This window comes from Pseudarthrobacter sp. CC12 (assembly GCF_039907755.1).
In the GTDB taxonomy this organism is placed as follows: domain Bacteria; phylum Actinomycetota; class Actinomycetes; order Actinomycetales; family Micrococcaceae; genus Arthrobacter; species Arthrobacter niigatensis.
Window position 1 is genome coordinate 282585 of the sequence record NZ_JARDJH010000001.1, and the last position, 54140, is coordinate 336724.

Below are 54140 nucleotides of genomic sequence, written 5' to 3' on the forward strand. Positions count from 1 at the left end.
CCCACGTTGTGGTGACCGAAGACTTTGTTGTCACCATCCCCGAGGGCATCGACCTGGACGTCGCCGCACCGCTGCTGTGCGCAGGCATCACCACCTACTCACCGCTGCGGCACTGGGGCGCAGGGCCCGGCAAGAACGTTGCAGTGGTCGGCCTTGGCGGCCTGGGCCACATGGCCGTCAAGCAGGCCCACGCCATGGGCGCCGAAGTAACCGTGCTGTCCCAGTCGCTGAAGAAGCAGGAGGACGGCCTGAAGCTCGGCGCCGACCACTACTACGCCACCAGCGACGAGAACACCTTCGCCGATCTCGCCGGCTCGTTCGACCTGATCATCAACACGGTCAGCGCCTCGATCGACATCAGCGCCTATCTGGGCCTGCTGAAGCTCGATGGCGCCCTGGTCAACGTCGGCGCCCCCGCGGAACCGCTTCCCGTCAATGCCTTTGCGCTGATCGGCGGACGCCGTTCCTTTGCCGGATCCATGATCGGCGGCATCCGCGAGACCCAGGAAATGCTCAACTTCTGCGCCGAGCACGGCCTGGGCGCCGAGATCGAGGTCATCCCGGCTGAGAAGATCAACGACGCCTACGAGCGCGTGCTGGCATCGGATGTCAGGTACCGCTTCGTAATCGACACCGCCACCCTCTAAGGCGCGGGCGATCCCCTAAGGCTGAAGGCTCCGCAGTATGGATACTGCGGGGCCTTCCACCGTGTTCCGGTAGTTGATGCCCGCCCATAGGTTCAGCCAGTCAGGCTCTCCTGCTGCCGCCGCGGCGGCCCGCAAGGGCGTAGTGAGATGGTGGATTTCCGGGTAGCCGTAGGGCGCCTCGCCGTCATGGCGGCGCATGAACTCGTTGTGCAGGCCCCTGGCATTGCGGCCCGAGAAAGCCCGGGTGACGACTGTGGTGGGGAAACGGTCCGGCGCTGCCAACGCGGCCCGGTGCGCGGCCTTGGTGCCTGCTTCGTCCGCGCAGAGGAACGCAGTTCCCGCCTGGACTGCCACGGCACCGACGGCGAGCGCGGCACGGGTGTGATCCGCCGTGGCAATACCGCCCGCTGCCACCAGGGGCACCTCCAGGTCGGCGAGTTCGCCAAGGATCCCGTGGAGGGGCACCAGGGGAGGAGGCGCATCCGCTTTGAACGTGCCCCGGTGGCCGCCGGCTTCGGGGCCCTGGACGCAGAGGGCGTCGGCGCCGGCGGCGAGCGCCTGCAGCGCTTCGCCGCGTGCAGTGACGGTGGCGATCACGTAGATCCCTCGCTGGTGGAGGGCTTCCACCACGCTGGCTTCGGGGAAGTCGAAGGTGAACGACGCGACCGCGGGCGCTAGGTCCAGCAGTGCTTCGAGCTTTGGTTCCCAGCCGTCGTCGTCATGCCTCGGCTCGCCCAAGGCCACCCCGAAGCGTTCGGCATCCGGGGCCAGCGCGTCGGCGTATTGCTGCAGGGCGGAAGGGCTGGCGACCGATGCCTGGGGCACGAACAGGTTCACGCCGAAGGGCTTGTCCGTCTGTTCCCTCACAGCCGCGATCTCGGCCCGCATGGCCGCGGCGGTTTTGTAGCCCGCCGCTACGAAGCCCAGTCCGCCGCTTGCGCTCACCGCTGCTGCCAGTTGCGGGGTGGAAGGCCCGCCGGCCATCGGTGCCTGGATGACGGGGAGCTCCAGCGATTCGAACTTGAACCGTGCGTGCCTCTGCTGCGTTGCCATGAGCCCTTCCCGTCGTTTGGGTATCCCTGACGAATGCTACGCCGGTCTGCAGGGGTAGTTGGGACGGAAGCAGGTGCGGTCGTGCCGCACGTTTGACTGGACGAAAAAGGGGCGCGGACGACGCCGGGTAAGTCCCGCCGTCGTCCACGCCCCTTTGGTGGTGGGCCGCTTAGAGGGCCAGTGCCGGCTCGTTCCCGCGCACACTCAGCGTGAAGGTGTTGGGTCCGCTGCAGGTGACGGCGATGCGGCAGGTGGTGGTGTTGTGGCGCGCGGAGAGGTCGGAGACCGCGGAGTCGAGGGTCTCGTGGAGGGAAGCCCGGTCCCAGATCTTCAGCGTCACGGATTCGGCAGTGTTAAACGTCATTGTTCAGTACTTTCCTGTGTCAAGCCGGCGCAGCGTCCGGCAGTGGCCTGTCCGCGCTCGGAGGGTCGGTGGCCTGCGCTCACCGGTGGGCCTCGTTGCGTCACCAGGATGTCAAGGGCGGATGGTCCGGCCCTGCCTATCCATAGTGCCCGTGGCTGATCAACCGACTCAACCAAATCGCGCATTTATTGCGAGTGAATCTCATCACGTGTGATGCACAGCACAGCTACTCTTCGAAGTAGGCGGTGATCTTCTGCTCGCCCGAAATCGAGGTGATGACGGTTCTTGCAACCTCGCGGAGCTTGATGTTGCGGGTGTTCGACGCGCGGGTAAGGATGCTGAAGGCCGTCTCCCGGTCGCACCGGTTCTGGGCCATGACCGCCCCCACGGCCATGTCGATCACGGTGCGTGACTGCATGGCGGCGGCCAGGTCATCCCTGGCTTCGCTGAGCTGGGATATCCGCAGGATCAGCCTCAGCGAACTGGCGGCCTGGGCTGCGAACGCCTCAACGGTGGCGATGTCCTCGGCGGAAAACCCGTTGCTCCTGCCCGAGTAGAGATTCAATACCGCCTCCGCGTCGCCCGCAAGATCCAGCGGGACGGCGAGGATGGAGGAGACGCCGTGCCCGGCTGCGGCCCGGGCGTAGGGTCCCCAGCGGGTTTCGGCGGCAAGCTCCGGCACCAGGAGGGTGGTTCCCTGCCGGAGCGCCGTAAGGCAGGGGCCCTGGCCAAATCCGTTCTGCAGTTCGTCAAGGGCCTTTGCCGCAGCATCGCTTGCTGCTACGGCCTTGGGTCTTTTGTGCCTCATTACGGTGACGCCGCTGTGGATGGAGTTGCCCGGGGTGGACAGCCGCGAACTGGCCAGGATTGCCAGTTCGGTGAGGAAACCCTTGATGTCCGGGCTTTCCAGCACCAGCTGCTGCAGGGACTGTTCCACATCTTCCAGGGGCTGCCCATCGGGTTCCTGGAACGGCTGCCCTTCGCCGGCGGTCATTAGTCCTCGCCCTCGGACAATTCCCTCATGGCCGTCGCAATCAGGCCCACCTGGGCAGCTGGAAGATGGAGCGCTTCGTTGAGATAGGCGTCAAGGGACATCTCGTCGGCGTCGCCGCCAAGGCCGTAGTAGTAAGTCCACAGTTTTATCATCGGGACCTGGGTGTTGCGGAACCGCCGGGCCACGTCCTTCCGCTGCTGGTCGGCCTCCAGCAGTTTGTCGGGGCCGCCGGTCCAGTCGGCGTTCATCCGCGCGGTCCAACCGGCGGTGCGGACAATTCCCCGCTGTCCAGGGTGCTGGCATCCGTACGGAGCCGCGAAGCAGAGCTGGTGCCCAGCGCGAGGAGGAACCCAGGGATTCCGGGGCATTCCCGCAGCAGGTCCTGGTATTCGTCTGCGGCGGCCAGAGCGTTTTTCCCGGCCATCGGGCCTCGATCCATAGTTGCGCCAGTCATTGCCTGTCCTGGCTGGCGGCCGCCGCTCTTCGCACGGTGGGCCCGTTTATTCAACTTCCGGATAGTGACACCATCCCGAAATCTCCTACCTTTGACACTACGCCCTTGGTGATGGATCTGATATAGCGGCTCCTTCGGCCCGGAGCTTGGCCCCTAACGGGTCCGCCGTCGTCGTCCCCGGTTCTGCCTCCGCTGGACTGCCCGGGCCCTCCGCATCCTCGGCCTGTGGCTGGTTGGCAGCGGACGCATCCGGTGGGCGCGTGCCGAAATCCTCGGAATAGGGGGGCACGGGGACGCGGCAGGTCATCGATGAGTTCATTGGCGGCCAGCGCCAGCAAATCGCGCTGGATAGCCGGCCGCGGAAGCGGCACCTGCAGGCAGGCCTCCACTTCATATTCGCCAGCGTCGCCGGAAGGGGCTGAAGTACTTCAGCCGCAAAGCGGACAGGGAGATGTCGGCTGCCTTCATTGCCGCCTCCGCTGCCGCCTCCGCTGCCGCCTCCGCTGCCGCGCAGGGGCCGGTAACCGTAAGATGAACCCCATGCTGAATCCTGCCAACAGTGTGACAGTCGAGCACCTCCAAGAGGTCCTGGTGGGGGCCGAGAATGCCGTTGAGTTCCTTTCCGGACTCTCGGGACTGGCGGCAGCGGCTGTCTCCAAGGCAGCCGGTGACGACATTGAGTGCGCGGTGACCATGAAGCTCCGCCGGCGCCCCACCACTGCTGCGGGCAGCAGTGCCAGGGCGCTGGAACTGGACCTTATCGAGCAGGCGCTGGGGGACGGTCCCTGCATCAAGGCGCTGCGCGAGATGGCGCCCGTGCTGATTGACGACGTCGGGCAGGACGGCCGGTGGACCACGTACAACCAGGAGCTGGTGGGGCGGGGCGTGCACAGCACCCTGGGTGTTCCTTTGGAGATCAGCGGCGAGGCCAGTGCCGCACTGAACTTTTTCGCCACGAGGCCGGGAGTGTTCACGGCGGAGGTTTATGACAAAGCGGTGGGCTTCGCCGCCGCTGCCCACAACACCTTGCACCTTTCGGTCCGCATCAGCACGGCGCAGAACAGGGCTGATGACCTGGAAGCCGCCCTGGAAAGCAGGACCGCCATCAACCTGGCCTGCGGCGTCATCATGGCGCAAAACCGTTGTTCGCAGGAAGACGCGATGGAGATCCTCACCCGGGTCTCCAGCAACCGCAACAAGAAGCTGAGGGACGTGGCCAAGGAATTGATTGAACAGCTCTCTGGAGGCAGTGTCCAGACGCACTTCGACTCCTAGCCTGCGCCTGGACCACAAACTGTCCAGGCCCCGTCAGGCGCCGGCGCGGATCGAGACGACAGTGCCGCCCCCTGCGTTGCGGATATCCCAGGCGTTGCCGCTGCCGATAACCCTGTATCCATTGGCGCCTGCCGGTTCCAGCACCACTGCCGTGTTCTCATCAATGGCGACCGCCCAATCCACCTGGCCGGCCGCTACGGCCCCCACTGCGCGGCTTACCGTTCCCGCTTGCGCCGCGTGGACATCCACCGCGAACGGGACCAGCCCCAGGCCCTGCCGGATCTCCACTGCCTCCAGGCCTTCCGAGCATTCCTCCCCGCACACGTCCACCCCGTTGATACGGTGACCGCCGATCAGTGCACGGTTCGGCGCCACCATGGCCCCGGCGGAAAACCCCAGGTAGGGGCTGCCGGCGGCCACCAGGCGGAGAATGGCGGCGGCCGCGGGGAGCAGGCCTTCCCAATAGCCCGGCGTCAACCCGCCGCCCACCACCACGCCATCCACTCCATCGAATGCGGCAGGATCCGCCGGCTTGTCCCCGCGCAGCGGGATGGCCACGATCCCACAGTCAAGCCTGGCTTGGAGGGGCGCCGAGCAGGTCTCAATGAGTACCTCCGGGCTTCCTCCGCGATGGTGTACGGCCACGGCAATCCGGACAGCCCGGCCGGGTGCCGCATGCCGGCGGACTGCATCCGCAAACTGGTCAAAGACATCCGGAAAGCCCAGTGGATCAGGGCCCGCCCCGGCAAGGAAGATGCTCATGAGCTTCAAGATACCGGCCAGAACTTGCCTGGCGGGGACGAAGGAAAAAGCCATTGACCCGGGCTGCCTAAAGGGATAACGTACAACCAAATGGTTGTACATCAGCTTCGCGAGGCCGAACTGGACCGCCTCTTCCAGGCGTTCGCCGATTCCACCCGCCGCGACATTGTCCGCAAGGTGACCGTCGAGGAGTTTTCAGTTTCCGGTCTCGCTGCCCTCTACGCCATGAGTTTCGCCGGCGTACAGAAACATGTGGCGATATTGGAGCGCGCCTCCCTTGTCACCAAGGAAAAGCGCGGAAGGGAGCAGATCGTGCGGGGCAATCATGAAGGTCTGCTGAAAGCCCGGCGGCTGCTCGACGAATATGAACAAATCTGGCGGCAGCGCGCCGCCCGGATGGCAGACATTCTCACTGAAGGTTAGGAAGGCACGGCCATGACAGTCATCAGTACGGATAAAAACCCCGAGGCCCTGAGCCTCACCCTCGTTGCCGAGTTCGACGCCGGCATGCAACGCGTCTGGCAGCTCTTTGAGGACCCGCGGCAGCTGGAGCGTTGGTGGGGTCCGCCCACGTATCCGGCTACCTTCTACAAGCACGACTTCGTTCCGGGCGGCCGCGCCAGCTACTACATGACAAGCCCGGATGGGGAGAAGTTCCACGGCTGGTGGGAATTCACCAGCATCGAATCGCCGCGCCAGCTGGAATTCAACGACGGTTTCGCGGACAGCGACGGCAACCCCACCGGTGAACATGGCGTCAGCCATGCCACAGTGACGCTGGAACCGGTGGGGGAGCGCACCCGGATGACCATGCTGTCCGCCTTCGAGTCTGAAGAACAGCTGGAAGAGATGATCAAGATGGGCATGGAGGAGGGCCTCAAGGCAGCGGTCGGCCAGATCGACGGCCTCCTTGCCGAGCACGCCAACGCCTGACAGCGCAACAGCCACTTCCTTTGCCACGGCGCCAGGTGGGCGGACGACGGCGGGACGTTCCGTCGTCGTCCGCCAACCCTGGGCGTTGAACGCCCAGGCCCGCCGCTGAATACTGGAGGTTGGACCCGGCGAGGGAAGGCGGTGGCAGCAATGAGCGGCGGCGCAGGGGAATTCCGCAAGCGCCTGGAGCGTGCGGCCGAGGTGCGGTCATACCGTGGCGCCGGCATCAGCGCCGAGGAGGAAGCCGCGCTGGATGCCCTCGACGCGCAGGAGCGGGAGAAGCGCAGGAAAGTCAGCGATGCCGCCCGCGCGGAATACCTGGTCCGCGACGCCATGGCGCAGGGCAAGTTCGACAACCTGGAGTATGCGGGCAAACCAATTCCCGGCCTGGGCGAATCGTACGATCCCGACTGGTGGGTGAAGGGGCTGATCCAGCGGGAGAACATCAGCGGCCTGGGGCCGGCGGCCATCCTCCTCCGCGCTGAGGACGCCGAGCTCGACGCGAAACTGGACGCCCAATACACCGAGCAGCAGGTCCGCGATGTCGTGGCGGATTTCAACCGGAGGGTGGTTGATGCCCGCCGCCAGTTGCAGGGCGGCCCGCCGGTGATCACCAAGACCCGTGACGTGGATGGGGAAGTGGAGCGTTGGCGCAGCCGGCGTGCTGTGCAGGTGGACGAGGCACCGCCCGCGCCGGAGCCGGAACGCTCGTGGTGGAAGCGGCTGTGGAAGGGGACGGGTTAGGCGGCATCCAGATCCACCATGGATGCGCCAAGTGCCTACGGCCTGTAGTTGGGGTTAGGGCCGATCATCGAAGCGGGCGGTGGCGCGAACGGGGTTGCGGGATACAGCGGCGCCACCTTGAGCATGTAGTTGGCCCACTGCGGCCCGGCAATCATGTACCCGTCGAGGCGGGGATAGAAGGTCCCGTTGATGGTCACGTTCTGCCCGGCCCGCTTTTGGCCTTCCAGTGCATCGCCGAAGAAGGAAGCCGTGACAAGGCCGGTGGTGTAACCCACCACCCACGTGGAACCGTTGTTGTTGGAGGTTCCAGTCTTGGCGGCGGTTGGCACTGTGTCCTGCACTTTCGGGTTGATCCAGACACCGGACCCCTTCTTCAGGACGTCCTGGAGCACTGAATTGACGCCCCGGGCCACGTCGGGCTTGACGGCGTCGTGGCAGTCGGGGGCCTGGGCGGGCAGCTTCGCCCCTGCCGCATCGGTCACCTCGGCCAAGGCGATCGGCGCGCAGTAGCGGCCCTCCGTGGCGAAGGTGGCGAAGGCGTTTGCCAGGGTAAGCGGAGCCACGCCCGTGCCGCCCAGCAGGTTGCCCAGCTGATGCATGTTGACCGGGGTGCTGTCCAAACCACTATGCAGGCCCACGGAGTCCACCATCTTCTGGATGCCGCAAAAGTCGAGCTGGGCGGCCGAGGCGAAGGTAGCGGTGTTGATGGAGTTGTACAGGCCGTAGTTGACGGGCATCGGCCGGTAGAAGCCGTCCTCGGCGTTCTGCAGGTCATCGGCAGCGCCAAGGGCCGGGTTGGCCTGCGCCGTGCTGTACGCGCCCAGCACCTTCCCGCAGCTGTCCTTCCACGGGAACCCCAGGGGATAGACCCGGCGTGAGGCATCCACTTCCGCGGTCAGCGGCTTGCCCTCGTTCAACCACTCCGCGAAGGTAAAGGGCTTCATGGTGGAGCCCGGCTGGAACCCGCCGGCGCCATTCAGGTCATTGCCCTGCGCGTCCCTGGCGTCCACGTTGAAGTTCAGGTTGGTATCAAACTTGCCAGGCTGGGGGAGGAATACCGTGTTCTGGGCCATGGCCAGGATCTTGCCGCTGCCTGGCTGCAGGGTCAGGAGCGAGGCTGCCCACCGGTCCGGATTTGCACCCGCTGTACCGTCCACCTGGGCCTGGGCGGCCGCCTGGAGCCGGCTGTCCAGGGTGGTGACGATAGTGAGGCCGCCGCGGTACAGCCTGCGCTCGCGCTCCACTTCGGTGGCGCCATAGGCAGGATTGTTCAGGATCAGGTGGGAGATGTAGTCGCAGAAGTAGGGCGCCATTGCGGCATTGGCGCAGCCCTGCTGTTGCGGCGTGATCTTCAGCTCGATAGGGGTGGCCACTGCCGCGTCGTACTGGGCCTGCGTGATCCTTCGCAGGCGGAGCATCTCGGACAGGACCTGGTTCCGGCGCACGATCGACTTGTCCGGATTGGTGGCCGGGTTGTACAGGGTGGGGCTGTTCACCAGCCCGGCCAGCAACGCGGCCTGGGGCAGGGTGAGGTCCTTCGCGGTGGTGCTGAAGAAGTAGCGCGCCGCGGCTTCTATCCCGTAGGCGTTGCTGCTGAAAAACACGATGTTGAGATAGCCCTCAAGGATCTGGTCCTTGGTGTACTTCTTCTCCAGCGCGATGGCGAGCTTCATTTCCCGCAGCTTGTCACCGAAGTCCTTCTGCCCGTTCAGCACCACCGCGTCCGGCCGGTCCTGCAAGAGCTGCGCCTCGTTCAGGACGTTGGTGACGTACTGCTGCGTAATGGTGGACGCACCCTGCTCGCCGCCCTTGGTCAGGTTGGACACCAGTGCGCGCAGGATGCCCTGCGGATCCACGCCGGCGTGGGTGTAAAACCTGCTGTCCTCGATGGCAATGATGCCGTCCCTAATGAAGGGGGACATCTGGTCCAGTGGAACCCTGACGCGGTTTTCCGCGTAGAAAGTGGCAATAGCCTGCCCATCGGAGGTGAGGACTCTGGTGGCCTGCGACGGCGGCTGGACGGTCAGCTCCGTGGGCAGGCTTTCGAAGAAACCAATGGAGGAACTGACGCCCATCCCAGCGGCTGCCACGGCAGGAACCACCAGGCTGGCCGCCAGCACTCCGCACATGACGCTCGCAGCAAGGAAACCCAGGAGCCTTCCCAGGGCTGCCCCAAAGCCGCGCCTGCGCTTCCGCTTCTTCACCATTCCTCGGCCCTCGTCCTCGAAGGTGGGATCAGAATACGCCCCTGCAAAGAGGTGAAACAGGGGCGGAAGGTCAGGATTTGGTCACGCTGAACCCTTGACTCAGCGATAGTTACCGACATATCGTTAACTATCGCTGAAGACGCAGCGAGCAAATGAAAAATGAAAGGGCGATGCCACCATGAAAGGCATATTTGATGACAAGAATCCCGGCCCGGAATTCGGCAAGGGACGCTTCGAGCGGGGGAGGGGCCACAGGGGGCCGCACGGGCACCGGGGTCCCGGCTTCGGTCCCGGCTTCGGGCCTGGTTTTGGCCCCGGATTCGGAGCTGGGTTTGGGCCGGGCTTTGGCCCGGGTTTCGGACGGGGCGGCCGGCGTGCCAGCCGGGGTGACGTCCGCTCAGCCATCCTCTCGCTGCTGGCGGAGGCCCCGTCCAATGGTTACGGGCTGATCAAGACCATCGCCGCAAAGACCGGCGGAATGTGGCGGCCCAGCCCGGGATCCATCTATCCCACGCTCCAGCAGTTGGTGGACGAGGGGCTGATCGAGGCCGTGGGCGAGGGCCGGGGAACAGAGTTTGCGCTGACGGACGCCGGGAAGGCCTATGTCGCCGAACACGCTGAGGAGATGGAGAACGCCTGGAACGCTGAACCGGACAGTGCCGACAGGGACTTCCACCAGAGCATTGCCAAGCTCATGGGCGCCATCCATCAGTTCCGCACCGGGGTGAGCGAGGAGCAGCGGGCCGCCGCGATGGAAAAGATGGACGAACTGCGCCGCGCGCTCTACAAGATCCTTGCGGACTAGGGCAGGACTTACGCGAAGGAGTCTTCCTTGGCGTGCCGTTCAGCGGGAGGCGGGGCCGTTGGAATGTGGGCCGCGGCGTGGCGCAGGGGATTGAAGCCCGCTCCGATCTCGCCGAAGGCGTAGGCCGTCTCGGCGTGCTCAGCCAGGTCCACGCCGGCGGTCTCAGCCTCGTGGCTGACACGGAAGCCAACAGTCTTGTGGATCACCCGGCCGATGACCGCGGTTCCTGCGCCGGACAGCAGGAGCGTGATGACTACCGCGGCCACCTGGGCGATGAGTTGCTGGACACCGCCGCCGTAGAAGAGACCGCCGCCCTGGCCGTTCACCGGGAGGGCGATGAACCCCAGCGAAAGGGTGCCGATAAGGCCTGCGCCCAGGTGGACGCCCACCACGTCCAGGGAGTCATCAAGGCCAAACCGGTACTTGAGGTCCACGAACACGCAGCAGGCGGCTCCCGCCACCAGGCCCAGGCCGATGGCGGCCACCGGGCTGATGTTGGCGCAGGACGGGGTGATGGCCACCAGCCCGGCGACCACGCCGGAGGCTGCACCCAGGGAGGTCGGGTGTCCGTGGCGGATCTTTTCGGTGACCAGCCAGCTCAGCATGGCCGCGGCAGGAGCCACCAGGGTGTTGATCCAGATGAGGCCGGCCTGTTCCACGCTGGTGGCAGCTCCGCCGTTGAAGCCGAACCAGCCAAACCACAGGATTGCGGCGCCGAGCATGATGAAAGGCAGGTTATGGGGGCGGTGGTTGGGGTCCTTCGCGAATCCGTGGCGCTGGCCAACAATAACGGCGAGCACCAGGGCTGCAGTTCCCGAACTGATTTCCACCACGGCGCCGCCGGCGAAATCAATGACCTGGCCGAAGATTTCCGTGACGGCCCCGCCAGCGCTCATCAGTCCGCCACCCCAGATCATGTAGGCGAGGGGGCAGTAGATAAGGGTGATCCATACGGGCACGAACAGGACCCAGGCGCTGAACTTGGCACGGTCGGCGATGGCGCCACTGATCAGGGCGACGGTGACAATGGCGAAGGTAGCGCTGTAGCCGGCTTTGAGGAGGTCCGGTGAACCCATCAGGTCCTGGAGGCCAAAGCTGGTAAAGGGGTTGCCGAACAGTCCCAGGATGCCGTTCCCGGTGGTCATGGAGTAGCCCCAGAGGACCCAGACCACGCCGACAATCCCCGCCGAGATGAAGCTCATCATGATCATGTTCAGGGCAGCCTTGGCGCGGGTCATGCCGCCGTAGAAGAGGCCAAGCCCGGGGGTCATCAGGAGGACCATTGCGGCCGAAATCATCAGCCAGACGTGTTGGGCAGTGATTTCCACCGGTGGGTCCCTTCGCGATGTGAACGTGGTGCGGGACCCGTGTGGCCCCGCGGCATTTCCCCCGGGATCCATTTTTCGCGGCGTGTGTTTCAATCAATGCCGCCTAAAGTTGCGGCCACGTTACACAAATTGCCCGTGCGTGAAGTTCACGTATCAGCTATGTTTCGGGCGTGTAAACGGCCTCTCCTCCGGCGGCTGCTGCGACATCCCGTAACCCGGCCCGTTCCCTGCAACCGCAGGCTGGAGGGGCCTGCGGCAGGTGAGCTCCGCCGTCGTCCGCCCCTGTGCCGGCTGTTTCGAAGCCGTGAACGGCACCTCACCCCGTCAGAAGGTGCGGGCGTTGGCGAGGACCGGCAGTGTGGCCCGGACGTCCTCCACGGTTGACGGGTCGATGTCGACGACGGCGAGTTCAGGTTTCCCGCCCAGGGCAACCACAGGCTTCCCCAGGGGTGTGATCACCGCGCTGTGCCCGATGCCCGTGGGTGCTGTGCCCGCCGGGCCGGCACCCACCGTTTGGGGATCGCCCTGTCCGCACGCAACCACAAATGTGGTGCTGTCCAGAGCCCGGGCGCGCACCAGCAGGTCCCACTGCTCCGCCTTGCCTTCACCGGCGCCCCACGAGGCGCACACGATATTCACCTGGGCGCCTGCATTGGCGTTTGCCGTGAACAGCCCTGGAAAGCGGACGTCGTAGCAGGTGGCCAGGCCAAACACGGTCCCATCGAGCTCGAACGTCACCGGGGCTTCCCCGGCGTCCACCGTCCTGGACTCCGTGAAGCCGAAAGCGTCAAAAAGGTGGACCTTGTCGTACGCCGCCTCCAGCCCGGGCCCGGTGACCAGGAGGGTGTTACGGACCCGGCCGTCTTTCCCCGGCGTGAACATGCCGGCCACGATCGCCAGGTCCAGCTCGGCGGCCATCCTGCGGACCTCGGCGGCCCACGGTCCGTCCACGGGCTCGGCAATGTCTTTCAGGGAATGGCCAAAGGCGCGCATGGTCGCCTCGGGAAAGACCACCAGTTGGGCGCCGGCGTTCTTGGCTTGGGCGGCATACTCCCAAACGAGTTCCAGGTTGGCCGTGGGGTCGGCGCCGCTGATGATCTGCGCTACTGCAATCCGCATTACTGCCTGTAACCCTCCACTTCGCTGATCGGGCGGGCCTCGGCGTCGTTCGGGTTCTCGCCCGAATCCTTCTTGGCCCGCCGTTGGCGCAGCAGGTCCCAGCACTGGTCCAGGCTTTCTTCCACATACTTGAGCCGTGCCTGGTCCGGTGCCTGCCCGTCACCCGAGCCTTCGCGCAGCGAGTGCTCCTCCTCCACCAGGGCCTGGATGTGCGACAAAATATCCTGATCATTCATGGCTTCCCCTAACTCCGGTCCGGTCCCCTTCAGCGTACGTACCCGGTGCTGAAGGAGCCAGCCCCTGAGCTGTACCATCAACTTCATGCCCACTGCGCTCGATATGGCAGGTCCCATCCTGGAAGTGCTCACCTGGTTGTGCCTGCCCGCAGGGTTGGGGCTGCTCTTCTACACCGGATTCCTCCGCCGCTTCGTGCACCCCTGGGATGTTGCCGAGGGCGTGGTGTACTCGGATTCCACCGGTGTGGGCTTCCGCTGGCTCGACCGGAAGCACCAGGTGCACCACGCCCCAATGTCCCCTTACGACATCAGGGACATGGCCGCGGGGGACACCCTGCCCATCTATTACCACCCCAAGCGCCCCACGCAGTGGCAGACCACCAGGCCGGAAGAGGCCGGCAGGACGGCCTCGGTCCTGGGCCGCTGCCTGACGGCAATCGGCGCCGTGGCGCTGCTGGCCGGCTTCGTCCTGCCGATGTTCTAGCTGACCAGGACCACCACTATTCCCAGGCACCCCAGGGCGACGCCCGCAAAGGCAGTCCAAAGGACGGCGGGCAGGTCGGCCTCGATGCTTTCGCCTGCCAGGCCGTGGGACCTGGCCCGGTAACGGCGGCGCTGGGTGAGGTAGATGGCAAGGGCAGCGCCGCCCGAAATCACCGGCAGTACCAGGATGGGCGCGCCGTAGGTGGGGAGCCAGCGCAGGAAGAAAGCGCTCGCCGTAGCCAGCGCCAGCATCGTCCGCCCCCATGCGAGGGCGGTCCGCTCGGGCTGGAGGCCGGGATCGCCGTGGGGGCTGGGTGCGTGTGCAGCCACAGGTCAGCGCCAGAGGATGAAAACCAGTACGACGGCGGCGGCCAGCGCGCCTGCGCCCGCCAACAGGGGCACAAAAAGCGGCAGCGGCAGCGGCGCCTTATTGCGCATGCTCCGTTCCACCCGAAGCCACCGAAGGGCGGCGCCACCGCTGAGCATCATGCCCAGCAGCAGCAACAGGATGGCCAGGCCTTTCCGGACAGGTTCGATGAAGAGGCCGGAGGTGAATGCCTCGATGGCGATGCCCCCTGCCAGCAGCGCCAGCGACGTCCGGATCCAGGCAAGGAAGGTGCGTTCGTTCGCCAGCGTGAAGCGCGGGTCTGGTTCCTCGCCGCCGGGGAGCAGCCGTTCGGCCATCCTTCCGCGCGATGGCGGGACGGTGGGCCTGGGGGGCTGCTCGCTGTTGATCACCGGGCCAGTTTAGCCGCGGCGGGTGCGGGGCTGCCGGTCAGGAAATATGGCGGAGCACGGCTTTGCCGGCAAGGTTATCCCCAATGGGCAGGGCGGCTGTTGCGGCGGGCGAAGGGGCGTTCAGGACGTGGATCATCCGCTCTGTCTCCGCCAGCAGGAAGTCGTGGAGGAGCGTTCCATCCCGGCGTACAGCCTGTGCACGGATGCCTGCCTCGTACGGCAGCAGGTCCGCTTTGGCCAGGCCCGGAGCGTATTTGCGGCATTCCTGCAGGTAGCTTCCCTTGAACAGCGAGTTGCGGACCTCGCGCACCGCGGTGGCTGCATTGGACCGGGCCACACGCCACAGCCCCGGAAAGCGCACGTAGCGGCCCACATCCCTGAGGTCCACCGAGAATTTGGGATAGCCCTCCCGGGCCAGGCCCAGCACCGCGTTGGGTCCCACCGTGATGCTGCCGTGGATGGTGGGGGTGAGATGTACCCCCAGGAAAGGCAGGTCCGGGTCCGGTACCGGGTAGATGAGGTGCGTAACGTAATCCGACTTGGCGTCCGGCAACTCAAAATACTCTCCGCGGAAGGGAATGATCTGCACGTCGATGTTCATTCCGGCCATTTCCGCCAGGCGGTCCGACTGCAGGCCCGCACAGGCCACCAGGCGGCGGCAGGAATAGAGGGCCCGGGCTGTGCCAACGTCCACCCGGTCTGAATACTCCACGATGGAGTCCACCCTGGCTCCGGTGATGACCCGGCCGCCGGCAGCGGAGATGAGGTCAGCCAGTTTCCGCGCCAAGTCCCGGTAGTCCACGATTCCGGTGCTGGGAATGAACAGGGCGCCCAGGCCCGAAACGTTGGGCTCGCGCCGGTTGAGTTCGTCTTGGCCAATGCGCTCGCAGGGCAGCCCATGGACGGCCGCGCGTTCTTCCAGGCGGTCCAGCCTGTCTAATTCCACCGCGGACGTTGCCACCAGCAGTTTGCCCGGCTCGGCGTACCTGATGCCGTGTTCCCGGCAGAACTCCTTGGTCTGCTGCGACCCCGCCTTGCTGAACCGTGCCTTGAGGCTGTCCGGGGCGTAGTAGATCCCGGAGTGGATGACGCCGCTGTTGTGTCCGGTCTGGTGTGATGCCAGGGACTCCGCGGCCTCCAGCAGGACCAGCGAAGCTCCCGGTTGCTTCTGCAGCAGCTGGTAGGCGGTTGCCAGGCCTATGATTCCGCCGCCGATAACGCAGTAGTCCACCCGGTCCACAGGGCCCGCCTTTCGTCGTGGGTAGATCTTAGCCACCGCCGCTGCCCACGCGCTCCTGCTATCCGCCGCTGCGGGGAGCAAACATGATCACGGCAACCCCCAGGAGGCACACCAGGGACCCGGTGATGTCCCACCGGTCCGGGCGGAAGCCGTCAAAGGCCATGCCCCAGGCCAGGGAACCGGCCACGAACACGCCGCCGTAGGCCGCAAGGATCCGGCCGAAATGGGCATCTGGCTGGAGCGTGGCCACGAAACCGTAAGCTCCCAGCGCGATCACGCCAAGCCCGGCCCACCACCAGTCCCTGCCTTCGCGCACGGCCTGCCACACCAGCCAGGCCCCACCTATTTCCGCGGCGGCGGCCAGCACGAACAGCACGATGGTCTTGAAAACATTGACAGACTCGCCAGGGATACCCACGAAGCCATCATGCCAGCCGGTAATGCGGCCCGGCGGGGGCCCTGGGAGGGAGCCGAATGGACGGCGGGAACCTTCCTTGATACCTAACCGTTACTCTTAGAGGGCGACGTGGGGGCTTCGCGCCGATAACTAGCGTGTGACTGCGGAACGGTCATATGACGGAGAGAGAGAAATATGGCTCACACCGCTCTAGGCTTAACCGTATGATCCGGCTACGTCAGCTGGCCCAGGCGGCCTCAGTGCTTACCACCCCCTTGGCGCCGGAAGACATTCTGGCCCTGTTCAACCCTGTCTACTCGGCTCGCCAGCTTCGGGGCGTGGTCACCCGCGTGGTGCAGGAAACCGCGCAGTCGGCAACCATCTTTTTCCGCCCCGGCCGCGGGTGGAAGGCGCACCTGGCGGGGCAGTGGGCCCGCATCGGCGTCGAGCTCGACGGCGTGCGGCACTGGCGTTCCTACTCCCTTAGCGCTCCCGCAGGCAAGGATCCTGCCATCACCGTCACCGACGTCGGCGCAGTGTCCGGCACGCTGGTGCGCACCACCAAGCCCGGCGATGTCCTGTTCCTGGCTCCGCCGCAGGGCGACTTCGTCCTTCCGGAGCACCCCCGCCCCCTTCTCATGGTCACCGCCGGCAGTGGCATCACTCCGGTGATGTCCATGATCCGCACCCTTGTGCCGCGGCGTCCGGATGCCGACGTCGTGCTGGTCCACTCCGCACGCACCCCGGGTGACAGCCTGTTCCGTGAAGAGCTGGCCGAGCTCGCGGACCAGTTCCCCAACTTCCGCCTGGCGCACTGGTACACCGGTGAACAGGGCCGCATGGACTTCTCCAGCACCAAAGAGTTGGACGAGATCTGCCCCGACTGGAAGGAACGGGCGGCCTACGCCTGCGGCCCGGACAGCTTCCTGGACGACGCCGAGGCCCTCTGGAAGCGCGCCGCCCTGACCACCAGGGCACCCGGAACCGACGTCGCCGTTGCCGGAGACGCCGGCAACCTCATGATCGAACGGTTCAACACCACCTTCAACGCCGGCGTAGGGCACGACGGCGGCCTGGTCACCTTCGAAGCATCCGACCGGGAGGTGGAAGCCGACGGCGACACCCCCATCCTGGACATCGGCGAGGACGCCGGGGTGCTGATGCCCAGCGGCTGCCGGATGGGCATCTGCCACAGCTGCCTCACACCGCTCCTGGCGGGGCAGGTCCGCGACCTGCGGACCGGGGAAATCCACGGGGAACCAGGCCAACTCATCCAAACGTGTGTCTCGGCAGCCGCCGGACCCGTCAACCTCGAAATCTGAGGAGCACCACGGAATGTCTGTAATCACACCAAGCAAGGTCACCCCCGCGGGAAGCTCGAGAACCCGGCCCGGGAAGCTTGCCGAATCCGGCAGCCCCGCCGTCCGGCCCCCCGCAGCCGCACACCTCAGCGATGAGCAGGTAGCGGAGCTGGGCCGTGAGCTTGACGCCATCCGGGACGAGATCCTGGGCAAGCGCGGCGCGGAGGACGCCGCCTACATCCGCCGGATGATCAAGATCCAGCGTGGACTGGAGATTTCCGGCCGCGCCGCCCTCCTGGTCAGCAAGAACAAAGCCGCCTGGGTCGCGGGGACCACCCTGCTCAGCCTGGCCAAGATCCTGGAAAACATGGAGCTGGGCCACAACATCCTGCACGGCCAGTGGGACTGGATGCGGGACCCGGACATCCACTCCACCACCTGGGAATGGGACTTCGTCACCCCCTCGCGGTCCTGGCAGCACACCCACAACGACCTGCACCACCGGTGGACCAACGTGGTGGGCAAGGACAACGACGTCGGATACAACCTCCTGCGCATGGACGAGAACCAGCCGTGGAAGCCCATCAACCTGGCCAACCCGTTGTTCAACGCCATCCTGGCGCCGGTTTTCGAGTGGGGCATCGCCATCTACGACCTCGAGCTGACCGAGTACAAGGAAGGCACCAAGTCCAAGGAAGCCCTGCTCAAGGACCTCAAGGCGCTGGGCAAGAAGGTCGTAACCCAGTTCACCAAGGACTACGCGGCCACTCCTGCCGTCGCCATGCTGACCGGATCCGCCAAGCAGGCGCTGTTCGGCACGATCACTGCCAACGCCATCCGCAATGTCTGGGCCCACGCGGTCATCTTCTGCGGCCACTTCCCGGAAGGAACCGACACCTTCACCGAAGAGATGGTGGACGGCGAAACCCGCGGTGACTGGTATGTCCGGCAGATGATTGGCTCAGCCAACATCTCAGGCTCGAAATTCATGCACCTTATGACGGGCAACCTCTCGCACCAGATTGAGCACCACCTCTTCCCGGACCTGCCCTCCAACCGGTACGCGGAGGTGGCGCCGAGGGTCCGTGAGATCTGCCAGCGCTACGGCCTGAAGTACACCACCGGTCCGCTGCTGAAGCAGGTGGGCTCGTCCTGGGCCAAGGTCTTCAAACTGGCGCTGCCTGGAAAGCCTGCCCGGGCCTAGATTCCCATTGACGCAGAAGTGGCCCGCCGTCTGGCAGGGCCACTTCTGCGTTTTGTGCCTGCTACCGCCGGGTGGCGGGAGCCAGGAGCATATGGTCAAGCTTGGGCAGTGCGTGCCGGAGCCGGTGGCCGGCGCGGTCAAGGATCTCTTCGGCCTGCGACAACTCCGTGTCAGCGAGTTCGATCCGTGCCGAACCCTGGAGGCGGTGGCCGGACCACCGCAGCTGCAGGTTTCCTACCGCGAGGACGCCCGGCGTCTCCTCCAGTGCCAGCTGTGCGCGCGAAACCAGGTCTGGTTCGATGCCATCCATGAGCCGCCGGCCGATGCTCCGGACGGTGCCCCAGAGCAGCACCATGATGGCTGCTGAAATGACCAAGCCAACGATGGGGTCCGCCAGCGGAAAGCCGAGCATGACGCCGACGGCGCCGATCACCACAGCCAACGAGGTGAAACCGTCGGTCCGGGCGTGCACGCCGTCGGCCACCAGCGCTGCGGAACCGATCCTGCGGCCGACCCGGATGCGGTAAATGGCTACGGCCTCGTTTCCTGCAAAGCCGATAAGGCCCGCGGCCATGACCCAGCCCAGGTTCTGGAGCGGCTGGGGATGGATCAGCCGGTCCACCGACTGCCAACCGGCCACGACGGCGGAGAGCGCCACCACAGCCACGATGAACAGGCCGGCCAGGTCCTCTGCCCGGCCGTAGCCGTAGGTGTACCGGCGGTTGGCGGCCCTGCGCCCGAGGATGAAGGCAACCCACAGGGGCACCGCGGTCAGGGCATCGGAGAAGTTGTGGATGGTGTCCGCCAGCAGGGCCACCGAGCTGCTGAACAGGACCACCAGGAACTGCAGCACGGTGGTGGCCAGCAGCACGAACATGCTGATCTTCAGCGCACGGATGCCCTCGGTGCTGGCTTCCATCGCGTCGTCAATGGAGTCTGCGGCGTCGTGCGTGTGCGGCACGAACAGTTCGAACAGCCAGCCCTTGAACCCGGAATGGTGATCGTGATCGTGGTCGTGGTCGTGGTCGTGGTCGTGGTCGTGGTCGTGCCCGTGGGTGTGTGTTGACTCCTGGTGCGGCCGGCTCATGTGGCACTCCGTTGCGCGGTGTGGTTGGCGATCCGGTGGTGGGCCGGTTCCCCGCCGAGGGCATGCTCGGCCTGGAAAATCGCGTCGGCCACCAGCTGCCGGGCATGTTCGTTCTCCAGCCGGTACATCACCCGGGTTCCGTCCTGGCGGGTAGACACCATTCGTGCCAGCCTCATTTTTGCCAGGTGCTGGGATACGGCGGCGGGAGATTTGCCCACAACGTCCGCAAGGGCGCCCACCGCCATCTCCCCCTCGCGGAGCGCAAGGACTATGCGCACCCTGGTGGCATCGGCCAGCATGGCGAACACCTCCACGGCCAGCTCCACGTACTGGCTGTCGGTGCCCAAGGCGCAAGCATTCTTATCTGCATTCATGCGCATATAGTGTCATACCTTCGGCCGTGGTGCACACGGATCCACGGCTCCCCCTGGGCGACCGGCAGTAGGAAGGGCGCGCGTCCGACGGCGGCAACGCGCCGCCGTCGGGCGCCGTTCCGCCGCCGAGGCGTTCTGCCGCGCGGCCGGCGGGCTCAGCAGTGCGATTTGCCGGGTAGGTGCGGCTCCCCTGAGGCGGCCGCCGCCGGGCACAGCTGCCCGGCGAGCTCCTTCAGTTCCCTCGGATGGAAGGGTTTGGTGAGGTAGCCGGCGGCCCCGGACGCCATGCCGGCAAGGACGTCGTCCTCCTCGGAGCGGGCGGTGAGGAACAGCAGGGGCGCGGTGGTGAGGTTTCCGATGGCTTGCGCCACGACGTGCCCGTCCATATCCGGAAGGCCAAGGTCCAGGGTGACCAGGGCGATGGCGGGATCGGCCGCTGCGGCGATGCCCTCCGCGCCTGTGGCCACGGCGGTGACCTTGAAGCCCGCATGGGCAAGGACAACGGAGATCAGGCCCCGGATATCGTCGTCATCTTCTACGACAAGGCAAACACGCTGCTGTTCCAAATTGAGCCCCCCGGCGAAAAGTTGGCACCATTCTACTGGGCGGGCGGGGATGCAGCAGGCCGCGGGGCCTAGCCGTCGTAATGGGTGCGCGCAGGCCCTTGGCCCAGGGCGTTCACCACGGCCGCGGCCACATCGTGGAGCTTGGTGTTGCGGGTGCTCGACGCGGTCTTCAGGATGGCGAAAGCGTCCTCCTGGCTGCACCGGTTCTGGGCCATGATGATGCCCACCGCCATGTCGATTACCGTGCGGGACTCAAGGGTGGCGCGGAGGTTCGCCGCCGTCTCGCTGTAATGCGCAAAGCGCACTGCAAGGCGGAGCGCCAGGGATGTTTGGCTGACAAAATCCTCGGCGAACTTCAGTACCCGGCCCCCGAAGCGATGGGCTCGGCGGGAGTACAGCAGCAGTGCTGCCTTGGTTTCACCTTCGAGCCGGAAGGGAAGGGCGGCAACCGACCGGACCCCCTTCGCCAGGACGGCAGGGGAGTAGTCTGGCCAGCGCCCGTCGTCGTCGAGGTCCGGCGCGTGGACAGTCTCCTGCGCTGTGAATGCGGTCAGGCTCGGAGTCTCGGCGAACCTGTGCTCGAGCCGTCCAATGGACTTTGCCTCGGGGCTGCTGCTGGCTATCGTCGCTGTCTTCCGCTGCCGGAGCAGGGTAATGGCGCACAGCATCTCGTCGCCGGGCTCGGAAAGGTTACGTGCGGACACCTGTGCCAGTTCGTTGAGGAAGTCCTCAACGTCGGAGCTGTTGAGGACCAGTTCATGCAGGTGTTCGGTGATGGATGTATCGGTTTTTGCTGTTGACTCGCCGGCCACGGTTTCTTGGTGCCATTCGTTCAGGTCAAAACGAGCCTGCAACACATAGGCGGCCCCACAGTTGGGCGGGGAGCCGGTGATGGTCGCTGGATCGACGAACTTTCCAACGGCCTGCTGCTAAACCGATAACCAGAGTATATACATTCCCCGGTGGGGCGAATCCCATTCCCGCGCCAGCCGTAACACCGGTTGCTGGCGCCGGACAGGGGCCAACCGGCACAATGAAGCGGGATCCGGTGCTGCCTCCGACTGGACCATAGACCGTGCTCCCGCTGCGGAAGGACAGGAACATGAGCAGGCTCCTTATCATCGGCCCACCGGGCTCCGGCAAGGGAACGCAGGCCGGGCACCTGGCGCGGCATTTCAAGGTCCCGGCCGTGTCCACCGGGGACATCTTCAGGAGCAACGTCAGGCGGAAGACGGACTTGGGGAACCAGGCCGCCCGGTACCTCGATGACGGCCATTTCGTCCCGGACCACCTCACCAACGCGCTGGTGAAGGACCGGCTCCTGGAAAGCGATGCGATGAAGGGATTCCTGCTGGACGGCTATCCACGCACCGCCCCGCAGGCATTGGAACTGGATAGCATGCTCGCGGACCACGGCCACGTGCTGGACGCTGTCATCGAACTGACGGCGCCGGACGCTGAACTGGAGGAGCGGATGCAGCGGCGTGCCCTGGAGCAGGGCCGCACCGATGACACGATCGACGTTTTTCGGCGCAGGCTGGATCTCTACCGCCGGCAGACCCATGAAGTAGTGTCGGTGTACGCGGGGCGGGGCATCCTGGTGTCCGTCAACGGCATCGGCGATCCGGGCGGGATTACCGCAGCGGCAATTGCCGCCGTCGAACAGTTCCTTGCAGCCCCGCGCCCTCCGTCCTGACCGAAACACCGCACGGTGAACGCACTCCAACAGAAGGAAACACTGATGAGAATTGCCGTTACAGGCGGAACCGGAAAACTGGGACGGCACGTGGTGCGCCGGCTCACCGACGACGGCCACCAGGTCCTCACCCTGGACCGGGCAGGTGAACGCAGCCCCGAACTCCTGGTGGTGGACCTGCGCAACTACGGGCATGTTGTGGACGCCCTGCTGGGGGTGGACGACCGGCATGAAGGGTTCGACGCCGTAGTGCACCTGGGTGCCATTCCGGCCCCGGGCATCCTTCCGGACGCAGCAACCTTCGAGAACAATATGCTGTCCACCTACAACGTCTTCCAGGCCGCGCGGCGCGCCGGGATCAAGAAGGTGGTGTACGCCTCCAGCGAGACCGTGCTGGGGCTTCCGTTCGACATCGACCCGCCCTACATTCCCGTGGACGAGGAATACCCGCCGCGGCCGGAAAGCACGTACTCCCTGGTGAAGACCCTGGAGGAGCGGATGGCCGTGGAAATGACGCGGTGGGACCCGGAGCTGAGCATCACGGGCCTGCGGTTCTCCAACGTCATGGATGAAGCCGACTACGAAAAGTTCCCCTCCTTCGACGCCGACCCGACGCTGCGGAAGTGGAACCTGTGGGGCTACATCGACGGCCGGGACGGCGCCCAGGCAGTAGCCCGGGCGCTGGAGAACGCCAAGCCGGGGTTCGAGGCCTTCATCATCGCCAATGCCGACACCGTGATGAGCCGTTCCAGCGCCGGCCTCGCCGCCGAGGTGTTTCCCGGCGTCAAGGTCACCAAGGAACTGGGCGAGCACGAAACGATGCTTTCCATCGACAAGGCGCGCCGGCTGCTGGGCTACGAGCCCGAGCACAGCTGGCGGAACCACGCAGCAGGCGGCCCGGGCGCCGGGGAGGACCAGGCCTAGGACCAGGCACGCAGCAAACGGTCCGAAGGCCAGCCAGGGGTTGGCACGGGATCGTCCAAGGAGCCGGAAGCCGTGAGCTTCCGGCTCCTGTCCGGTTCACTGCCGGCTCCTACTGGCCGCCGCCGTGGCCGCCGGCCGTCCTTCCGGCCCGGTGATGGAGCGAACGGCCTTACATGGGGATAATCTTCAGGCTAGGCATTCACACAGCACGCCCATCCGGCGTGCACTCACCAGGGCGCAGGGACGGGCAGCACATTGGCACAGAAATCAGCAGGTTCCGCAGCCGCGGGGGCTAAGTCCGGCAGGTGGCACGCCTTCCATGAAAAGTTCGTGGTGGAGGAACGCTACGTCGATGCCGCCGACCGGCGCCGACTTTACCGGGCATCGGTCATCCTGGCCGTCGTGGGGCTGGCGCTCTTCATTGCCACACTGGTCAGCGTGCTGCAGGCGGACGGCCTCACCGTCGCGGACCACCCGGTGCATGACTGGCTGCTCACAACCCGCTCAGCCGCACTTACCGCCTTCATGATCTTCCTGGCCATATTCTTCGGCCCCATCGCGCTGCCCATCATCGTGCTGGTGGTGATCCTCATCTGGGGATTCGCAGCCAAGCATGCCTGGCGCCCCATCCTGCTGGCGTCCGCGATGCTGGCAGGGGTGATCGTCTCCCAGATCATCCTGCACATCGTCCAGCGCTCGCGGCCGCCGGTGGACCAAATGCTGTTCGGCGCGGACCAGACCTTCTCCTACCCGTCCGGGCACGTCCTGGGGGCCTGCGATTTCCTGCTGGTGGGCGCCTACCTGATCTTCTCCCGGCGCCGGAACCCCCGGGCAGCGGTGTTCGGATTCATCGGGGCCGGGATCGGGATCATCCTTGCCATCGTCAGCCGGCTCTACCTGGGCTACCACTGGCCCACCGACACCCTGGCATCCTTCTCGCTGTCGCTGCTCATCCTGGGCGGAGTCATCGCCCTGGATACCTGGCGGACGGCAAGGATTCCGGGCGAACCGGTAACGGGGGAGCTCTCCAAGGAAGAATCCGGCCTGGACTAAGGCCGCCCGCGGAGCCGCGTCACTGCGGCCGGGACCTTGCCCGCTTCAGGGCCCGGTGCAGTTCCACATTCGCTGCCTCCAGTTCCAGGACCTTGGCAATGCCCGCCAGGTTCAGCCCCTCCTCAAGGAGTTCCCCGATCCGCTGCAGGACGGCGATATCGTCGTCGCTGTACTGCCGGGTACCGCCGGCCGTCCTGGAGGGCGTCAACAGCCCCCGTGTCTCGTAAAGCCTGATGTTCTGCTGCCCGGTGCCCGTGAGCTCCGCGGCCACCGAAATGGCGTAAAGGGCCCGCGAACCGGGCGGACGCGCGGGCCGCCCCGCCCCAGGATCTGCCATCTGTACTCCCAAAATTCGTTCCGGCCGGTGCCTTGCTTCAGTTTTCCACGAGTGCTATAAAAAATCTATATTCACTGCCATAGATTGGGTGGCAATGGACAGAAGACGCAGATCCATCACCTTGGAAGCTGAAGGAGTGGGAAATGATGTTGATGCGTACCGACCCGTTCCGTGAGCTGGACCGGCTCACGCAGCAGGTCTTCGGAACCGCCGCGCGTCCGGCCGCGATGCCCATGGACGCCTGGCAGGAGGACGGCGAATTCGTCGTGGCGTTCGACCTTCCCGGCGTGAAGGTGGACTCGCTTGACCTGAACGTTGAACGGAACGTCCTGACCGTGCGGGCCGAGCGACAGGACCCCACGCAGCCCAATGTGGAGCTCGTGGCCTCGGAACGTCCCCGCGGCGTATTCAGCCGCCAGTTGATCCTGGGTGACACCCTGGATACCGAGAAGATCAAGGCCAGCTACGACCAAGGTGTCCTCACCCTGCGGATTCCGGTTGCCGAACAGGCCAAGCCGCGCAAGATCGAGATCCAGACCCAGCAGGGCGGGATGCAGGAGATCAATACATAGGTTCTTCCCGCGGGCCCCTGCCCATCCCGGCAGGGGCGCCGGTGGAACAGGAGGCTGGGATGACGGATGTCCCCGACTACTACGCCGTCCTGGGCGTAGGCCGGGAAGCCACCCGGCAGGAGATCTCCCACGCGTACCGGGTCCTCATGCGCAGCCACCATCCCGACATGGGCGGCGGGCGCAAGGACGTGCACGAACGGCCACCGGGAAACCCGGTAACGGACGGCGCCCCGGCGCAGCGTGACGAACTCCTGGGAATCATGCAGGCGTTTTACGTGCTCAGTGATCCCGGGCGCCGTGCGGACTACGACAGGCGATTGGCTGCGGGGGCACCCACCGTGGTTCCGGTCCGAAAAGTCCGCAGTCCCGGCCGCGGGCCCGGACCTGTCATCCGCATCACCCCGGTGCGGTGGGAAAGCGGGCCGTGGGCCTGATGCCGGGCAGTGCGCCTGAACTCGGCCCCGGCCCTGAACCGGGGAACCAATCAAAAGCAGTCCCCATCATCCAAGGAGGCGCAAAGCTGTATGAGCGACTGGCGGCGCTACGATTCACACCTCATTCCCGCATTCCATGAGCGCTTTGAACAGCGCTGGGGCCCGGGAACCGCACCCTTCCTGGATCCCGAGGCGCACGAACAGCCGCTGCCGCGGGCGCAATGGATCAATCCGGCCACGGGAGCTGCCCTGGCGGTGGTCCCGGTCTGGACGGCCGACGAGAGTCAGCAGCGGTCCTTTGGCGTGTTCTACCTGCCGCCGGCGGGAGACATCTGGGTCCTGCGGCCCGGCTATACCGGGTATCTTGAACCGACCGACGGCGACTCCGAGCACCTGGTTACCCTGCGCAATGACGCCTTCCGCAAGGCGGTGGCGCACGCCAAGGAGTTCCTCTTCGGGTCACAGTAGGCGCCGGTGCCCGGCGCGGAGTTGCTGCTCGTCAGCGGTCCTGCGCTGTGACATTCTGGGACGTACCAAACTTCCGTGACCAAAAGGCTGGACCCCCATGCACATCACCGCCAAGGACCTCGCAGCGCTCATCCCCCCGGGGTTCACGCTTGGCGTCGCAACCGCTGCATTCCAGATCGAGGGAGCCCTGGACGAAGACGGCCGTGGGCCTTCCGGCTGGGACAGGTTCGCCGCGAAACCGGGTGCCATCGTGGAGGACCACAGCCCGGTGGTGGCCACTGACCACTACCACCGGATGCCGCAGGACGTGGCCCTGCTGAAGCAGCTTGGCGTGGACTCCTACCGGTTCTCCTTCTCCTGGCCGCGCATCCAGCCCGGCGGAACCGGCCCGGCCAACCGCGCGGGGTTGGCCTTCTACGACCGGCTCCTGGACGAGCTCCTGGCCAACGGGATCTCGCCCATGGCCACCATCTACCACTGGGACACGCCCCTGGAGCTGGACGAAGCGGGCGGCTGGATGAACCGCGATACGGCCTACCGGCTGGGCGAATATGCCGCCCTGGTGGCCGAGGCGTTCGGGGACAGGGTGGCCCGCTGGGTCACCATCAACGAACCGGCAACGGTCAGCGCGAACGGCTACGCCTTCGGCCTGCACTCGCCCGGCAAGGAACTGGCCCTGGGCGCGTTTCCCACCGTCCACCATCAGCTGCTGGGCCATGGGCTCGCCGTGCAGGCGCTGCGCGCAGCGAAGGTGCCGGGCGAGATCGGGATGACCAATGTGTACTCACCCATGGTGCCGAACTCGATCAATCCGCTGGACAAGATCAGCGCCGGGGTCATGGACCTTGGCCAGAACCGGCTGTACGCGGACCCGGTCCTGACAGGCAAATACCCGGACCTGATCCGTGCGGCCAAGTTCTTCAGTTCCTTCGAGCACCCGGACGAAGACATGGAGATCATCTCCCAGCCCCTGGACTTCTACGGGCTCAACTACTACATGCCTACCAAGGTGGCGGCTGGACCCGGCGGCGGCACCGTGCCGTCAAGCATGGCGGAAGCCATGGGCAGCGACCTCAGCGCAACAGGCAGCGGAGCAACACCGTTCCACGTGGAGGCGTGGCCGGAGGCGGACATCACAGCGTACGGCTGGCCGGTCAAACCGGAGTACATGGCGGTGGCCCTGAAGGAGATGGCGGACCGGTACCCCAACCTGCCGCCGGTGATCATCACCGAAGGCGGTGCCAGTTTCGAGGACATCATTGTCCGGGACAAGTCCACCAACACCCGGTTCATCCCGGATGAACGCCGGCTGAAGTACATTTCCGACCACCTTGAAACCGCATTGCGGGCCACCGCCCCCGGTGGGGTCGCCGAGTCCGTGGACCTGCGCGGCTACTACGTGTGGTCGTTCCTGGACAACTTCGAATGGTCCGCCGGCTACAAGCAGCCGTTCGGGCTGCTGCACGTTGACTTCGAAACACTGGAGCGCACGCCCAAGGCCTCCTACTTCTGGTTCCAGGAACTCATCGAAGAACGCGACCTGGCAGCCGCTGCCGAGGCCGCAATCGCCCAGGCAGTGGTTCCGGACATGCTGCCCAGCGACGACCTCCCCGGCGCCGATGACCTGTTGGCCAACCCCTGAGTAGTCAGCCGCGCAGCAGGTCCAGCAAGGCCAGCTGCTTGGCGATGCCGGCGCCGTCGGGGGAGTAGATCCACGGCACGCGGGAAGTAGTGTGGTCCCCGTCCTCGGAGTGGCCGCCGGCGAATACCGATTCACTGACGGACAGCTGCCTGATCGCGATTGCCGCGACCTTTTCCGGGTTTTCGGCGGCGAAAGCCGAGTAGATGGCTTCGTCATGCTGGCCGTTGTCGCCGATCAGGAGCCACCGCATGTCCGGGAACTCCTGGGCGAGCCGCTCCAGGTTGCGGTGCTTGTGGTCCTGGCCGCTGCGGAACCAGCGGTCCTGGGTAAGGCCCCAGTCCGTCAGCAGCAGCGTGCCCTTGGGGTACATGTTGCGGGTCAGGAAGCGTCCCAGCGTGGGGGCTGCGTTCCAGGGGCCGGTGGAGAGGTAGATGACCGGGGCGTCGGGATGTTCAAGTGTCAGGCGGTCCAGCAGCACGGCCATGCCGGGCGTGGCCATGCGTGCCCGTTCGCTGAGCACGAAGGTGTTCCACAGCGCCAGGAAGGGACGGGGCAGGGCGGTCACCATGACGGTGTCGTCGATGTCGGACACGATGCCGAATTCCACACCGGGTGCGATCACCTGGATCAAAGCCTCCGCCGGGTCGGTCCCCTCCGCGCGCAGGATTGCGGTGTGCCAGCCGGGGGACAGTTGTACATCCACCTCGGTGTCGACCAGTCCGCCCCGGTCCGCCGTGACGTGGGTGACGACGTCCCCGATGGTGATCTCGACGTCGGTAAACTGCAGCGGCACCCCGGTGAAGGCGCGCCAGCCGCGGATGTTCTGGTTTCCGTTTTTAGCCTCGTGCTCGGCTTTGCTCCCCGGCAGCGGTTTGTGGGTCAGCAGCACGCGCCCCAGCACCCTGACCCGCGTGGTGGAACCGTAGCCCTGGTAGGCGATGGTCTGCGGCACGAACTTCCACCGCTTGGCCAGCGTGATCCGGACATCGTTGACCGAGTCGGACACCCAGTGCGCCAAACGGAAGAAGCGGCTTCCGGACAACGCGTACTGGCCTATCTTGTCCTGCCGTGGCGCGTGGGCGTTGTCCCGGGCTGGGTTCTGCGGAGCCGTGTCCATGCCCTAACTCTGCCACAGGGCGGCGGCAGCCTTCAGCCTGCGCCCAGGATCCCGCGCAGGGTCCAGGCGTTCCGTACAGCGTTCCCGCCGCCGTCGTTGTTGAAGTACGCGAAAACGTCGATGCCCGCACTGTCCCACTCGCGGATGCGGTCCGCCCACCAGTGCATGTCCGCATCCGAATAGGAACCCCCGTACAGGTGCTCGTGGTCCGGCCCATGCAGCCGGACGTAAGCGAAAGGCGCGGTGGTCCGCAGGATGCATGGAAGGTTGGCGCCGCTCATGACGCAGTAAGCCGCCTGGTGCCGCTCCAGCAAGGCGTACACCTCGGGCGAGTCCCAGCTGGCGTGCCGGAACTCCACGGCCACCCTGATCCAGGACGGAAGCGCGGCAAGGAAATAGTCCAGCCGTGCGTCGTCGCGCTCCAGTTGCGGGGGCAGTTGGACCAGGAGCACCGCCCGCTTGTCCCCCAGCTCATGCCAGCACCGGGCAATGCGCTCAATCCAGACCTCCGGTGAATAGAGCTTGCGTGCGTGGGTCAGGCCGCGGGGCGCCTTGACGGACATGGTGAAACCGGGCGGCAGCCGCCGGTTCCAGCCGGCAAAGGTGGTGTCCCGGGGCCACCGGTAGAAGCTGGCGTTCAACTCAACCGTGTTGAACCTGGAGACGTAGCTTTGGAGCCTGTCCCGGACGGGCAGTCCGGGCGGGTACAGGACGTTCTCCCAGTGGTCATAGCTCCAGCCGGAGGTGCCGATATGGATCGCCATTTGCCTCACGCTACACCTGGATATTCCCCTTCCGTTCGGAGCTCTGTGTGGCAGGGTGTTGTCATGGCGCGAATTGAAGATTATGCGGTGGTTGGCGACCTTCACACCGGGGCCCTGGTCAGCAAGGAAGGCTCGATCGACTGGCTCTGCCTCCCGCGGTTCGATTCCCCTGCCTGCTTTAATGCGCTGCTGGACACCCCTGACGCGGGACGCTGGCTGCTGGCGCCTGAGGGAGGGGGAACCTGCACGCGCCGCAGCTACCGGGACGGCAGCCTGGTGCTGGACACCGAGTGGGAGACGCCTGAAGGAACGGTCCGGGTCACCGACTTCATGCCGCCCAGGGATTCCGTTGCCGACATCGTCCGCATCGTGGAGGGCGTCAGCGGCACCGTCAAGATGCACGGAGAGCTGGTCATGCGGTTCGACTACGGCCATATCGTGCCATGGGTGCGGAAGGACAAGCGGGGGCTGCATGCCATCGCCGGCCCGGATGCCGTCTACCTGGTGACGCCGGCGCCGCTGCATGGCGAAAATATGCGCACGGTCAGCGACTTTACGGTGAGTGCCGGCGAGAAGGTACCGTTCGTGCTGACTTGGGCGCCAAGCCACGTGGGACGTCCGGTCAGCGTTGAGGCCGAGCACGTCCTGGACAGCACTTTCGAATTCTGGCGGGGCTGGTCCTCGCAGTGCACCGTCAAGGGGAAATACCAGGACGCGGTGGTCCGCTCCCTGGTGACGCTCAAGGCACTGACCTACGCACCCACAGGGGGCATCGTCGCGGCCGTCACCACGTCCCTCCCCGAGCAGCCCGGGGGCCAGCGGAACTGGGACTACCGATACTGCTGGCTGCGGGATGCCGCCATGACCCTGCAGGCCCTGCTGGCCGCCGGCTACACCGCGGAGGCTGCCGCCTGGCGGGACTGGCTGCTCCGGGCGGTGGCAGGCGACCCCGCCGACCTGCAGATCATGTACGGGATCCACGGCGAGCGGCGGTTGCCGGAGATGGAACTGCCGTGGCTGAAGGGCTACGAGAACTCCACCCCGGTTCGGATCGGAAATGCCGCGGCGGAGCAGTTCCAGCTGGATGTCTGGGGCGAGGTCCTTGACTGCCTGGCCCTGACCCGGAACTCGCTGCTGAAGCACACGGACGAAGCATGGGATGTGCAGATCGCCCTGATGGAGCACCTGGAAACCATCTGGGACCAGCCGGACAACGGACTCTGGGAGATGCGGGGACCACGCCGGCATTTCACCCACTCCAAGGTCATGGCGTGGGTTGCCGCCGACCGCATGGTGAAGGGCGTGCGTGAATCGGGGCTGCCGGGCCCGGTGGAACGCTGGGAGGCCCTTCGGGACCAGATCCACGCCGACATCATGGCCAATGGTTTCGATGCCCAACGCAACACATTCGTGCAGTCCTATGGCCGCCCGGAACTGGATGCCAGCCTGTTGCTGATTCCCCGCGTGGGATTCCTTCCTCCCGACGACCCCCGGGTAGTGGGCACCATCGAAGCGATCCAACGGGAATTGACCCAGGACGGATTTGTGCTGCGCTACAAGCCGGAAGAGAGTGACGACGGCCTGCCGGGGGATGAAGGGGTCTTCCTGGCCTGCTCGTTCTGGCTGGTGGAGGCGCTGCTGGGGGCGGGGCGCCACGACGAATCGCGCGAACTTTTCGAGCGGCTGCTGGAACTGCGCAACGACGTGGGGCTGCTGAGCGAGGAATGGGCCGTAAAAGCCGGGCGGCAGCTGGGCAATACGCCACAGGCCTTCAGCCACTTTGCGCTTGTGACTAGCGCCCTGGAGCTCCATCAGGATACGGTTCGCCGCAGTGACACTCCCTTTCCGCACGACAATGCGGATACGCGCTGAGGCGGCGCGGAGGGGGCTGGAACTTCTCCTTCGCAGGATAGATAAGTATACTTACTAACACCTCATGGAGTGCTCCCAAGCACAGTGCCGTGATTGACGGAGGAGTGATAGTTATGGCCGGATTTTTTGAACTCGTGGATGCCCCTGACGGTGGTTACCGGATCAGGATGATGGACGGAAGCGGGAACCTGATGGCCATCTCGGTTACCTTCCCCACCAAGCGGGCCGCGGTGGCAGGCGTTGCCATGGCCCGGGAAATTGCCGGTACGGGCCTGATCCGGGACAAGAGCCTGGACGGCGCCGGGTCCGTCATCCGTGAACGCGTGCGGCCCGTCAGTTCACCCAAGGAAGAAGCGGCCAAACTGAAAAAGGCTCCCGGCGCCCGACGGGCGGCGGTGGGCTGATGGCCGAATCCACCACACCCCCTGGCGGCTCCCGCCGGGGGGTCCTGTTTGACGTCGACGGGACGCTGATCGACTCGTCGTACATCCACACCGTCGCCTGGTGGGGTGCGTTCCGCCAGTACGGCCACGACGTCCCCATGGCGGCCATCCATCGGCTCGTGGGCATGGGTGGCGCCCGTTTGGTGGATCAACTCCTGCCGTGCGGCCGCGACCGGGAGGAGGACGAAGACATCATGGCCAGCCACGGCGCACTCTACGCCTCGCACTGGCCAGCGCTGCGCGCCCTGGACGGGGCCAAGGACCTGTTGGGCCGGTGCCATGCCGGCGGCGTTGCCGTGGCGCTGGCCTCCTCTGCGCGGCAGCGGGACCTGGAAGTCATGCGCTCCGTACTGGACGCCGACGCATTCATCGACGCCGCCACCAGTGCCAATGACGCGGAGGAGAGCAAGCCTGCGCCGGATATCCTGGAGGCGGCCCTGAAGGCTGTGGGAGTGGACGCTCCGGACGCCGTTTACGTAGGCGACGCCGTTTGGGACATGAAGGCAGCGGGTGCCCTGGGAATCCCTGCCATTGGGCTCACCTGCGGGGGAATCCATGCGGCGGAACTTCGGGAGGCGGGCGCCGTCGAGGTCTATGACGGGCCCCGCCACCTGCTGCAGAACCTGGGTACCAGTGCCATCGGGCGGCTGCTCCCGCTGGAGCCGCGCTCCTAGATCTCCGGGCTACAGTGGCTGTCCGCCCGGCACGGACCCCTCCTCGCCGGCGATGGCCGGCTTTGTCCAGGACACGATGACCTTGACCGAGCCGTCGTCGTTCCGCTCGATATCGGTGGCGACCTCGGCGGCAGGTGCCCCCATCTCCTCGATGCGCATCCGGTAGGTGCTGACCAGTTCCGCGAGGCTTTCTTCCGTCCATTCGCCCGGACGCATGCGGGTGGAGATCTCGACCGGTTCCGGCTGGTAGAGCGAGATGGCGTTCCCTTTCTTTCTTCCCGACTCTCCTACGCTATGGGCACTGGGTGGGGGCCACAACCTTTTAATCAGCATGCTTACTTTTTTCCGTCAAAACAGATAGCGTCGAAGAAAGGGTGCCGGGAGGTGCCCTGCCCGGCCCCAGGGAGACCCCCACGGGCACAGCAGAAGCGAAAGGGAGACTGTGAAAGCACTGACGTGGCAAGGAAAACGATCGGTAAGCGTGGAAGAAGTGCCCGATCCCTTCATCCAGGAACCTACGGACGCGATCGTTCGGATCACCTCCACCGCAATCTGCGGCTCCGACCTGCACCTCTATGAGGTCCTGGGCCCCTACATGCACAAGGGCGATGTCATTGGCCATGAACCCATGGGCATCGTGGAGGAAGTGGGCAGCGGCGTCACCAACCTGCGAAAGGGCGACCGCGTGGTGGTTCCGTTCAACATCGCTTGCGGCTCCTGCTACATGTGCAAGCAGGGCCTGCAGTCCCAGTGTGAAACCACGCAGGTCAGGGAAAAGGGGTCCGGCGCAGCACTCTTCGGCTACTCCGAGCTGTACGGGTCCGTCCCGGGTGGCCAGGCAGAGTACCTGCGGGTGCCGCACGCCGACTACGGACCGGTGAAGGTGGGCAGCGAGCTTCCGGACGAGCGCTACCTGTTCCTTTCCGACATCCTCCCCACCGCCTGGCAGGCCGTGGAGTACGCGGACGTCCCGGCGGGCGGAACGCTTGCAGTGTTCGGCCTGGGGCCGGTAGGCCAGTTCGCGGGCCGCATCGGCGTCCACCGCGGTTTCCGGGTGATTGGCATCGACCCGGTTGCTGAACGGCGGGAGATGGCGGCGCGGCACGGCGTCGAAACGCTGGATTACAGCAAGGCCATCGGGGACGAACTCCGGGAGATGACCGGCGGGCGCGGCCCCGACGCGGTGGTTGACGCCGTCGGCATGGAAGCACATGGTTCCCCGGTGGCAGGGTTCGCCCACCAGGCGCTGGGCCTCCTGCCGGACAAGCTGGCCCAGAAGGCGATGGAGGCCGGCGGCGTGGACCGGCTGGCAGCGCTGCACGCTTCCGTTGACGCGGTGCGACGCGGCGGCACCTTGTCTTTGAGCGGGGTGTACGGCGGTACGGCCAGCCCGATGCCGCTGCTCACGATGTTCGACAAGCAGCTCCAGGTGCGCATGGGGCAGTGCAACGTGCGGCGCTGGACCGATGACATCCTTCCCCTCGTGGAGGACGACGCCGATCCGCTGGGCGTCATGGACCTGGTCACCCACCGGTCCAACCTCGACGGTGCGCCCGCCCTGTACGAGAAGTTCCAGAAGAAGGAAGACGGCTGTATCAAGGTGGTCCTGAACCCCGCCGCCTGACCAAAAGCACAACAGCAGAGGCCGTTATGGATTCCCATAACGGCCTCTGTGCTGTTGTGGGCGGAAAGCGCCTAGGTGAGCTTCACCTGGCGGTTCATGTCCTTGTAGAGCAGGTAGCGGAACTCGCCCGGGCCGCCCGCGTAGCAGGCCTGCGGGCAGAAGGCCCGCAGCCACATGAAGTCACCGGCCTCCACCTCCACCCAGTCGTTGTTCAGCAGGTACATGGCCTTGCCTTCCAGGACATAGAGGCCGTGCTCCATGACGTGGGTTTCCGGGAACGGGATGACGCCGCCGGGCTGGAACGTCACGATGTTCACCTGCATGTCATGCGCGAGGTCGTTCGAGTCCGTGAACCGGGTGGTCTTCCACACGTCGTTGGTGTCCGGCATGGACGTGGGCTCGATGTCCTTCTCGTTCGTGACGAAGGACTTGGCCTCGTACCCCTCCAGCCGCTCGTAGGCCTTGCGGATCCAGTGGAAGGACACCACGTCGTCAGAGACGTTTTCCAGGCCCCATTCCGAACCCGCAGCGAGGTAGGCGTAGCCGCCTTCCTCCAGCGGGTGCAGTTCACCGTCGAGGGTGAGGTTGACCTTGCCGCGGGTGACGAAGATGACGCCTTCGACGCCGGCCTCGAATTCGGCCTTCGGGGCTCCTCCGCCCGGGCCGATTTCCACGATCAGCTGGGAGAAGGTGGTGGCGAAGCCGGAGATGGGGCGGGCGATGATCCAGGACCGGGTGTTTGAAAAGCCCGGCAGGTTGGACGTGACGATGTCCGTCATCACACCTTTCGGGATCACCGTGTACGCCTCGGTGACGATGGCGCGCTCCGTGGTCAGGTGGGTCTGCGGCGGGAGTCCGCCGGTGGGGGAGTAGTACTTGCCCATTGAAAGGGATCCTTTGGCTAGGAATTGGAGGTGGTGGCGAGCCGCGGGTGGGCCAGGGCGGTGAGTTGGGGAAGTCCGACGCCGGCAAGCGCCTGGACTTCCTCGGCGCCGACTGCCCCGCACTGGACGCCGCGCAGGACGAATGCGGCCAGGGCCCGGGCGGTGGCGGGTTCGTCCATGACGCCGCCTTCGGTCCGCTCCACGTAGTTGCGCAGGCGGGCAGCGGCAGCTGGCAGGCCTTCGCGGTAGAAGGCATAGGTGGCGGCGAACCGGCTGGGCAGCTGGGCCGGGTGCAGGTCCCAGCCCTGGTAGTAGCCCCGTTCCAGCGACCGGCGGACCAGGCGCCCATGCAGCTGCCAGGCGTTTTCCACGTTGTCGCCCACCGGGATGATGTTGGTGGAGCCGTCGGAAAGCCGGATGCCGGTGCCTGCCACGGCCAGCTGCATAACCTCCTTGGCGAAGTCCGCCACCGGATGCTCCATGGACTGGTACTCCGCGGAGATCTGCAGCGAAGCCGAGTAGTCGTAGGTGCCGTAGTGCAGCCCGCTGATCCGCCCGGGCACGGCATGCGGCAGTTGCGCTACCGGAGAGGTTCCTTCCGGGCCGAGGATCAGCTGCGGCGTCTCCACCTGGACCTCGAACCGCAGCCGTCCCGCAGGAAGGCCGTGGACGTCCTCGAGCCGGGAGACCGCATAGTCCATGGCCTGAACCTGCGCCACGGTGGTGACCTTGGGGAGGGTCAGGACCAGGCCCTCCGGCAATTCGCCGGCCGCGGCCAGGCCGGAGACGAACAGGTCGAGGGTCCGCAGGCCGCGGGCCCGGGTGGGAGCCTCGAAGCACTTGAAGCGGATGCCGATGAACGGGGGAGCGGAGTCGGCAGCGGCCGCCTGTGCCACCGCGGACGCCGCGGCAACCGCGGCAGCGTCCTCGGCGTCGTCGCCCCTGTCCCCGAAGCCGTCCTCGAAGTCGAGGCGCAGGTCCTCGATCGGTTCCGTCCGGAGTTTTGCCTGGACCCGGCCCGCCACGGCTTCGGCGAGCCCGGCGTCCTGGCCCAAGAGCCGGCCCAGTGTTTCCAGGCCGCCGTGGGCTTCCGCCGTCGCGATCGCCTGGGCGCCCCAGTCGGGCGCGAGCGACGGAGTGAACCGGTCTGCGGGGACGTACACCGTGTGCACGGGCTGGCGGGAGCCGTCGTCGCCCGGGTAGTTCTGTTCCAGCAGCCGGTCGGTGGCAGCAAGCTGCCCGTCAATGTGCGCGAGGTCCGCGGCTGAAAGGGAGGATTTGGGTGCTGCCATCTCAACCCACCAGTTCGTAGGCAGGCGTGGTGAGGAAGTCGGTGTAATCGTCCGAGAGGCAGATGTCAGCGATGAGCTCGCTGGCCGGCTGGTAGTAGCGGCGGAAGGCTTCGTCGCCGAATTCGGTGCGGAGCCGTTCCGTTTCCTCGCCAAGGATCCGTTCCACCAGTTCCCGGGTGACGGTGTTGCCCGTGTCCGCGAGGATGGACTTGTTGCGGATCTGCTGCCATACCTGGGAACGGGAGATCTCCGCGGTGGCGGCATCCTCCATCAGGTTGTGGATGGCCACGGCGCCGTTTCCCGACAGCCACACCGCCGTGTAGGCGACGGCTACGTAGAGGTTCAGGCGCAGGCCGGCCTCGGTGACCTGGCCCCCGGCGGACTGCACGTCCAGCAGCTGCTCCGCGGTAACTGAAACCTCGGGGCGCTGCTTGTCCACCTGGTTGGGCTTGTCACCCAGGACGGAGTCGAAGACTTCGCGGCAGGTGGGGACCAGGTCCGGGTGGGCAACCCAGGAACCGTCGAAGCCGTCGTTGGCCTCGCGGGTCTTGTCCGCGCGGACCTTTTCAAACGCCGCTTCGGTGACCTCGGGGTGGCGCCGGTTGGGGATGACCGCGGCCATCCCGCCCATCGCAAAGGCGCCGCGCCGGTGGCAGGTCTTGACCAGGAGTTCGGTGTAGGCGCGCATGAAGGGGGCGGTCATCGCCACGGAGGCGCGGTCCGGCAGGACGAACTCCTCACCGGCATCGCGGAAGTACTTGATGATGCTGAACAGGTAGTCCCAGCGGCCGGCGTTCAGGCCGGAGGCGTGGTCCCGCAGTTCGTACAGGATCTCGTCCATCTCGAAGGCGGCCGGGATGGTCTCGATCAGCACCGTGGCGCGGATGGTGCCCTGGTTCAGGCCGAGGAAGTCCTGCGCGAACACGAACACGTCGTTCCAGAGCCGCGCTTCGAGGTGGCTCTCCATCTTGGGCAGGTAGTAGTACGGCCCCTGCCCGTTGAGGACCAGCTGCTTGGCGATGTGGAAGAAGTGCAGGCCAAAGTCCACCAGCGCACCCACCGCGGGTTCACCGTTCACCAGCAGGTGCTTCTCCTGCATGTGCCAGCCGCGGGGCCGGGCCACCACGACGGCGAGCGGCGCGTCGGTGCGGAGCCGGTACTCCTTGCCTTCCTCCGAGGTGTAGCTGAGCGTGCCCTGGGCGGCGTCGCGGAGGTTGAGGATGGCATCGATGACATTGGCCCAGGTGGGCGTGCTGGCGTCCTCGAGGTCCGCCAGCCACACCTTGGCGCCGGAGTTCAGGGCGTTGATGGCCATCTTGGCCGGCGAGGCGGGGCCGGTCATTTCCACCCGGCGGTCCTGCAAAGCTGCCGGTGCCGGCGCAACCTTCCAGTCGCCGTCGCGCACGTCCTGCGTCTCCGGCAGGAAGTCGAGCTTGCCCGTTTCCGCCACCCGCTGCCGCTTGACGGCACGGGCTGCCAGGAGCTCGTTGCGGGTGCCGGCGAACCGGTTGTGGAGTTCCTCCACGAAGGCCAGTGCCTTGGGGGTGAGGATCTCCTCTGCGCGGTCGATCGGCCGGGGATCTGTGACGGTGATGGCCATTTCTGGTCCTTTCCTTAGGCTGGAAGTCGGGCGGTCAGGCGGAGGCCAGTGCTGGCTCCGCGGCGGAATCGGCCGGTCCGGCAGCCGTTGCCACGTTTGAAGCGTGAGCCGCGGCTGCGACGGCTGCCGCGACGTTGGCGGTCACGTGCGGGTCGAAGATGCTGGGGATGATGTAGCTGGCATTGAGCTCATTATCATTCACCCGGTTGGCGATTGCTTCCGCGGCGGCCACGAGCATTTCCGGGGTGATGTCGCTTGCCCCTACGTCGAGGAGTCCGCGGAAAAGGCCGGGGAAGGCCAGGACGTTGTTGATCTGGTTGGGGAAGTCGCTGCGGCCGGTGGCCACGACGGCGGCGTGCCGGGATGCGACGGCGGGGTCCACCTCGGGGGTGGGGTTGGCCATGGCGAAGACGATGGCGTCCTTTGCCATGGAGGCGATGTGTTCCTCCTCCAGGATGTTCGGGGCGGAGACGCCGATGAAGACATCAGCACCCACCAAGGCCTGGTGCAGGGTGCCGGCGAACCCTTCCTGGTTGGTGTTTTCCGCGATCCAGGTGCGGTGCGGATCGTTGTACGCCTCACCCTTGTGGATGGCGCCGGAGCGGCCCGCGGCCACAATGTGCCGGGCGCCCTGGGCCTTGAGCAGCTGGATGATGGCAGAGCCGGCGGCGCCGACCCCGGACACCACGATCCTCACGTCCGCGATCTTCTTGTCCACCACGCGCAGGGCGTTGACCAGGGCAGCGAGGGTCACGATGGCCGTGCCGTGCTGGTCGTCGTGGAAGACCGGGATGTCCAGTTCCTCGCGCAGGCGGGCCTCGATCTCGAAGCAGCGGGGGGCGGCGATGTCCTCGAGGTTCACGCCGCCGAACACGGGGGCCAGGAGCTTGACGGTGCGGATGATTTCCTCGGTGTCCTGGGTGTCCAGGCACACCGGCCACGCGTCCACGTTGGCGAACTGCTTGAACAGGGCGGCCTTGCCCTCCATGACCGGGAGGGCGGCGGCGGGGCCGATGTTGCCCAGTCCCAGAACTGCGGAGCCGTCGGTGACGACGGCGACGGTGTTGCGCTTGACGGTCAGGTTGCGGGCGGCGGCCGGGTCCTCCGCGATTGCCAGGCACACCCGGGCGACGCCGGGGGTGTAGGCGCGGGAGAGATCGTCGCGGTTGCGCAGGGGGACCTTTGGGACCACCTCGAGCTTGCCGCCGAGGTGCATCAGGAAGGTGCGGTCCGAGACGTGCTGGACCGTGACGCCGTCGAGCGCGTTGAGGGCGTCCTTGACCCGTGCTGCGTGGGCGTCGTCGGTGGTGTTGCAGGTGACGTCGACCACCAGGGTTTCGTGGTGGGACTCGGTGACATCAAGGGCGGTGATGGCGGCGCCGGCGGCTCCGACGGCCGCGGCGAGCTCGCTGGTGGCGCTGAAGCTCGAGGGTGCTTCCACGCGCAGGGTGATCGAATTTCCGGGGCTGGGGTTCGCCATTGAATGTCCTCCTGTTAGGCCTTGTCCGGCTTCTGCTCTCATCCGGATGTTTTCGTATTATGGATATTATTATCTACTTTATGGAAATACAAGCCCTCCGAATACGACTGCCCCGCTTGGTCGCGCGGCAGTAAGGCCCGTGATGTATGTTGGGGTTCTAAGCAACTCTTTTCACGATGCGGATAAGAGTTGTCGGATTCCGAGCCACAGGAGACAACGGAATGGCAGAGAAAGCCTCTGGTGGGGTGCAGTCGGTGGAGCGCGTCTTCGAACTGCTGGAGCTCATCACCGATGCCGGCGGCGACGTGACGCTCAGCGAGCTCTCGTCCTCCACGGACCTCCCGCTGCCCACCATCCACCGCCTGCTCCGTACGTTGGTGTCGCTCGGCTACATCCGCCAGCTGCCCAACAGGCGCTACGCCCTGGGCCCACGCCTGATCCGCTTGGGGGAAGGTGCCAACAAGCAGCTCGGTGCCCTGGCGCAGCCCCAGCTTAAGATCCTGGTTGACCGGCTGGGGGAGACCTCCAACATGGCTGTCCTGGACTCGGACATGGTGATCTACGTGGCCCAGGTGCCCTCGCTGCACTCCATGCGCATGTTCACGGAGGTGGGACGGCGCGCCCACACCCACGCCACCGGCGTGGGCAAGGCCATCCTGGCCCAGCTCGACGACGACACCGTGCGGGGCATCGTTGCCCGCGCCGGGATGCCCACCCCCACTGCGAAGAGCATCGGCGACGTGGAGGAACTCCTGGCCGACCTCAAGCTCATCCGTGAGCGGGGGTACTCCATCGACGAGGAAGAGCAGGAACTCGGCGTCCGCTGCTTCGCCATGGCGGTCCCCAACGCTCCGACGCCTACCGCGATTTCCGTTTCCGGGCCGGTGTCCCGGGTGGATGAGGACTTCGCCGACAAAGCCGTTCCCATCCTCCGTGAAGCCGCCGAGGCCATCTCCCGCGAGCTCAACCGCACCTAAGGCTCCCTCTTCACTGACAACCACGACGGGGGGCCCCCCCCCGGGGGGCGCGGGGGGGGGGGCCCCGGGCCCCCCCCCCGCCGGGGGGGGGGGGGGGCCGGCACCTTTCGCGAAAGGTGCGGGCCGCCGTCGTCCAACCCGGGGAAGGTCAGTGCTCTGACGCCTTTTCGGATGACTCAATGGCGACTTCCTTGCCCTCGCAGTCAATGAGCTTGCCGTTTTCGAACCGGTCGCCTTCCGCCAGGCACTTGAGGTCCTCCTCGCGGACCACCCGGCCGGTGCCGGCAACAAACACCGACTGGTTCTCCGAGTTGCCTGCCTTCAGGTGGTTGAAGAGCAGGTTCAGCAGGATGGCCATGACGGCGGCCGAGCTGATGCCGGAGTGGAAGATGGTGCTCACCCAGGAGGGGAACTGGTTATAGAAGGTAGGGGCCGCAATGGGAAGCATGCCGAACCCGATGGAGGTGGCCACGATGATCAGGTTCATGTTGTTCCGGTACTCCACCTTGGCGAGAGTGCGGATGCCGCTCGCGGCCACGGTCCCGAAGAGGACAATCCCGGCGCCACCCAGGACAGCGGTGGGCACGGCCGCCACCACCCGGCCCATGACCGGAAGCAGCCCCAGCAGCACCAGGATGACGCCGCCCGCGGCAACCACATAGCGGCTCTTAATCTTGGTGACGGCCACCAGGCCCACGTTCTGGGCGAAGGCGCTCTGGGTGAACGAACCAAAGATCGGGGCAATCAGGCTGGAGCCCATGTCGGCCCGCAGGCCGGCCGCGATGCGCTTGGAGTCGGTGCGGGTGCCAACGATCTCGCCCACTGCAAGGATGTCCGCCATGGTTTCGGTGAGGATGACCAGGACCACGATCAGCATGGAAATGATGGCGGCAATGTCGAACGTCGGCGTGCCCAGCAGGAACGGGGTGGGGAAAGCGGCAATGGGACCGTTGCCCACCTTGGAGAAATCGGCCATCCCGGTTGCTGCCGCGATCAGGGTTCCCGCCACCATGGCCAGCAGGATGGACAGGCGGGAAATGGTGGCGCTGCCCACCTTGCTCAGGACCAGGACCAGGACCAGGGTGACGGCCGCCAGTCCGATGTTGGCCATGCTGCCGTAGTTCTCCGCCTTGCTGTTCCCGCCCATGGCCCAGTTTGCAGCCACCGGCATGAGGGTCAGCCCAATGGTGGTGATCACCGTGCCCGTTACCACCGGGGGGAAGAACCGGACGATCTTGGAGAAGACCGGTGCGATCAGCAGGCCAACCGCGGCGGAAACCATCACGGCCCCAAACACGGCAGGCAGTCCGCCTCCGTTGGTCACAATCGCGACCATGGTGGCCACGCTGGCGAAGGAGACACCCTGGACCAGCGGGAGTTGGGATCCGAAGAACGGGATTCCGACGGTCTGCAGCAGGGTAGCGAGGCCGCCCATGAAGAGGGCTGCCGCAATCAGGACGCCGGTGTCGGAGGACGACAGGCCTGCTGCCTGGCCCACGATCAGCGGGACGGCGATGATGCCGCCGTACATGGTCAGCACGTGCTGGAACCCGTAGGCAAAGCTGCTGCCTATTGACAGCCGTTCGTCTTCGGGGCGTCCCGCTGCGGGGCGCTTGGTCCGTTTCTTGGAGTCGCCGGCGGTCTTGTTCGTACCGGGGGACGGGGCGTTCTTGATGTTCATGGCAGACTTTCCTGGTTCATGGCAGACGTCTTCGTCTGGCTAACTTTGTCTGGCTAACGTCGAAGTTTTAGGGGTGCTGCGGTTTTGCGGAACTGCGGGTTGCGGATGGCCGGGCCGCCGAAACCTCGGTCGCGGCGGCCCGGCCACCCGCACTGGCTCAGCAGAAGCCGGCGATGCCCGTCCATGCGTTCTCGGCGGGAACGGCGTCTTCGCGCAGGACCGTGGCCTCGATCAGGCCGTAGGGACGATCCGCCGCGAAGAAGACCTCGTTGGGGTTGTCCAGGCCGAACGGCGAGAGGTCCACAAGGAAGTGGTGCTTGTTGGGCATGGAGAACTTGATTTCGTCGATTTCGGGGTGGGCCTCGAGGACCTTGGTTCCCATGTCGAACAGTGTCTGCTGCAGGGCGTGTGAGTAGTTTTCGGTGAAGCCTTCGAGCAGCAGGCTCTTCACGTCGTCGTAGTTCTTGTTGAAATCAAACGACGTGAAGTCGGTGCCGGCCTTGTACCGCCAGCGGGCGGAGACGTCGGTGGCGAGGATCCTGTCGGTGGTTTCCGCCAGGGTGGTGTACTTGTCCTTGGGGTAGCCGACGAAGCCGGACTGGGTGGACTTCAGGACGGTCAGGTCCTTCAGTCCGGAGATAAGGTGCTCGGCAGCGCCGTCGCGGACCAGCACTGCCGTGCGGACTTCCTGGCCGTTGCGGACGAACGAGTGGTCGTGTTCGCTGCCATGGGCCTGGATCCGGTTCCAGCTGTAGGACTCTGCTTCCCAGCGGCCGCCATCAACCCAGCTGAAGCTCGAGGTGAAGTGCTCGCCAAGGCGAAGGAGGAAAGCTTCCGGGGAACCGATGCCCTCGCGGGCGAATGCGTAGACGGTGTTCTTCTGGGTGTCGGTGGGTACAACATGGCTGTTGTCGCCCTCCAGGTGTGCCGCCTCGAAGTCGCCGCGCAGCTGCGAGGTGACGTTGAGGTCTTCAATCTGGTGGCGGTCCGTGTCGCGGGTGATCTTGACGACCCGGACCTCGGCCTTGCCGAACTGGTTGCTGCCGAGAAGGATCTTGCTGCTCATGGTCTTTTCCCAACTTCCGGTAAGTGGAACCTAGGTTCCATCACTGAAATTAAGCGCGCGTTTCATGCGCGTTTCCGATGGAGCCGACCCAACAAAAAAAGAGCCGGCATCCGTTGATGCCAGCTCATTACGACCCTGCCTGCTGCTCCCAGGTTACGTGACTTGCGCCACGAGTTGCATAACAGCGTACCCCGGCTGCGCGGTGGTGTACATCACAGAATGAAAATTCCATTTGTGACCGGCGGGCTGCCTGCGCTCCCGCCGCTACCTATTGACGGGATGGGATGGCCGTCCTAATATTTTCATAAAGCAAAAACTAATTTCCACAGTACGAAAAGAGGGGGGTCCGATGTACCAGCAGGACAACCAGCCCACGCCCGCAGCGCCGTCCGCAGGAGTGGCTGGACAGGAGTTCTACCTCCCGCTCGGCGGCGGGGTGGATCCCGACCTCTATCTGCCCGAGGACCGCCTGCGCCTCACGGGCCGCCTGTCCAGGTGGGTGCAGTCATTGCGTACTCCGCCGGTGAGGGTGTCCAAGGGCCGCCCCCAAGGCTGAGTGGCCGCTCCTCAGGAACCGGTGCGCCCCGGCCACTGCTTTCCGGCCCAGGGGTCGTAGTCCGCGATGAGCTCCTCCTGCGGCGGCCGGTCGGCCTCGGGGACATGCTGCAGGTTCACCCGCACCCGGTACCAGAGCGAGCTTGAACCACGCATCCCGTCCACCAGGACGTCGGCCGGCTGCAGGGAATCGACGACGGCGGCATGCCGGGCCTTCCATTCGTCGAGCGCCGCCAGCGCTTCGGGCTTTGTCTTGGTCCGGGCCACTTCGATGAGGGGCATCAGCGACTGCCGGCGGCCGGATCCGTTGCCGCTGCGCGGAGCCTTTTCCGCCGGCCCCAGTTCCTTTGCCAGGGCAAGGAGCCCGTCCAGTGACCCCACCGCGCCGTCGATGCCGGCGTGCGGGTCGCCGATTCCTGCATACCGCTCCATCACCGTGGCGACAGTGAACTGTCCAGGCCGGGCGGTGCGCATTTCCTCCCAGGTCAGCGGAGTGGACACCCGGGCGTCCGGCAGGGGCCTGACCGAGTAGGCGGACGCGACCGTGCGGTCCTTGGCGTTCTGGTTGAAGTCCACGAACACGCTCTCGCCGCGTTCCTCTTTCCACCACCGTGCCGTTGCCAGGCCGGGGGCGCGGTTCTCCACCTCCCTCGCGAGGGTCTCCGCGGCCAGCCGGACGTCCCGGTACGACCACTCAGGCGCGATGCGGACCAGGATGTGCAGGCCGCGGGACCCGCTGGTCTTGGGCCATCCCACCAGTCCCGCATCGGCAAGGACCTCCTGCGCCACATAGGCGACGTCGACGATTTGCGTCCAGTCCACACCAGGCATGGGATCAAGGTCCACCCGCAACTCGTCCGGGTGTTCAAGGTCTTCTGCCCGCACCGGGTGGGGGTTCAGGTCAAGGCAGCCGAGATTAACCACCCAGGCAAGTCCTGCCGCATCCCTGATCACCGCTTCCTCGGCCGAAGTCCCTGATGCGTAATGCAGGGTAGTGGTATCGATGAAGGGAGGGTGGTTTTCCGGCACGCGCTTCTGGAAGAACGGTTCTGCATCAATGCCCTTGGGGAACCTCTTGAGCACCATGGGGCGGCCGCTGGCGCCGCGCAGTGCTCCCTCCGAAACCGCGAGGTAGTACCGCACCAGGTCGAGCTTGGTCAGGCCGGCATCCGGGAATACCACCTTGTCCGGACTCGAGATCCGGACTTCGTTGCCTTCAATGTCCAGGACCTCAGCCGGCGTCTTTGACGGAGTCATGCCGTCACGCTAGCAGTTGGCCTTTTGCGCGTCAGCCCTGCAGGGCCGGGGGCGGCCGGCGAGAAGGGGCGTTCCGTGAAGCCGTGGAAACATGGATTTCACATCGCGAAATAAATTTTCCAGAAAACTATGGCGTGGCCCACAATCCGGTGCTAATCTCGATTCTGCCAAAGGCGGGCACCCAAACCCGGGAAGCTATCTACCAGGCGCAACTTAACCTTCACAGCACATGCTGAAGCCTGGTAACCGTTCGCACCTGGTTTTACTGGTCCTGCGCGGCAACAGGCTTCCCGGCAAAAGGAAGTCGCATCATGAGTACCACCGTCACGGCCGAACAGTTTTTGGCCCGCTCCATCCGGCTGGCAACGGCCAATGTCCTGAACAGCGGAGGCCCGTTCGGCGCCATGATCGTCATGGCGGACGGGCAGGCGTTCGACGGCGTCAACCGCGTCACCGCGGACAACGACCCCACCGCGCACGCCGAAGTCACCGCCATCCGCACTGCCTGCCGCGAGCTGGGCACCTTCGACCTCAGCGGTGCCACCCTCTACACCAGCTGCGAGCCGTGCCCGATGTGCCTGGCCTCCGCACTCTGGGCCCGGGTCAGCCGCGTGGTCTACGCAGCGGACCGCCACGACGCCGCCTCCGTCGGCTTCGACGACGCTGTGTTCTACGAATACTTCGAAAACCGGGACCGGGATTCCCTGATGCCGGTTTCCAAGCTGGAGCTGGGCGATCCCCAGGCCCCGGCCCCGCTGGAGCCGTTCAGTACCTGGAACACGCTCGAATCCAGGATCGATTACTAGGCGGCAGGAATGACCATCCTGGACCATTCCCACGAGGAGCATTCGGCTCCAACCGCCAGCATCTCCCGGCAGGAGCCGCGCGCGTTGGCGCAGGCCGCAAAAAAGCCCCGGCCGCCTGCACCGGACTCCATCCTTGACCGCTTCTTCCATATCACCCGGCGCGGCTCCACGCTGGCCCGCGAATTCCGGGGCGGCCTGGTCACCTTCTTCACCATGGCGTACATCGTCATCCTGAACCCCCTCATCCTGGGCGGGTTCAGCGCGGACAACGCACCCACCGATGTGGCTGGCGGCTGGCTCTCCGCGTCCCAGGTGGGTGCCGTCACCGGCCTCACCGCCGGCGTCATGACCATCCTCTTCGGACTGATCGCCAACCTGCCGTTCGGCCTCGCTGCCGGCCTGGGCATCAACTCCTTCCTGGCCGTCTCGGTGATCCACGAGGTCACCTGGGCCGAAGCCATGGGCCTGGTGGTCATCAACGGCATCCTGATCGTCCTGTTCGGCGTCACCGGCGCCCGGACCGCCATCTTCCGGGCCGTGCCCAAGGAACTCAAGGCCGCCATCACCGTCGGCATCGGCCTGTTCATCGCCTTCATCGGCTTCGTCGACTCCGGCTTCGTCAGGCCTGCGGCAGGCGGCCCGCCCGTCCAACTGGGCGACGGCGGCTCCATCACCTCCGTGCCCACGCTGGTGTTCGTCGTCGGCCTCCTGGCCATGGGCATCCTCGTGGCGCGCAAGGTGCAGGGCGGCCTGCTCATCGGCATCGTCGGCACCACCGTGCTGGCCGCCGTCGTGGAAGCCGTCCTGAAGCTTGGCCCCGCCAGCCCCACCAACCCCGGCGGCTGGCACCTGAACACCCCTGTCCTGTCCGGCCAGCTGGTATCCGCACCCGACCTGGGCCTGGTGGGCCACTTCGACCTCTTTGGTTCATTCAGCCGGATCGGCGGACTCGCGGCCACCATGCTGGTGTTCACGCTGGTGTTCACCAACTTCTTCGACGCCATGGGAACCATGACCGGCCTGGCCAGGAGCGCCGGCGTCGCCCACAAAGACGGCACATTCCCGCGGCTGAAAGCGGCCTTCATCGTGGAAGGCTTCGGCGCCGTAGCGGGCGGGGCAACCTCCGGATCATCCAACACCGTGTACATCGACTCCGCGGCCGGAATCGGCGAAGGGGCGCGGACCGGCCTGGCCTCGGTGGTCACCGGCGTGCTGTTCCTCGGTTCGATGTTCCTCACCCCGCTCACCAGCGTGGTGCCGCTTGAAGTCGCGGCTGCCGCCCTGGTGGTGGTGGGCGCCATGATGATGGCCCAGATCCGCGAGATCAAGTTCACCAAGTTCACCGTGGCCCTGCCGGCCTTCCTCACCATCGTCACCATGCCGCTGAGCTACTCGATCGCCAACGGCATCGGGGTTGGCTTCGTGAGCTGGGCCGTCATCGGGGCGGCGTCAGGCAAGGCGAAGAAAATCCACCCGCTGATGTGGGTGGTGAGCATCGGGTTCCTGGTGTACTTCGCCCGCGGACCGATCAACCACCTGCTGGGCGGCTGAGCTTGCCCCAACCAGACCGGGGGCCGGGCCAATGCTTGGCCCGCCCCCTGGCAGGACAGACAATGGACACCACCGCCGCGCGGAAGAAGGAGTGCCGCCATGCTTAACCTGATCCCTTCGCTGGATCCGTGGCTGCACCGGCTTGCGGACGGGCAGTTCGCCGTTGCCACCATCGTGGCGGCGTCCGGTTCCGTGCCCCGGCCGGTGGGAACATCCATGCTGGTCACCGAATCCGGAGAGGTGCTGGGCAGCCTCTCCGGCGGCTGCGTGGAAGGCGCCGTGGTGGCGCTCGCCCAGGACGCCATGGACGACGGCGTCCCGCGCCACGGGACGTTTGGCTTCAGTTCAGAGGACGCCTTCGCGGCCGGACTCACTTGCGGGGGAGAACTGGGCATCCACATCCAGCCGGTGCCGGCCGCGGCACCCGGCGAAACCCCGCACCCACTTCGGGCCGCCCTGCTGCAGCTCGCCGGCGTCGCCCCGGCCCACCCCGTGGCGCTGGTTCGGACCCTCGGCGCCGGGGGAGGAGGCGCCGTCGCGGTGCCAGATCCGGGTACCTTCCGGGCGGCTGGCTGTCCGGAGCTGTCAGCTGTGCTTCACGGGGAGGCACTGCTGCACGTGGAATCCCTGGTTCGCAGCGGTGGGGCCGGTGTGGTCCCGTTGGTGCTGGCAGGGCAGTGCCTGCCGGAGCGCGACGGCCACAGGCGGCATCCCGGGGAACCCGCCGTCCTGGTGGAGTCCCGTCTCGCCCCGCCACGCATGCTGGTGTTCGGTGCAAACGACTTCGGGGCCGCGCTGGTCCCCGCCGCCAAGCTGCTGGGCTATCACGTGACCCTCGTTGATGCCCGCCCGGCCTTCGCGTCGCAGCCCAGGTTCGCGGCCGCCGACCAGGTGGTCACTGAGTGGCCGCACCGCTACCTGGCTGCGGAAGCGGCGGCAGGCCGGACGGACAGCCGCACCGTGGCCGCCGTCCTCACCCATGATCCGAAGTTCGACCTCCCCCTGCTGGAAACGGCGCTGGCCCTTGACCTTGCCTACGTGGGCGCCATGGGGTCCCGGCGGAGCCACCTCCAACGGGTTGACCAGCTCCTCAACGCCGGCGTCGCGCCGAAGCGTATCGCGCAGCTGCATTCGCCCATCGGCCTTGACCTCGGTGCGGTCACTCCGGCCGAAGTGGCGGTGTCCGTCACCGCGGAACTGATCGCCGCCCGCACCCGCGCAGCCAGCTGCCTGCCGCTGCGGGAAACCTCCGGCACCATCCACCACCACCCGGCAGCCCCGGCGCCCACAGACCTTGATACGCAGGAGATCGCATGGACATGAACACCATCGAGGCGGTGGTCCGCACCACCGACCCCGCACAATGGCGCGACGGCGACGCCTGGCTTGCCGGCGGCACGGTCCTCTTCTCCTACGGCAGCTACGCGTTTGGCCCGCAGCCGCTCAAGCGGCTCCTGGACCTCGGGAAGGCCGGCTGGACACCCATCACCGTCACCGGAGACGGGATCGAGCTGGCAGCCACCTGCACCATCGCGCAGCTGTACGCCCTGCCCGGTTCGCCGGAAGGCTCCGGCCGCACATGGCCCGGGCTGGACCTGGTCCGCGCGTGCTGCGATTCCTTCGTGGCGTCCTTCAAGGTGTGGAACATGTCCACCGTGGGCGGCAACCTCTGCACCTCACTGCCCGCCGGTCCCATCATTTCGCTGTGCGCCGGACTGGATGGCGTGGCCACCATCCTCGCTCCAGGCGGCGGCAGCCGCACCGTCCCCGTGGCGGAGTTCGTCACCGGGGATGCGAAAAACTGCCTGGCACCCGGTGAGCTGCTCCGAAGCGTCAACCTGCCGGCGTCGGCCCTGTCCACCCGGGTGGCCTTCCGGCGCCTGTCACTGAGCAACCTGGGCAGGTCCGGGGTTCTGCTCATTGGACGGCTCGACGACGGCACCTCCCTAACCCTGACAGTCACCGCCGCCACCAAGCGGCCGGTCCAGCTGCGCTTCGAGGGAGTGCCGGACGCAGACCGGCTGGCCGCCGCGCTGGACGACGCCATCCCCGCGGAGCTCTACCATGACGACATCCATGGGCTGCCCGCCTGGCGCCGCGACATGACGCACCGGCTGGCCGAGGAAATCCGGGCCGAGCTGTCGGCGCCTGAGCGGGCCCACGATATTCCAGTCTCCGGCGACTTCTGGCCGCCCCAGGCCGGGTCAGCACAAACCGGGCCCACCACGCTTTCGAAAGGGGCTTGAGGATGGCCATCGAGATTAACGGAACACCTGCCGGCGCGGACCCCCGCCCGGGGCAATGCCTGCGTACCTTCCTGCGCGAACAGGGCAACACCGGCGTGAAGAAGGGCTGCGACGGCGGGGACTGCGGCGCCTGCACGGTGCACGTGGACGGGACCCCGGTCCACAGCTGCATCTATCCCGCCGTCCGCGCCGAGGGGCACTCGGTCACTACCATCGAGGGGCTGGCAGCCGCCGCTGGTGGTCCCGAGGGGCAGCTGCACCCGGTCCAGCAGCAGTTCATGGAACGCCAAGGCTTCCAGTGCGGCTTCTGCACCGCAGGCATGGTGATGACCGCGGCGACGTTCGATGAGAACCAAAAGGAGAACCTGCCCCGGAGCCTCAAAGGCAACCTTTGCCGCTGTACCGGTTACCGCGCCATCGGCGATGCGGTATGCGGACATCCCGGGCATCCTGATCCCGACGGGCCGGGCTCAGGCATCGCGGGGGAGGGGCAGCCTGATCCGGTGCAGGGCCGGCTGGGCGACGACGTCCCTGCACCTGCCAGCCGGGCAGTGGTCACCGGCGCCTCCCGCTACACCCTGGACCTCCCAAGGGACCAGCAGCAGGCACTGCTGCACCTGAAGATCCTGCGTTCGCCGCACGCGCACGCCCGGGTGGTGTCCATAGATGCGGATGCTGCCCTGAAGATTCCGGGGGTAGTTGCGGTCTTCACCCATGCGGACGCGCCGGAGCAGCTGTTCTCCACGGCCCAGCACGAGCTCTTCACCGACGACCCGGACGATACGCGGGTGTTGGACGACGTGGTGCGCTTCATCGGGCAGCGGGTTGCCGCCGTCGTCGCAGAATCGGTGGATGCCGCAGAAGCCGGAGTGCGGGCGCTGACGGTTGAATATGAGGAACTTCCGGCGGTCTTCTCGCCGCAGGAGGCCCTGCTTCCCGGCGCGCCCCTGGTCCATGGTGACAAGGACGGCAGCGCGTCCCGCATTGCCCGGCCGGACGGCAACGTGGTCGCGGAACTCCACTCGGAGCTGGGGAGCGTGGCTGACGGCTTCGCCGCCGCCGACTTTATCCACGAACAGACCTACCAAACCCAGCGGGTGCAGCACGTGGCACTGGAAACGCACGCGGCCATCGCTTCGGTGGATGACGAGGGCCGGCTTCAGGTCCGCACGTCCAGCCAGGTCCCTTTCCTGGTCCGCCGGACACTGTGCCGGGTATTTGGCCTCCCGGAAGGCAAAGTGCATGTGGTGGCCGGCCGGGTCGGCGGTGGATTTGGCGGCAAGCAGGAAGTCCTCACCGAGGACCTCGTGGCGCTTGCGGCCCTGAAGCTGCAGCGGCCGGTCCAGCTGGAACTGACCCGCACCGAGCAGTTCACCGCCACCACCACCCGCCACCCGTTCACCATCAAGCTGAAGGCCGGTGCCAGCAGGGAAGGGCGGCTGACCGCGCTCGAGCTGGACGTCGTGACCAACACCGGTGCCTACGGCAACCACGGCCCTGGCGTCATGTTCCACGGCTGCGGCGAATCCCTGGCCGTGTACAACTGCGCCAACAAGAAAGTGGACGCGCACTCGGTGTACACCCACACCGTGCCGTCCGGTGCATTCCGCGGGTATGGGCTGAGCCAGATGATCTTCGCCATCGAATCCGCCATGGACGAGCTCGCCGCCGGGATTGGCATGGATCCACTGGAATTCCGGCGCCGGAACATGGTCCGCGAGGGCGACCACATGTTGTCCACCCGGCCGGATCCGGAAGAGGACGTCCACTACGGCAGCTACGGACTGGACCAGTGCCTCAACCTGGTCCGGGACGCCCTGGACCGCGGCAAGGCACGTTACCGGGATGCAGGCCTGGCCGATCTTGGGCCCGACTGGATGGTGGGCGAAGGCGCCGCCCTGTCCATGATCGACACTGTCCCGCCGCGCGGCCACTTTGCCCACTCCCATGTACGGCTCCTGCCGGACGGGACGTACCAGGCCGACGTCGGGACCGCCGAGTTCGGGAACGGCACCACCACGGTGCACGCCCAGCTTGCCGCTACCGCCCTCTCGACGGAAGCGTCCAGGGTGGGGGTGCGGCAATCGGACACGGACTTGGTGGAGCACGATACCGGTGCATTCGGGTCCGCCGGCACCGTGGTGGCCGGCAAGGCGACCCTGGCAGCGGCGGAAGAGCTGGCTGTCCGCATCCGCGCCTTTGCCGCCGGGATCCGCCAGACCCAGGCTTCGGCCTGCGTCCTCGAGGGCGGCGCCGTGGTGGTCGACGGGACCCCCGTGGCACTGGCTGAACTGGCGCAGGCGGCCGCGGATGCCGGCGTCGAACTTGCTGCCGAGGGCCGTTGGGGTGGTACGCCGCGCTCGGTAGCCTTCAACGTGCACGGCTTCCGGGTGGCGGTGAACCGCGGCACCGGCGAGCTGAAGATCCTGCAAAGCGTGCAGGCGGCCGACGCCGGGGTGGTGGTCAACCCGCGCCAGTGCCGCGGCCAGATCGAAGGCGGAATCGCCCAGGCCCTGGGTGCCACGCTGTATGAGGAAGTGGTGGTGGACGACGCCGGCAAGGTCACCACGGACATCCTCCGTCAGTACCACATTCCTACTTTCGCGGACGTTCCGCGCAGCGAGGTGTACTTCGCGGACACGAACGACAAGATGGGGCCATTGGGGGCGAAATCGATGAGCGAAAGCCCGTTCAATCCGGTAGCTCCGGCGCTCGCCAACGCCATCCGGAACGCGACGGGAGTGCGGTTCGCGTCCCTGCCGATCGCCCGTGACCGGCTCTACCTGGGGCTGAAGGAGACGGGGCTGGTGCGCAGGCTGGACCACGTTCCGACCTAGGCCGGTGGCAGGTCACACTTCCGCTTGTCAGGATGCAACCCGGGGTCGGATCTGACCCCGGGTTGCATCGTTGCATATAGTCGGGGGATGGAACAGCGGATTTTAGGCAAGACCGGACGCAGCGTCTCCGTCGTCGGGCTCGGTACCTGGCAGCTCGGCGCGGACTGGGGCAACGTGGACCCGGCCCAGGCGCAGGCCATCCTGGCGGCCTCGGTGGAAGCGGGGGTCACCTTCTTTGACACCGCCGATGTTTATGGCGACGGCAAGAGTGAGCAGGCCATCGGGAAGTTCCTGAAGGACAACCCGGGCCTCGGTGTCACGGTTGCCACCAAGATGGGCCGCCGGCTGGAACAGCGCCCCGAGAACTACACCCTGGCCAACTTCCGCCAGTGGGTTGACCGGTCCCGGAAGAACCTGGGCACGGACACCCTGGACCTGGTCCAGCTGCACTGCCCGCCCACGCCTGTTTACAGCAACAACGAGGTGTACGACGCATTGGACACCCTTGTGGCCGAAGGTGCCATCCGCAACTACGGTGTGTCCGTGGAACGGAGCGACGAGGCCCTGGAAGCCATCCGCCACGAGGGAACCGCGTCGGTACAGATCATCCTGAACGCCTTCCGGCTCAAGCCCCTGGATGAAGTCCTCCCGGCGGCAAAGGCCGCAGGGGTGGGCATCATCGCCCGCGTTCCGCTGGCCTCGGGCCTGCTGTCCGGCAAGTACTCCAAGGAGACCACGTTCGCCGAGAACGACCACCGGAACTACAACCGCAAGGGCGAGGCCTTCGACGTCGGGGAGACCTTCTCCGGGGTGGACTACGAGCTGGGCCTCAAGGCGGTCAAGGAGTTCGAGCAGCTGGTGCCCGAGGGCGCCACTACCGCACAGGCGGCCATCGCCTGGATCTCCGCGCAGGACGGTGTCAGCACCGTGATCCCCGGAGCCCGCAACGTGGAACAGGCACAGTCAAACGCTGCTGCGGCAGCGGTCAGCGTTGGGCAGGAGTTCGACGAAGGCGTCCGCTGGATCTACGACCACTACTTCCGTGAGGCCATCCACCCGCGCTGGTAGCCGGTTGCCCCGGGAGCATGCCGGTGACCGGCTCTGTCAGCGACTTTGTGGAACGGCTGGCGGCCGTGGAAGTGGGGCCTGCCTGCACCAACTTCTTCAACCATGCGGTTCCGGCGAATGCTATCCGCCGGCACAACCTGGAGCTCTACCTGCAGGAGATGCTGGACCGCCGGCCCAAGGTACTGCTGGTGGGGGAGGCGCCCGGATTCCGGGGCATGCGGATTACCGGGGTGCCCTTCACCAACAGAGTCATCCTCGGAGGGCCCGCCAACAGCTTCGGGCTTTTCGGCCCTGGCAAAGGCTATGTGCTGCCGCCCGAAGCTGCGGGGGTGGCCGCGGAACCTACGGCTACGGTGCTGTGGCAGGTCCTGGAAGAGGTGGGTATTCTGCCTTTGCTGTGGAGTGCTTTTCCCTGGCACCCGCACCAGCCGGACAAGCCGTCCTCCAACCGCACGCCCAAGACCTCCGAGACCAAGCTGGGCACGCCTTTCTGGCAGGATCTTGCGGCTCTCTTCGGCATCGATTCCCTTGTGGCGGTGGGCAACGTGGCCCAGCACAGCCTGCGGCGGAGCGGGCTGGACGTACCGAAGATCCGGCATCCCGCCCACGGTGGCAGGTCCGGTTTCAAGCAAGGGCTGGAGCAGTTGCTGGAGCGTGGGATGCCGGCCTGAGCTGAATTCTCCGTTATGGATCTTGATTGTCGTACCCCCTTGTCATGATGGGTTTATGGGGAAAGCGGCGGTGGTGAGGGCGTTTGGGGAGATCTGTGCTGCCCTGGCTGTGCTGAATGCTGAGGTGGACGCGGCTGGTGTGGAGCCGTTTTCTGCGGCTGATCCGTTGGCTGGTGTGGCGGCTGGGTGCCTGGACATTCTGGCCGGTGCCCGGGAGGTCGAGGCCGGGTTCGCTGGC

At 66.1% G+C, this 54140-nt stretch carries 60 protein-coding genes (2 of these 60 cut by a window edge); 31 read left to right on the forward strand and 29 right to left on the reverse strand.

The window, feature by feature from the left end; translation table 11 throughout:
• Positions 1 to 647 carry the 3' portion of an NAD(P)-dependent alcohol dehydrogenase gene (locus PV772_RS01300; RefSeq protein ID WP_347885138.1) on the forward strand. The gene continues 394 nt to the left of window position 1, outside the view, so 647 of the gene's 1041 nt are visible here — the last part of the coding sequence; its start codon lies off the left edge, out of view; its stop codon occupies positions 645 to 647.
• Between the two features lie 15 nt (positions 648 to 662).
• On the opposite strand, the gene PV772_RS01305 is transcribed toward PV772_RS01300, so the two are convergent.
• From PV772_RS01305 to PV772_RS01325, 5 genes are all read right to left on the reverse strand, one after another.
• The gene (locus PV772_RS01305; protein WP_347885139.1) at positions 663 to 1700 is read right to left on the reverse strand and encodes a nitronate monooxygenase; all 1038 of its coding nucleotides are present in this window, start codon (positions 1698 to 1700) and stop codon (positions 663 to 665) included.
• A 169-nt stretch (positions 1701 to 1869) separates the two neighbouring features.
• A complete protein-coding gene (locus tag PV772_RS01310) occupies positions 1870 to 2064 on the reverse strand; it encodes a hypothetical protein (RefSeq protein ID WP_141159295.1) in 195 nt (64 codons plus the stop codon).
• A gap of 226 nt (positions 2065 to 2290) precedes the next feature.
• Positions 2291 to 3058, reverse strand: a complete 768-nt coding sequence (locus tag PV772_RS01315; protein WP_347885140.1) for a GAF and ANTAR domain-containing protein — start codon at positions 3056 to 3058, stop codon at positions 2291 to 2293.
• Positions 3058 to 3306, reverse strand: a complete 249-nt coding sequence (locus PV772_RS01320; protein WP_307358374.1) for a hypothetical protein — start codon at positions 3304 to 3306, stop codon at positions 3058 to 3060. Before PV772_RS01320 ends, PV772_RS01315 begins: the two co-directional genes overlap by 1 nt.
• The gene (locus PV772_RS01325; RefSeq protein ID WP_141159298.1) at positions 3303 to 3512 is read right to left on the reverse strand and encodes a hypothetical protein; all 210 of its coding nucleotides are present in this window, start codon (positions 3510 to 3512) and stop codon (positions 3303 to 3305) included. Before PV772_RS01325 ends, PV772_RS01320 begins: the two co-directional genes overlap by 4 nt.
• Before the next feature lie 540 nt (positions 3513 to 4052).
• Here PV772_RS01325 and PV772_RS01330 point away from each other — a divergent pair.
• The gene (locus PV772_RS01330) at positions 4053 to 4787 is read left to right on the forward strand and encodes a GAF and ANTAR domain-containing protein (protein WP_141159299.1); all 735 of its coding nucleotides are present in this window, start codon (positions 4053 to 4055) and stop codon (positions 4785 to 4787) included.
• 33 nt (positions 4788 to 4820) lie between these two features.
• Here the strand turns inward: PV772_RS01330 and PV772_RS01335 are convergent, their stop codons facing one another.
• Positions 4821 to 5549: a Type 1 glutamine amidotransferase-like domain-containing protein gene (locus PV772_RS01335; RefSeq protein WP_347885141.1), complete on the reverse strand. Its 729-nt coding sequence runs from the start codon at positions 5547 to 5549 to the stop codon at positions 4821 to 4823.
• A 90-nt stretch (positions 5550 to 5639) separates the two neighbouring features.
• On the opposite strand from PV772_RS01335, the gene PV772_RS01340 reads away from it, so the two are divergent.
• The 3 genes from PV772_RS01340 to PV772_RS01350 all read left to right on the forward strand — a co-directional run bounded on the left by PV772_RS01340 (position 5640) and on the right by PV772_RS01350 (position 7226).
• A complete protein-coding gene (locus PV772_RS01340) occupies positions 5640 to 5972 on the forward strand; it encodes an ArsR family transcriptional regulator (RefSeq protein ID WP_347885142.1) in 333 nt (110 codons plus the stop codon).
• 12 nt (positions 5973 to 5984) lie between these two features.
• Positions 5985 to 6482 carry an SRPBCC domain-containing protein gene (locus PV772_RS01345; RefSeq protein WP_347885143.1) on the forward strand — a complete coding sequence of 166 codons (498 nt, stop codon included), beginning with the start codon at positions 5985 to 5987 and terminating at the stop codon, positions 6480 to 6482.
• 150 nt (positions 6483 to 6632) lie between these two features.
• Positions 6633 to 7226: a DUF1992 domain-containing protein gene (locus PV772_RS01350; protein ID WP_347885144.1), complete on the forward strand. Its 594-nt coding sequence runs from the start codon at positions 6633 to 6635 to the stop codon at positions 7224 to 7226.
• Positions 7227 to 7261: 35 nt separating this feature from the next.
• Here PV772_RS01350 and PV772_RS01355 read toward each other — a convergent pair whose 3' ends face one another.
• Positions 7262 to 9433, reverse strand: a complete 2172-nt coding sequence (locus PV772_RS01355) for a transglycosylase domain-containing protein (protein ID WP_347885145.1) — start codon at positions 9431 to 9433, stop codon at positions 7262 to 7264.
• A 178-nt stretch (positions 9434 to 9611) separates the two neighbouring features.
• Between PV772_RS01355 and PV772_RS01360 the strand changes: the two genes are divergently transcribed.
• Entirely contained in the window at positions 9612 to 10238 is a 627-nt protein-coding gene (locus PV772_RS01360) for a PadR family transcriptional regulator (RefSeq protein WP_141182492.1), read from the forward strand.
• An 8-nt stretch (positions 10239 to 10246) separates the two neighbouring features.
• Here the strand turns inward: PV772_RS01360 and PV772_RS01365 are convergent, their stop codons facing one another.
• The 3 genes from PV772_RS01365 to PV772_RS01375 all read right to left on the reverse strand — a co-directional run bounded on the left by PV772_RS01365 (position 10247) and on the right by PV772_RS01375 (position 12921).
• Entirely contained in the window at positions 10247 to 11566 is a 1320-nt protein-coding gene (locus PV772_RS01365) for an ammonium transporter (protein WP_347885146.1), read from the reverse strand.
• A gap of 324 nt (positions 11567 to 11890) precedes the next feature.
• The gene (locus PV772_RS01370) at positions 11891 to 12685 is read right to left on the reverse strand and encodes a carbon-nitrogen hydrolase family protein (RefSeq protein ID WP_347885147.1); all 795 of its coding nucleotides are present in this window, start codon (positions 12683 to 12685) and stop codon (positions 11891 to 11893) included.
• Positions 12685 to 12921, reverse strand: coding sequence for a DUF2630 family protein (locus PV772_RS01375; protein ID WP_141159307.1), 237 nt, complete (start codon positions 12919 to 12921; stop codon positions 12685 to 12687). Before PV772_RS01375 ends, PV772_RS01370 begins: the two co-directional genes overlap by 1 nt.
• Positions 12922 to 13006: 85 nt before the next feature.
• Between PV772_RS01375 and PV772_RS01380 the strand changes: the two genes are divergently transcribed.
• Positions 13007 to 13405 carry a hypothetical protein gene (locus PV772_RS01380; protein WP_141182489.1) on the forward strand — a complete coding sequence of 133 codons (399 nt, stop codon included), beginning with the start codon at positions 13007 to 13009 and terminating at the stop codon, positions 13403 to 13405.
• Here the strand turns inward: PV772_RS01380 and PV772_RS01385 are convergent.
• The 4 genes from PV772_RS01385 to PV772_RS01400 form a co-directional block, all read right to left on the reverse strand.
• The gene (locus PV772_RS01385; protein ID WP_141159309.1) at positions 13402 to 13734 is read right to left on the reverse strand and encodes a DUF202 domain-containing protein; all 333 of its coding nucleotides are present in this window, start codon (positions 13732 to 13734) and stop codon (positions 13402 to 13404) included. The genes PV772_RS01380 and PV772_RS01385 overlap by 4 nt on opposite strands.
• A gap of 3 nt (positions 13735 to 13737) precedes the next feature.
• The gene (locus PV772_RS01390) at positions 13738 to 14088 is read right to left on the reverse strand and encodes a DUF202 domain-containing protein (RefSeq protein WP_141161464.1); all 351 of its coding nucleotides are present in this window, start codon (positions 14086 to 14088) and stop codon (positions 13738 to 13740) included.
• Between the two features lie 91 nt (positions 14089 to 14179).
• Positions 14180 to 15382 (reverse strand): L-2-hydroxyglutarate oxidase, encoded by a 1203-nt coding sequence (lhgO, locus tag PV772_RS01395; RefSeq protein ID WP_347885148.1) that lies wholly within the window; start codon positions 15380 to 15382, stop codon positions 14180 to 14182.
• A gap of 58 nt (positions 15383 to 15440) precedes the next feature.
• Positions 15441 to 15800 carry a YnfA family protein gene (locus tag PV772_RS01400; RefSeq protein WP_141182487.1) on the reverse strand — a complete coding sequence of 120 codons (360 nt, stop codon included), beginning with the start codon at positions 15798 to 15800 and terminating at the stop codon, positions 15441 to 15443.
• Positions 15801 to 16003: 203 nt separating this feature from the next.
• Here PV772_RS01400 and PV772_RS01405 point away from each other — a divergent pair, with 203 nt between their 5' ends.
• Both PV772_RS01405 and PV772_RS01410 read left to right on the forward strand, forming a co-directional pair.
• Positions 16004 to 17101 carry a ferredoxin reductase gene (locus PV772_RS01405; protein WP_141159311.1) on the forward strand — a complete coding sequence of 366 codons (1098 nt, stop codon included), beginning with the start codon at positions 16004 to 16006 and terminating at the stop codon, positions 17099 to 17101.
• Between the two features lie 13 nt (positions 17102 to 17114).
• Positions 17115 to 18284, forward strand: coding sequence for an acyl-CoA desaturase (locus PV772_RS01410; protein ID WP_141159312.1), 1170 nt, complete (start codon positions 17115 to 17117; stop codon positions 18282 to 18284).
• A gap of 61 nt (positions 18285 to 18345) precedes the next feature.
• Here PV772_RS01410 and PV772_RS01415 read toward each other — a convergent pair whose 3' ends face one another.
• From PV772_RS01415 to PV772_RS01425, 3 genes are all read right to left on the reverse strand, one after another.
• Positions 18346 to 19371 (reverse strand): cation diffusion facilitator family transporter, encoded by a 1026-nt coding sequence (locus PV772_RS01415; protein ID WP_347885149.1) that lies wholly within the window; start codon positions 19369 to 19371, stop codon positions 18346 to 18348.
• The gene (locus tag PV772_RS01420; protein ID WP_141159314.1) at positions 19368 to 19745 is read right to left on the reverse strand and encodes a metalloregulator ArsR/SmtB family transcription factor; all 378 of its coding nucleotides are present in this window, start codon (positions 19743 to 19745) and stop codon (positions 19368 to 19370) included. Before PV772_RS01420 ends, PV772_RS01415 begins: the two co-directional genes overlap by 4 nt.
• Positions 19746 to 19900: 155 nt before the next feature.
• Positions 19901 to 20266: a response regulator gene (locus PV772_RS01425; RefSeq protein ID WP_347885173.1), complete on the reverse strand. Its 366-nt coding sequence runs from the start codon at positions 20264 to 20266 to the stop codon at positions 19901 to 19903.
• Here PV772_RS01425 and PV772_RS01430 point away from each other — a divergent pair.
• Positions 20234 to 20383, forward strand: a complete 150-nt coding sequence (locus tag PV772_RS01430; RefSeq protein WP_347885174.1) for a hypothetical protein — start codon at positions 20234 to 20236, stop codon at positions 20381 to 20383. The genes PV772_RS01425 and PV772_RS01430 overlap by 33 nt on opposite strands.
• On the opposite strand, the gene PV772_RS01435 is transcribed toward PV772_RS01430, so the two are convergent.
• Entirely contained in the window at positions 20380 to 21123 is a 744-nt protein-coding gene (locus tag PV772_RS01435) for a GAF and ANTAR domain-containing protein (protein WP_141159316.1), read from the reverse strand. The two genes, PV772_RS01430 and PV772_RS01435, sit on opposite strands and share 4 nt — an antisense overlap.
• A gap of 290 nt (positions 21124 to 21413) precedes the next feature.
• Between PV772_RS01435 and PV772_RS01440 the strand changes: the two genes are divergently transcribed.
• The 3 genes from PV772_RS01440 to PV772_RS01450 all read left to right on the forward strand — a co-directional run bounded on the left by PV772_RS01440 (position 21414) and on the right by PV772_RS01450 (position 23984).
• Complete coding sequence (locus PV772_RS01440) at positions 21414 to 22007, forward strand: adenylate kinase (protein ID WP_347885150.1); 594 nt, start codon at positions 21414 to 21416, stop codon at positions 22005 to 22007.
• A gap of 45 nt (positions 22008 to 22052) precedes the next feature.
• On the forward strand, positions 22053 to 22931 hold the full coding sequence (locus PV772_RS01445) for an NAD(P)-dependent oxidoreductase (protein WP_307358402.1): 879 nt from the start codon (positions 22053 to 22055) through the stop codon (positions 22929 to 22931).
• 255 nt (positions 22932 to 23186) lie between these two features.
• Positions 23187 to 23984 (forward strand): phosphatase PAP2 family protein, encoded by a 798-nt coding sequence (locus PV772_RS01450; RefSeq protein WP_141159319.1) that lies wholly within the window; start codon positions 23187 to 23189, stop codon positions 23982 to 23984.
• 19 nt (positions 23985 to 24003) lie between these two features.
• Here the strand turns inward: PV772_RS01450 and PV772_RS01455 are convergent, their stop codons facing one another.
• Positions 24004 to 24321, reverse strand: a complete 318-nt coding sequence (locus PV772_RS01455; RefSeq protein WP_141182482.1) for a MerR family transcriptional regulator — start codon at positions 24319 to 24321, stop codon at positions 24004 to 24006.
• 146 nt (positions 24322 to 24467) lie between these two features.
• Here PV772_RS01455 and PV772_RS01460 point away from each other — a divergent pair, with 146 nt between their 5' ends.
• The 4 genes from PV772_RS01460 to PV772_RS01475 all read left to right on the forward strand — a co-directional run bounded on the left by PV772_RS01460 (position 24468) and on the right by PV772_RS01475 (position 27437).
• Complete coding sequence (locus tag PV772_RS01460; protein WP_141161466.1) at positions 24468 to 24893, forward strand: HSP20 family small heat-shock protein; 426 nt, start codon at positions 24468 to 24470, stop codon at positions 24891 to 24893.
• Between the two features lie 59 nt (positions 24894 to 24952).
• Positions 24953 to 25327 (forward strand): J domain-containing protein, encoded by a 375-nt coding sequence (locus tag PV772_RS01465; RefSeq protein WP_141182481.1) that lies wholly within the window; start codon positions 24953 to 24955, stop codon positions 25325 to 25327.
• A 90-nt stretch (positions 25328 to 25417) separates the two neighbouring features.
• Positions 25418 to 25795, forward strand: coding sequence for a hypothetical protein (locus PV772_RS01470; RefSeq protein ID WP_141159322.1), 378 nt, complete (start codon positions 25418 to 25420; stop codon positions 25793 to 25795).
• Positions 25796 to 25892: 97 nt separating this feature from the next.
• Entirely contained in the window at positions 25893 to 27437 is a 1545-nt protein-coding gene (locus tag PV772_RS01475; RefSeq protein WP_347885151.1) for a family 1 glycosylhydrolase, read from the forward strand.
• A gap of 4 nt (positions 27438 to 27441) precedes the next feature.
• Here the strand turns inward: PV772_RS01475 and PV772_RS01480 are convergent, their stop codons facing one another.
• Together PV772_RS01480 and PV772_RS01485 are read right to left on the reverse strand one after the other, a co-directional pair.
• Positions 27442 to 28554 carry a phosphatase domain-containing protein gene (locus PV772_RS01480; protein ID WP_141159324.1) on the reverse strand — a complete coding sequence of 371 codons (1113 nt, stop codon included), beginning with the start codon at positions 28552 to 28554 and terminating at the stop codon, positions 27442 to 27444.
• Between the two features lie 32 nt (positions 28555 to 28586).
• Entirely contained in the window at positions 28587 to 29318 is a 732-nt protein-coding gene (locus tag PV772_RS01485) for a DUF72 domain-containing protein (RefSeq protein ID WP_141159325.1), read from the reverse strand.
• A gap of 63 nt (positions 29319 to 29381) precedes the next feature.
• Here PV772_RS01485 and PV772_RS01490 point away from each other — a divergent pair, with 63 nt between their 5' ends.
• From PV772_RS01490 to PV772_RS01500, 3 genes are all read left to right on the forward strand, one after another.
• Positions 29382 to 31190, forward strand: coding sequence for a glycoside hydrolase family 15 protein (locus tag PV772_RS01490; protein WP_347885152.1), 1809 nt, complete (start codon positions 29382 to 29384; stop codon positions 31188 to 31190).
• 113 nt (positions 31191 to 31303) lie between these two features.
• Positions 31304 to 31594, forward strand: coding sequence for a ribosomal protein L7/L12 (locus PV772_RS01495; protein ID WP_141159327.1), 291 nt, complete (start codon positions 31304 to 31306; stop codon positions 31592 to 31594).
• On the forward strand, positions 31594 to 32307 hold the full coding sequence (locus PV772_RS01500; RefSeq protein WP_347885153.1) for an HAD family hydrolase: 714 nt from the start codon (positions 31594 to 31596) through the stop codon (positions 32305 to 32307). The genes PV772_RS01495 and PV772_RS01500 overlap by 1 nt, the downstream gene beginning before the upstream one ends.
• Before the next feature lie 9 nt (positions 32308 to 32316).
• On the opposite strand, the gene PV772_RS01505 is transcribed toward PV772_RS01500, so the two are convergent.
• Complete coding sequence (locus tag PV772_RS01505; protein ID WP_347885154.1) at positions 32317 to 32640, reverse strand: hypothetical protein; 324 nt, start codon at positions 32638 to 32640, stop codon at positions 32317 to 32319.
• Positions 32641 to 32749: 109 nt separating this feature from the next.
• On the opposite strand from PV772_RS01505, the gene PV772_RS01510 reads away from it, so the two are divergent.
• A complete protein-coding gene (locus tag PV772_RS01510) occupies positions 32750 to 33931 on the forward strand; it encodes a zinc-dependent alcohol dehydrogenase (RefSeq protein ID WP_347885155.1) in 1182 nt (393 codons plus the stop codon).
• 71 nt (positions 33932 to 34002) lie between these two features.
• Here the strand turns inward: PV772_RS01510 and PV772_RS01515 are convergent, their stop codons facing one another.
• The 4 genes from PV772_RS01515 to PV772_RS01530 are packed head-to-tail and all read right to left on the reverse strand — an operon-like array spanning position 34003 to position 39187.
• Positions 34003 to 34815, reverse strand: coding sequence for a bifunctional allantoicase/(S)-ureidoglycine aminohydrolase (locus PV772_RS01515; protein ID WP_141159331.1), 813 nt, complete (start codon positions 34813 to 34815; stop codon positions 34003 to 34005).
• A gap of 17 nt (positions 34816 to 34832) precedes the next feature.
• On the reverse strand, positions 34833 to 36107 hold the full coding sequence (locus tag PV772_RS01520; protein WP_347885156.1) for an aldolase: 1275 nt from the start codon (positions 36105 to 36107) through the stop codon (positions 34833 to 34835).
• Between the two features lies 1 nt (position 36108).
• A complete protein-coding gene (gene aceB, locus PV772_RS01525; RefSeq protein ID WP_347885157.1) occupies positions 36109 to 37707 on the reverse strand; it encodes a malate synthase A in 1599 nt (532 codons plus the stop codon).
• Between the two features lie 34 nt (positions 37708 to 37741).
• Positions 37742 to 39187, reverse strand: a complete 1446-nt coding sequence (locus PV772_RS01530; protein ID WP_141182477.1) for an NAD-dependent malic enzyme — start codon at positions 39185 to 39187, stop codon at positions 37742 to 37744.
• Positions 39188 to 39408: 221 nt separating this feature from the next.
• On the opposite strand from PV772_RS01530, the gene PV772_RS01535 reads away from it, so the two are divergent.
• On the forward strand, positions 39409 to 40164 hold the full coding sequence (locus tag PV772_RS01535) for an IclR family transcriptional regulator (protein WP_347885158.1): 756 nt from the start codon (positions 39409 to 39411) through the stop codon (positions 40162 to 40164).
• A 148-nt stretch (positions 40165 to 40312) separates the two neighbouring features.
• Here the strand turns inward: PV772_RS01535 and PV772_RS01540 are convergent, their stop codons facing one another.
• Together PV772_RS01540 and pucL are read right to left on the reverse strand one after the other, a co-directional pair.
• Entirely contained in the window at positions 40313 to 41845 is a 1533-nt protein-coding gene (locus PV772_RS01540) for a nucleobase:cation symporter-2 family protein (protein WP_347885159.1), read from the reverse strand.
• Between the two features lie 157 nt (positions 41846 to 42002).
• On the reverse strand, positions 42003 to 42911 hold the full coding sequence (gene pucL / locus PV772_RS01545) for a factor-independent urate hydroxylase (protein ID WP_347885160.1): 909 nt from the start codon (positions 42909 to 42911) through the stop codon (positions 42003 to 42005).
• Positions 42912 to 43260: 349 nt separating this feature from the next.
• On the opposite strand from pucL, the gene PV772_RS01550 reads away from it, so the two are divergent.
• Positions 43261 to 43467: a hypothetical protein gene (locus PV772_RS01550; protein WP_307362853.1), complete on the forward strand. Its 207-nt coding sequence runs from the start codon at positions 43261 to 43263 to the stop codon at positions 43465 to 43467.
• Positions 43468 to 43478: 11 nt separating this feature from the next.
• Here PV772_RS01550 and ligD read toward each other — a convergent pair whose 3' ends face one another.
• Positions 43479 to 44723 (reverse strand): non-homologous end-joining DNA ligase, encoded by a 1245-nt coding sequence (gene ligD, locus PV772_RS01555; RefSeq protein WP_141159340.1) that lies wholly within the window; start codon positions 44721 to 44723, stop codon positions 43479 to 43481.
• A gap of 311 nt (positions 44724 to 45034) precedes the next feature.
• On the opposite strand from ligD, the gene PV772_RS01560 reads away from it, so the two are divergent.
• The 8 genes from PV772_RS01560 to PV772_RS01595 all read left to right on the forward strand — a co-directional run.
• Entirely contained in the window at positions 45035 to 45529 is a 495-nt protein-coding gene (locus tag PV772_RS01560) for a nucleoside deaminase (RefSeq protein WP_141159341.1), read from the forward strand.
• A 9-nt stretch (positions 45530 to 45538) separates the two neighbouring features.
• Positions 45539 to 47080, forward strand: a complete 1542-nt coding sequence (locus PV772_RS01565) for an NCS2 family permease (protein WP_141159342.1) — start codon at positions 45539 to 45541, stop codon at positions 47078 to 47080.
• A gap of 99 nt (positions 47081 to 47179) precedes the next feature.
• Positions 47180 to 48403, forward strand: coding sequence for an XdhC/CoxI family protein (locus tag PV772_RS01570; protein ID WP_141159343.1), 1224 nt, complete (start codon positions 47180 to 47182; stop codon positions 48401 to 48403).
• Positions 48394 to 49326: an FAD binding domain-containing protein gene (locus tag PV772_RS01575; RefSeq protein WP_347885161.1), complete on the forward strand. Its 933-nt coding sequence runs from the start codon at positions 48394 to 48396 to the stop codon at positions 49324 to 49326. Before PV772_RS01570 ends, PV772_RS01575 begins: the two co-directional genes overlap by 10 nt.
• 2 nt (positions 49327 to 49328) lie before the next feature.
• Complete coding sequence (locus PV772_RS01580; RefSeq protein ID WP_347885162.1) at positions 49329 to 52163, forward strand: molybdopterin cofactor-binding domain-containing protein; 2835 nt, start codon at positions 49329 to 49331, stop codon at positions 52161 to 52163.
• Positions 52164 to 52250: 87 nt separating this feature from the next.
• Positions 52251 to 53231: an aldo/keto reductase gene (locus PV772_RS01585; protein WP_347885163.1), complete on the forward strand. Its 981-nt coding sequence runs from the start codon at positions 52251 to 52253 to the stop codon at positions 53229 to 53231.
• A 23-nt stretch (positions 53232 to 53254) separates the two neighbouring features.
• The gene (locus PV772_RS01590) at positions 53255 to 53902 is read left to right on the forward strand and encodes a uracil-DNA glycosylase (RefSeq protein ID WP_246839839.1); all 648 of its coding nucleotides are present in this window, start codon (positions 53255 to 53257) and stop codon (positions 53900 to 53902) included.
• Between the two features lie 55 nt (positions 53903 to 53957).
• On the forward strand, positions 53958 to 54140 hold the 5' portion of the coding sequence (locus PV772_RS01595) for a DUF222 domain-containing protein (RefSeq protein WP_347885164.1). The gene runs 1365 nt beyond the window's last position; only the first 183 of its 1548 coding nucleotides appear in the window; it begins with the start codon at positions 53958 to 53960; its stop codon lies beyond the right edge, outside the window.

What these genes read in the sequence shown, in the direction of transcription:
- PV772_RS01485 (WP_141159325.1), bottom strand. Translation starts at nt 29,318, where the DNA reads ATGGCGATCCATATCGGCACCTCCGGCTGGAGCTATGACCACTGGGAG.
- PV772_RS01375 (WP_141159307.1), bottom strand. Translation starts at nt 12,921, where the DNA reads ATGAATGATCAGGATATTTTGTCGCACATCCAGGCCCTGGTGGAGGAG.
- PV772_RS01350 (WP_347885144.1), top strand. Translation starts at nt 6,633, where the DNA reads ATGAGCGGCGGCGCAGGGGAATTCCGCAAGCGCCTGGAGCGTGCGGCC.
- PV772_RS01360 (WP_141182492.1), top strand. Translation starts at nt 9,612, where the DNA reads ATGAAAGGCATATTTGATGACAAGAATCCCGGCCCGGAATTCGGCAAG.
- PV772_RS01345 (WP_347885143.1), top strand. Translation starts at nt 5,985, where the DNA reads ATGACAGTCATCAGTACGGATAAAAACCCCGAGGCCCTGAGCCTCACC.
- PV772_RS01330 (WP_141159299.1), top strand. Translation starts at nt 4,053, where the DNA reads ATGCTGAATCCTGCCAACAGTGTGACAGTCGAGCACCTCCAAGAGGTC.
- PV772_RS01325 (WP_141159298.1), bottom strand. Translation starts at nt 3,512, where the DNA reads ATGACTGGCGCAACTATGGATCGAGGCCCGATGGCCGGGAAAAACGCT.
- PV772_RS01340 (WP_347885142.1), top strand. Translation starts at nt 5,640, where the DNA reads ATGGTTGTACATCAGCTTCGCGAGGCCGAACTGGACCGCCTCTTCCAG.
- PV772_RS01310 (WP_141159295.1), bottom strand. Translation starts at nt 2,064, where the DNA reads ATGACGTTTAACACTGCCGAATCCGTGACGCTGAAGATCTGGGACCGG.
- PV772_RS01465 (WP_141182481.1), top strand. Translation starts at nt 24,953, where the DNA reads ATGACGGATGTCCCCGACTACTACGCCGTCCTGGGCGTAGGCCGGGAA.
- PV772_RS01440 (WP_347885150.1), top strand. Translation starts at nt 21,414, where the DNA reads ATGAGCAGGCTCCTTATCATCGGCCCACCGGGCTCCGGCAAGGGAACG.
- PV772_RS01575 (WP_347885161.1), top strand. Translation starts at nt 48,394, where the DNA reads ATGGACATGAACACCATCGAGGCGGTGGTCCGCACCACCGACCCCGCA.
- pucL (WP_347885160.1), bottom strand. Translation starts at nt 42,911, where the DNA reads ATGAGCAGCAAGATCCTTCTCGGCAGCAACCAGTTCGGCAAGGCCGAG.
- PV772_RS01565 (WP_141159342.1), top strand. Translation starts at nt 45,539, where the DNA reads ATGACCATCCTGGACCATTCCCACGAGGAGCATTCGGCTCCAACCGCC.
- PV772_RS01520 (WP_347885156.1), bottom strand. Translation starts at nt 36,107, where the DNA reads ATGGCAGCACCCAAATCCTCCCTTTCAGCCGCGGACCTCGCGCACATT.
- PV772_RS01585 (WP_347885163.1), top strand. Translation starts at nt 52,251, where the DNA reads ATGGAACAGCGGATTTTAGGCAAGACCGGACGCAGCGTCTCCGTCGTC.
- PV772_RS01355 (WP_347885145.1), bottom strand. Translation starts at nt 9,433, where the DNA reads ATGGTGAAGAAGCGGAAGCGCAGGCGCGGCTTTGGGGCAGCCCTGGGA.
- PV772_RS01540 (WP_347885159.1), bottom strand. Translation starts at nt 41,845, where the DNA reads ATGAACATCAAGAACGCCCCGTCCCCCGGTACGAACAAGACCGCCGGC.
- PV772_RS01560 (WP_141159341.1), top strand. Translation starts at nt 45,035, where the DNA reads ATGAGTACCACCGTCACGGCCGAACAGTTTTTGGCCCGCTCCATCCGG.
- PV772_RS01335 (WP_347885141.1), bottom strand. Translation starts at nt 5,549, where the DNA reads ATGAGCATCTTCCTTGCCGGGGCGGGCCCTGATCCACTGGGCTTTCCG.
- PV772_RS01380 (WP_141182489.1), top strand. Translation starts at nt 13,007, where the DNA reads ATGCCCACTGCGCTCGATATGGCAGGTCCCATCCTGGAAGTGCTCACC.
- PV772_RS01475 (WP_347885151.1), top strand. Translation starts at nt 25,893, where the DNA reads ATGCACATCACCGCCAAGGACCTCGCAGCGCTCATCCCCCCGGGGTTC.
- PV772_RS01305 (WP_347885139.1), bottom strand. Translation starts at nt 1,700, where the DNA reads ATGGCAACGCAGCAGAGGCACGCACGGTTCAAGTTCGAATCGCTGGAG.
- PV772_RS01500 (WP_347885153.1), top strand. Translation starts at nt 31,594, where the DNA reads ATGGCCGAATCCACCACACCCCCTGGCGGCTCCCGCCGGGGGGTCCTG.
- PV772_RS01580 (WP_347885162.1), top strand. Translation starts at nt 49,329, where the DNA reads ATGGCCATCGAGATTAACGGAACACCTGCCGGCGCGGACCCCCGCCCG.
- PV772_RS01455 (WP_141182482.1), bottom strand. Translation starts at nt 24,321, where the DNA reads ATGGCAGATCCTGGGGCGGGGCGGCCCGCGCGTCCGCCCGGTTCGCGG.
- PV772_RS01530 (WP_141182477.1), bottom strand. Translation starts at nt 39,187, where the DNA reads ATGGCGAACCCCAGCCCCGGAAATTCGATCACCCTGCGCGTGGAAGCA.
- PV772_RS01460 (WP_141161466.1), top strand. Translation starts at nt 24,468, where the DNA reads ATGTTGATGCGTACCGACCCGTTCCGTGAGCTGGACCGGCTCACGCAG.
- PV772_RS01495 (WP_141159327.1), top strand. Translation starts at nt 31,304, where the DNA reads ATGGCCGGATTTTTTGAACTCGTGGATGCCCCTGACGGTGGTTACCGG.
- PV772_RS01445 (WP_307358402.1), top strand. Translation starts at nt 22,053, where the DNA reads ATGAGAATTGCCGTTACAGGCGGAACCGGAAAACTGGGACGGCACGTG.
- PV772_RS01315 (WP_347885140.1), bottom strand. Translation starts at nt 3,058, where the DNA reads ATGACCGCCGGCGAAGGGCAGCCGTTCCAGGAACCCGATGGGCAGCCC.
- PV772_RS01535 (WP_347885158.1), top strand. Translation starts at nt 39,409, where the DNA reads ATGGCAGAGAAAGCCTCTGGTGGGGTGCAGTCGGTGGAGCGCGTCTTC.
- PV772_RS01550 (WP_307362853.1), top strand. Translation starts at nt 43,261, where the DNA reads ATGTACCAGCAGGACAACCAGCCCACGCCCGCAGCGCCGTCCGCAGGA.
- PV772_RS01470 (WP_141159322.1), top strand. Translation starts at nt 25,418, where the DNA reads ATGAGCGACTGGCGGCGCTACGATTCACACCTCATTCCCGCATTCCAT.
- PV772_RS01370 (WP_347885147.1), bottom strand. Translation starts at nt 12,685, where the DNA reads ATGCGGATTGCAGTAGCGCAGATCATCAGCGGCGCCGACCCCACGGCC.
- PV772_RS01390 (WP_141161464.1), bottom strand. Translation starts at nt 14,088, where the DNA reads ATGGCCGAACGGCTGCTCCCCGGCGGCGAGGAACCAGACCCGCGCTTC.
- PV772_RS01515 (WP_141159331.1), bottom strand. Translation starts at nt 34,815, where the DNA reads ATGGGCAAGTACTACTCCCCCACCGGCGGACTCCCGCCGCAGACCCAC.
- PV772_RS01420 (WP_141159314.1), bottom strand. Translation starts at nt 19,745, where the DNA reads ATGAATGCAGATAAGAATGCTTGCGCCTTGGGCACCGACAGCCAGTAC.
- PV772_RS01320 (WP_307358374.1), bottom strand. Translation starts at nt 3,306, where the DNA reads ATGAACGCCGACTGGACCGGCGGCCCCGACAAACTGCTGGAGGCCGAC.
- PV772_RS01490 (WP_347885152.1), top strand. Translation starts at nt 29,382, where the DNA reads ATGGCGCGAATTGAAGATTATGCGGTGGTTGGCGACCTTCACACCGGG.
- PV772_RS01480 (WP_141159324.1), bottom strand. Translation starts at nt 28,554, where the DNA reads ATGGACACGGCTCCGCAGAACCCAGCCCGGGACAACGCCCACGCGCCA.
- PV772_RS01415 (WP_347885149.1), bottom strand. Translation starts at nt 19,371, where the DNA reads ATGAGCCGGCCGCACCAGGAGTCAACACACACCCACGGGCACGACCAC.
- PV772_RS01410 (WP_141159312.1), top strand. Translation starts at nt 17,115, where the DNA reads ATGTCTGTAATCACACCAAGCAAGGTCACCCCCGCGGGAAGCTCGAGA.
- aceB (WP_347885157.1), bottom strand. Translation starts at nt 37,707, where the DNA reads ATGGCCATCACCGTCACAGATCCCCGGCCGATCGACCGCGCAGAGGAG.
- PV772_RS01405 (WP_141159311.1), top strand. Translation starts at nt 16,004, where the DNA reads ATGATCCGGCTACGTCAGCTGGCCCAGGCGGCCTCAGTGCTTACCACC.
- PV772_RS01570 (WP_141159343.1), top strand. Translation starts at nt 47,180, where the DNA reads ATGCTTAACCTGATCCCTTCGCTGGATCCGTGGCTGCACCGGCTTGCG.
- PV772_RS01505 (WP_347885154.1), bottom strand. Translation starts at nt 32,640, where the DNA reads ATGCTGATTAAAAGGTTGTGGCCCCCACCCAGTGCCCATAGCGTAGGA.
- PV772_RS01430 (WP_347885174.1), top strand. Translation starts at nt 20,234, where the DNA reads ATGGGCAAGGACAACGGAGATCAGGCCCCGGATATCGTCGTCATCTTC.
- ligD (WP_141159340.1), bottom strand. Translation starts at nt 44,723, where the DNA reads ATGACTCCGTCAAAGACGCCGGCTGAGGTCCTGGACATTGAAGGCAAC.